We start from the raw sequence: 55667 nt of genomic DNA on the forward strand, positions 1-55667 counted from the left end.
CAACGAATCAACGTGCTGTTCGCGATGCTCCGCGACGGCACCTTCTACGAACCCAGAACCCCACGCCTCGCTTGACGAAAGACATAGAGGCACCCCCCCGCTGCGTCACCCCCAAGACGCCGCCCGGTCGAACGCGCGACCTGACCGCGGCCCGCACCCACAAGATCATCAAGTTCTGCGACGCCAGGGCGTCGCCGTCCTCGCCGACATGGCCTACCTCGGTGCGAGCGAGTGGGTCACCACCCCCGCAGGCCGGCCGCCCCAAAGAGACCTCACCCCGACCGAGCAGACGGTCAAGCGGGCCTTGTCCGCCGCCCATGTACCCGTCGAACGAGGAAGCGGCCGCCTGAAATCCTGGCGAATCTTCCGCAGAGCCCGATACAGCCCACGTAGCATGACGTCACTCACCAAGGCCGTCCTCACCCTGGAGCGGCACCGCTGAAAGCCCTCACTCACTCGGTGAAAACCCGCACCGCCACGTCCTCGGTCGAGGTCTGCAGTGAGAGTCCGCACTCACCGGTGTCGGTCACCTGGTCAGCTTGCAGGGGGAAGCCCGTGAACTCGATCCAGGTAACGCCCGAGTCACCGTCGTCCCAGGTGATCGTGGCCTGCCCGAAGAAGCTGTTGCTTCCGGAGGAGTCGGTCGCGACGACTGTGAGCGAGTTGGCTACGCCCTTGGTGTTTTCGGCCTGGACATCGACGGTGAGCTTCACCCCGGGACTGGCGATTGCCGTGTCCGAAACGGGCGCCAGGCTGCCGACATTGTAGGAGCTCCCCAGGCCAGTGGAATTGGTACCGGTCACCTCACGGACGGTCACATTGAATGTCTGAGGGTTCATTGAGACTGTCGCCATGATGCGCCTCCCTCGCCTCAACCCCAGAGTCCGACAGTCCGTCCGGAGTTGCAACGTGGCGTGTCCGGATCCAAAATGGATTTGCGCATGGCTGAGTCGCGTCCCTTCGCACGAAGGAGAACCGCCATGGGAGAAGACACAGACCTGACGCCCACACTCGACGATCTCGCAACGGACTCCCTTGAGCTGTCGCCGGTCTGGTGTGGGTGGTGCCCCGAAGAGGAAACTCAGGTGATTCAGGATCTGTCGGCCGAGGTGGACGCCATCACCGCTGTGAATGAGCACAACACGTCGACAGGCCACGCCGCTGTCGTCACACTCTCGCTACCGAACGCAGCCGCCGTTAATGCCGATATTCAACTATTGCCGTTCCCCTTCTGCTTCCGCTACAACGGCCGCCCCTGGCAGTCGATGATCGTAAAGGCGCCGGGGCCGGACGAGGCTGCCACCACCGCCGAACAAATCGTCGGCGTCCTCAACCTGTCGGCAACCAGAAGGGGTTTCCCGGCGCTCTTTTCCGCGACGGGCGGGCCCTGCCCGATCGCGTAAGCGTAAGGGAATCCGGCTTCCCAATAAGTGCACCAGCTCGCCGCGGATGTGCTAAGCGAGATCATCACGGACATCAAGGCCAGCAGAGGGTGCCGGCCGGATCAGTTACAGGCGGGCGCAACCCGAAGCACTCGGATGCAGTTCTTTGGGACGGGATCTCTCCCGAAAAATGACCAATGAAAGGTCAGAGCACATGACTGCCATAGACGAGAAGTGGGCCACGATCCCGTGGATCGGGGCACCGGCGGATGCCGGTGCGGGCACTGACGAGGGCCCAAACCCCGACGGACGCGGGCGCTCGCGCGACTTCGAGAACGGCACGATCGAGTGGTCACCGGAAACGGGGGCGCACGAAGTACACGGCGCCATCCGTGACCACTGGGCCCGGTTGGGTGGAGAGAAGTTCCTTGGATATCCGCTCACGGATGAGACGGGAACTCCGGACGGCGTCGGCCGCTACAACCACTTTGAGAACGGTTCGATCTATTGGACCCCGGACACCGGGGCATGGGAAGTACATGGGGCGATTCGCGACAAATGGGCGAGCATGGGCTGGGAACGCAGCGAGGTCGGCTATCCGACTTCGGACGAGTACGGACCCTCGGACCGCCGGTCGAGTAAATTCCAGCACGGGAAGATACTGACCTGGACACCTGCAGGCGGCGTGATCATAGAAACCAGTTACGGGGACGACTACGAGGGAAACCCTGTGTAGGAGCGAGCTTTGTGGGCAACACAGGCCTTCCCGGAGGCGGCAGGGGCCTCACTCATCGCAGTCGGGAACCGACGGCGGTCCGGCTACGGACTCGTGCCTCCCGGATGCTTGGGTCACCTCGCCCCGCTCCGGGCGTAGGGCGATGTCACCGGCGTACGCGGCGGCGGCCGGGTCGGCGGGCAACTGCTTGAGGATCTCCGCCTCCGTGGGGCTGCCGTCGACGCGCTCCCGGTCCAGTTCCCAGCCGCCGGAGTACGCGGAGTTCCAGGCCGACACCGTCGTACCGTGCCGGTCGGCCAAGGCCTGCGCGAAGCCCTTCAGCCCGCGGCCCGGGCGGGAACAGTAGGCAGGCCGATCAGATCGCGGCTGGTTGAACCGGTGCTTACCGACTCGGCCCCTCAGCGCAGCCGTGGGTCGATCTCCAGCAGCTGTTGGTCAGTGCGGTAAATGCCGCCGGCGAAGTGTTCGATCGCCGAGCGCAGACGCATGGGGTCGGCGCCGTAGGTACCCAACATTCCCGCGATGACGTAGCGCTGGTCCGGGAGACATCGGTTGAGCCTTTTGTGGAACCCTGTCGGGCGCGGTGCGTCGGCCTTCAGCCGCACGATGAGCACGTTGGGGACCAGCACGGTCCCCGGTGCCCTGCGCAGTACACCGACGCACTCGACATCCTTCCACGGCACGTGAGCCGAGTGCGTCCTGTGCTCGGTGGCCAACCCGTCGCCGTTGACGACAAGGTCGTAGGAGACATCTCTTCGAAGCAAGAGCAGGAGGAGGACCAGTCCGAGGAAGAAGGCCATGCCGGCAACGGTGATCAAAGTCGCGTACACCCCCTCGAACAGCGCGCCCAGCGCGACGAGCACAGCGAGCATCAGGACGTACATGACGGTGTCGCGGAGGCGATTGGCCGGCGGGTCGGGCGGCTGCTGCCGGAAGCGGATCTCTCCCCCATTGCCGGTCTGCGGCCCTGCCTGCGGCTGGACCGGGCCACGGACGAGGGCGATGTCCCCGGCGGCGTTGACGGAGCGCCGCTGCGGCCGCGGCAGCCCCGCCCCCTGCAGCAAGGTGTCGATGTGCTGGTGGATCCCGTCCAGGGTGAGCGGTTCCGGCTGGTTCAGCGCGTCCAGCAGGCCGGCGGTGAAGGCGGTGTGCCGTTGCCCCGGCGGCGCATGGGAGGGCGCGGTGGCCGTGGTGGAGGTGAGGGTATAGGTACCGCTCACGTCGAGTTGGGCCGTCAGCAGGCTGCCTGATTCGGTCATGGCGGCCACTGCGCGGCCCGAGAAGCAGCAGTCCAGCACCAGGATCCGCAGGCGTGCCCGGGCCCGGCCGAGGTAGCGCTTGACCAGGTCGGCCGGGACGCCGGTGAAGCCGACATGTCCGGGGTCCGTGGAGGACAGTGCGAGGTGGAGTAGCCCGTCCTCGTCCAGCAGTCCGTGCCCGGTGTAGTAGACGAGCAGCAGGTCCTCGGCCTCGCGTGCGGCTTGGGCAAGTGCCATGCCGACGCTGCGGTGATCGGCCGGATCGGCCAGTACCCGGCAGTGTTCCGGCGGCAGGATTCCGTGTGTCTGATCCGTGAGTGCGGAGTGGAGGTCCGCGAGGTTGGACTTCACGGCGGGAATCGCGGGCAGATCGATGTCCTCGAAGTCGCTGCACCCGATGAGGACCATCCGGGAAGCGGCACCGTCGGGGAAGCGCGGCGTGCTCTGCCTCACTCCTGCCCGCCGTCCAGCAATTGCCCGACTGCACCGATCACCGCCTGTGGATCACTGGTCCGGCGGACCTCCACGGTGACCTCCCGCCCGTCACTGCGACTCAGGTGCACGGTGACGTCCGCGCGGCGTTGCACCAGCCAGGTCGACAAGGATCGAGCCAGCACGGCTCCCGCTCCGCCGGAGCCCAGCGCCACCGCCAGCACGTCCAGCGCCGCCCCCATCTGCCCCGGCCGCGGCGTCCGGGCCGGCAGCTCCACCCGGCCGCGCAGTGCCTCTTCCGCAGCCAGCCAATCCCGCAGCGACACCAGATGCGTCTCCGCGTCCTCACCCGGCTCGGCCGATACCTGCACCCTCAAGGTGCAGCGTGCAGAGGGCGTTTCGCTGTCCTCGCATTTCTCCATGAGGCCATCGTGCCAACAACAGCTGCTGAACACCCCAGACGCCTCAAATCCGTTGGCACCGGGGATGCGGTTGGTCCCGCGCATCATGGCCGGCGCCAGCCGCTGGGACTCCGGTATTGACCCGGGTATGGAAAATCAGCGTGCATACCGGGGTCCTGGTGAGCGTGCTCGGACTGCTGAGCACGGAGCACGGATCGTGGGGGGTCCTCGGGATTCTCCTCACGGGTGTGATGGGGTGGGCGCGGATCCGAGTGGGAGCCCACAAGCCGATGGAGGTGACATGCGGCCTGTTGTTCGGGCTGGCCTGGGTCTCCCTGTTCGTGTGCCTGGGGGGGGCTGGCGAGGATGAGCCGGCCGGGCATCTCCGCCCTGGCCATGTTCCGCCTCAGCCGGACGGAACGCCTTCTTCGCATCGCACCTTCGGTGCTGCACCGCTTCAGCGGTCCGGGGCACCGGCCCTGCCGCGGTGGCTGGATGCCAAGTCGACTCGTTCTGCCGACCGTCGGCTGAACGGTGCGGCGGTGCGGCGGTGCCTGCGATGTGACTCGAACGGGGTCAATCCGTCGAACTGCATGTCCATCAACAGGCTGACCCCAGCTGGGGGCCGCCGCGGTCGGTCAGGCGCCCTTGAGGTAGTTGCGCGTGTCGGTGACCAGCATGCGCCGCACCAGCTCCGGCGCGGTGACCACATACACGGGCTTGGGCCCCGGTTGGATCTGTACGAGGGGGCCGAGGGCGTTGAGCGAGGTGAAGAAGGTCAGCGGGCTGGTGAAGATCTGCCCGCCGTGACCGATGAGCGGCAACGCCCTTGGCGCCCTGGGAATTTGCAGACCACAGCTCTTCTTACTCTCCGGATCCGTCCGTGTACTCCGCTAAATCCTAAGGTCGGCGGGAAGATACGGATGCAAGTGCAGTTGAAGCAGCGACACCCTGTCGGTGGTGCGGACGTCCTGGCCATCGGTTCGGGATTCGGGGGCAGCGTCGCCGCGCTGCGCTTGGCCGAGAAGCGGTGGCGGGCGAAGGACAGGCGCGCGCACTCGGGTCCGGCCAGGGCACCGGCCGCGGCGGCTACCAGCTTCTCGGCTAGTGCGGCAGCATCACGGTAGTCGGTGTGCACGGCGTAGGCCTCGCAGACGGTGAACTCCGGGAAGTTCAGGGCGTCGGCACCCTCGTTCCGGAAGATCCGGCCGATCTCGAAGATCCGGTCCATGCCGCCGACCACGAGCCGCTTGAGGTACATCTCGGCCGCGGCTCGTAGGTGCAGCGGCACGCCCCAGGCGTTCATGTGCGCCGTGAATGGGCGGGCGGTGCCGCCGGGCAGCGGGTGCAGCAGTGGGGTGTCGACCTCAGTGAACCCCCGGGTCGTACAGACCTTCCCGCAAGGCTTTGAGCACCGCGCCTCGGGAGTGCGCGCGGACGGTCTCGCCGGGGTCGAGCAGCATCTGCTGGTAGCGGTGCCGACTCGTCGCGGGGCGGCCGATCGGCGCCGCGGCGGCGGGCCTGCCCGGCAGTGGCCGCAGTGCCTTGGCCGCGAGCGTGAACTCTTCCGCCGCCACGGCCAGGGCGCCGCTGCCGGTGGTGACCAGCTCGCCGCCGACCACCACCAGATCGCCCAGGTCCGTCAGCTCCCGCCATTGGGACCGCAGTTCGCCGGTGCTCCGGTCGCCCGCCAGCAGGATCTGGATCTCCTGGGATCCGTCGCGCAGGGTGGCGAACTCGACGTCCCGGTGGTCGCGGCGGCTGATGATCCGGCCGGCCACGGTCACCGTGGTTCCCGTATGGGTGCGCGGCGGCAGTTGGCTGCAGCGCCGGTCGAGGTCGGCGACGCGGGTGCCGACCGGCCGGGCCGGCGGGTAAGGGTCGATCCCCTCGGCCAGCAGGGCGGCGCGTTTCGCCAGCCGGTCCGCCAGCTGGCCCGGCAGGTGCCCGTGCACCTTGCCGCTGGCGGCCGCGCCGGTGTCGCTCATGCCGGACATACTGCGGAGACGTCCGTCAGGCCACCGGTCCGTATCTACTCCTCGCGGCGCAACGGCGTCCTGGGCGAGAGTGCGGATCGGGGTGTTGAGGCCCTGTGCCATGAGGGAGGCCTGGTAGCGCTCGCACTCGGCAGGGGTGCCCACCGCCAGGGTGAAGTCCCGGTGGTGCAGCGCCGAAATGATCAATTCGAGGGCGTGGGCGAAGTCGATCCCGGGCAGCGTCGTCACCAGGGCTCCCACCAAGTTGTCGAAGGAGAGCTGGTGCGGCGGAGTGGAGAGGTACAGCGCTCGGTCCTGCGGTCCGACCGCGTTCTCACCGCGGTAGGGCTCCGGGTAAGTCGGCCGCCAGAAGCAGGACGCCGGGTCGTCCCATAGCGGCTGTGCAAACTCTCTGAGCCGGTCGATGTCGCGCCAGGCGTCAGGAAGAAGGGTGCCGGGCGGGTAGGCCTGCGGCACCGCCGAGTAGTCGCCGAAGTCGGCGGACACCGCCTGTGAGCAGGTCGCGCATCCGCGGCCGAAGACCGACAGGCGGAGGTCGAACTCGCCCGCGTGGTCGGGAGAGTGGAGCACGTTGACGAAGGGGCCCATCCGGTATCCGGCGCGCACCGCGGACTTGACCTGATTCGCGCGGGCAAGCGCGTCGGGGCCCTCTACGAGCAGAACCTCCATCGGACGCCCGCCGTACCAGAGGTCGAGGAACAGATGCTCCAGAGGGTGTTCCGCGCGGCGAGTGTCCGCCCAGGCCTGGACGATGTCCTCCTCGCCCAGCAGTAGCTGGTGCCGGCAGACCACAGTGAGGCCTGCTTTCTGCGCCGCCTCGACGACAGCCTGCTGGAGCTGCCGCTCGACCCCGTCCGGCTCCATCAGGAACAGGGAGTGCTCGCTTGTCACTTGGCTCTCCTTCAAGTGCGACCAGTGCGCGGGGAGACCTGGATGGGCCGACGTGGGCGATTCACCCGAGAACACCAACACCTCAACCCAACTACCCTATGCACTCAGTCAGATGCGTAGAGTGTCCAGCGTGTGGGTGAGCGTGCGGAAGCACTCAATACCCCAGCAGCGCAAGCCACTTGATCCCGCTAGTGACCTCCGCGCCTCCCGTCAACGGACATGCCGGGCCGACAGTTGACCTATCTTCCGCCTTCTGGCCTGGCTTCCTGTCAGCACCCCGTATCACGCGCTGTGCTGCGACAACGCCCGCCCGGTCGCCCTCACCACCACCCTCTGACCCTGTGGGTCGACGAGGACGCCGCAGCATACGGCCAGCAGCCCAACCGCGCCGCTCACGGCCTCATCGCGCTCTACCGGCCTACCTCGCTGCCGCACCTCGGTGACGTCGTGCTCACCGGCGCCCCCGGCGCCGACGGCAACTCCCACGGACTTAAGGCGTGTATCGAAAGGGTCTGGTAGCGAGCTGCGGGTGCTGCGTGAGAATCCGGTCATCTGGATCGTTTGGGTTGGAGATCTTGATCAACCTGAGGCTTGCCCGCGCCTCGTCGGTACGGTCAAGATCGGCGGCGTGATCAAAGGTGTGATGTTCGACTTCTCCGGAACCCTCTTCCGGATCGAATCGGCCACGCAGTGGCTGAACGCGGTGACCGCGAGTGCCGGTCTGGCTGTGCCCGACGAAGAACTCGATGCGTGCGCCAGCCGACTGGAAGAGTTCGGAGCTCAGCCAGGAGGGGTGCCTCCGCACCGAGTGCCGCCACATCTGGAGGCACTGTGGCGGGAGCGTGATCTGACGGCCGAACGACACCGGGCCGCTTTCACAGCCCTCACCCGGGAAGCCAAACTGCCGTTGCCTGACCTGGCTGAGGCTCTGTATGACCGTTCTCAAGTGTCCGGGGCATGGCAGCCGTATCCCGACACCGAGGAAACCCTCCATGCCCTGCGCGGGCGAGGCATCCCGGTCGCTGTCGTGAGCAATATCGGCTGGGACATGCGCCCCGTCTTCCGCGACCACGGTATCGATGACCTCGTGGACGCCTACTTCCTCTCCTTTGAGTGCGGGGTGGAAAAGCCCGATCCCCGGATCTTCCAGATGGCGTGCGACAAGCTCAAAGTCGCGCCCGGCGACGCGCTCATGGTGGGAGACGACCGCGTTGCGGATGCCGGCGCTGGCACACTGGGGTGCCGGGTCCACCTGGTTGATCCTCTACCCGTGGACCAGCGTCCCAGCGCACTGGCCGCAGTACTCCGACTCCTTTGACACGACTAGACCGGGTGGACTGCTGGCGAGAGGTGAGAGGTCCGCCGATCGTCGGTCGGCGGGGTGATCAGCGAGGGCTGACGGAATTGGCCACGAAGGAGGCGCGCAGGGCCGGGGCGATCCGGGAACTAAGCTCCGTTGCAACGGTGCTGATCAGGCCGCGTGCTGATGGGCGCGGCAGACCGTGGAGTCGACGCTCAGGTCCCACGTGACCGCACCCTTCGCGTCGGCCAGCGACTGGAGCTGCGTGAGGATCCGCTGCCAGGTGCCGTTCCGCTGCCAGCGCCGGAACAGGTCGTAGACACGGCTCCACGGTCCGTACGCGACGGGGACATCCCGCCACGGAACACCGGTCCGGACCCGGAACCGTACGCCGCCGATCAACTGTCGCCGTGGCCAGACGGGCGGCCGCCCCGCCCAGGCGCCCTTCGGCAACAACGGCTCCAGCGCCGCCCACTGCTCGTCCGTGAGATCTCCCCGACTCATGAGCCGTGATCATTCCCAGCCCAAGATCCACTTTCGACACACTGCCTAGTCCAGGTAGGTACCGGCGAAGGCTCCATCGAAGCCGAGCGCGGCGAGGCCCTGCTCGACGCTGGGGTACGTCGTCCCGTCCGGGATGGCGACCACGGCATCGAAGTCGGCCCGGCTGATCTCGGGTTCGAGCCATTGGTTGCTGCACCGGCAGACGATCCAGACGTTGCGACCATGATTGATCAGCAGCCAGACGCGCCGGGCGCGGCAGGCCGTGCACCTCACCGGGATCCCGCGAAGGGCCAGCTCACGCGGGTGGCTGAGGCAGCGCGTCGCGCCGGGGCCGCTGGGCGGCTGTGTCTCGTACCCGAGTTGTCGGTGGTTCTGAGCACGAGCGTCATCTCCCGGTCGAGGTCCTTCTGTTTCCATCCGTAACAACCGGTGGAGCCGGTTGTTACGGGGTTTCGCGGAGTCCGGCAGGCTGGTTGACCGGCCTGCCGGACTCTGGTCAGCGGCGCGGTGGGCGGCTGCGCGGTTCGGCGGCGGTGGGGCGAACTGCCGCAGTGGGTGCCGTCCGTGTGCTGGTGCGGTTGGCCGAGGTCTTGGGCTGGCTGGTGCCGGCCTGCGGGCGGCGGGTCGCTTCGCTCGGGTGAGCGGGGAGCTGGGCGAGGCGGCGCAGACGCCAGACCAGGACGTCGTTCACGTCCTCGGCGGTGTCGAGTTCGCGCATGTCGACGGCCTGCTGGAGAAGGGCCTTGGGGTCATGACCTGCTTGCTCGGCCTGGGCAAGGGTGGCGGTCAGGGCATCGGTCTTCGTCGCCGAGCGGTGTGCTCGCAGCGCCTGTTCCGGCAGGGCTGCGCTGATGGTGGCTTCGTGGGTGCGGCGTTCGGCTTCGGGCAGAGCGCGGCCTTGGTCGCGCAGTGTCTGCATGGGCGTGGCGGCGGCCTGGCGGTAGGCGGCTCGCAGATGCTCGGCGGTCTGTCGGGAGGCGTGGGCCTGCTGGGCATGGCCACGGGCGGAGTGCCAGCGGGCGGCGGCCAGGGCGACGAGGACCAGGGTGGAGACGAGCATGGCGGTGGTGCCGCCGTCCTCGCCACGGCCGAGAGCGCTGCCGGCCTGGATCCCTGCTGCGCGCCGCACTCATCCCCCGCCTCCGCAACCCGGACCAGGACACCCCACACCCGGCCGCGTTACGCGTCCTCAGAACGGGTGTTCCTCAACGCGAGCAGTGCCGCGCGCCAGGGTGAGCGCCGCCGCAGGCGCGGACTTGTCGGCGCCCTCGCGGTGCTGGTCGTGCTCGCCCTCGTCGCCGGGGCCGTGGCCTGGCAGCAGAGCCGCACCAGCGACCGCCGCCGCGAGGAGGCAGAGGCCCGCCGCACAGCCGCAGTCGCCGACAGCATGCGATTCTCCGACCCGGTCACCGCGATGCGTCTCAGCGTGGCCGCATGGCGGCTGGCCGACACGACGGAGACACGGTCGGCGCTGATCGGGGCGATGGCACAACGAGAGCAGGACGTGTTCGCGGTGCCGGGGGCCGACGCCGGCTACGACGGCTCCGACAACGAGACGCGCCGGCTGACGGCGGACGGCAGATCGGTGGTGTCCGTCACGGCGGACCGGGTCCGGATTTGGGATCTGCGCACGCGACGGCTCACGCTCTCCGCGCCCGGCCCCGGGATGCTGATGGCCGAAGGCACTTCGGCCGTGGTCGGCCCGGACGGCCGCACCCTCGCGCTGCCGACGGTGGAGGACGGCATCAAGCTGTGGGACGTACGGTCCGCGCGGGTGACGAGGACACTCGCCAAGGTCGCGTCGGATGAGCCCGAGATCGTCCTCGGCGAGCGCACCCTGGCCGCGGTGGACGAGAACGACGGCTACATCCATGCCCTGGACCTGCACAGCGGACGCCGGATACCGCGCATCCCCGCACCCGGGGGCAGCGAGTCCGCGATGGCCGTCAGTCCCGACGGCCGGTGGCTCGCCTGGTGCGCGGGCAGGTATCCGGAGATCTGGGATCTCTCGCACCACCGGAAGGTCTCCGCATCCTGGTCCGCAAGGGTGCGCGCCGCTGACTGCACCGATCATTCGCTCGCCTTCACTCCCGACAGCAGGTCCCTCACGGTCGTCAGCGACCACGGAATCGCGGAGTGGGATCCGCGGACCGGGCGCAGAACCCTGTTCCTCGAAGCGGATGGGCTGACCCAGGTGTGGTTCGGTTCCGACCGCAGGTTCCTCGTGGCCACGGGACCCGGCCGGCTCCTCGTGTGGCGGGCCGCGTACCCGGATCTACCCGTGCTGCGGCAGCGGCTGACCGCCGACGACTGGAGTGATGTCGCCCTCGACCGCGCCGCGGGAGCCGTGCGCTACCTCAACACCTCGGGGACCGTCGTCCGCTCGCTGTCCCTCGGCAGAGCAACGACGAAGCCATGGCCGGACCAGATGGCAGACCAGGCGGAACTCTCCGGTGACGGCCGGATCCTGGCCCGCGTTCTGGAGACGGACGACAGACAGCGGTTGCAGGTCCTGGACACCCACGACGGCAGAGTGGTCTTCGAGCCCGGGGCAGACGCGTGCCCAGGCACGGAGGACGAGGGCGAGGGCGAGGGCTCCTGCGCCGGTGTCATGGCGCTCAGCGGCGACGGCAGATACCTCGCGCGCAGCCGGAGGGTGGACAGCCACCGGAAAGAGACACCGGGCGGGACGCGTATCACGGTGTGGGACCTCAGGACCGGTCGCGAGTACGCCACTGTGGGCATCCGGCCTGACCACGACGGCTCCTTCGCGGTCAACGGGCTCGCCCTCGACACCCACGCCCACACCCTGCTGGTGTACCGGCAGGCGTTCCGGCCGCCGGTCGAGGTATGGGACGTGCGCCGGGAAAAGCACGTGAAGACGGTGCGCAACAGCCGCTCCGCCACCTCCGTCGACGAGTCAGACAGCGTGCGCATGTCCCTGCGCCCCGACAACGGCAGCGTGGTGACGCAAGAGGGCCTGGTCGCCGACCTTCGCGAGGGGCGCATGGCGCCCCGTGTGCTCGGCGACGAGCAGATCAGTACGGCGGTGTTCAGCCCAGACGGCGCCCGCCTGGCCGTCGGTGACGCCATGGGCCGGGTCACCCTCTGGGACGGGGCGACCCGCATGCGCCTCGGTGTGCTGGACGGCTCCTTGTCCGACGCCGGGGCGGACACCAGCGGCCCAGTGTCCGCCCTGGCCTTCTCCCACGACGGCCGCACCCTGGCGGTGGGAGGCTTGACTGGCACCGTGCAGCTCTGGGACGTGCCGTCCCAACGGCGCCTTGGCTCCGCCCTGCCGACCCCGGGCGACAAAGTGCTCGCCCTGTCGTTCGACTCCGACGACGGCACACTGTACGCCGCCAGCACGAACGTCCCCGTACAGACGTACGATATAAGGCCCGCGCATCTAGTCGCCCAAGTCTGCGAACGCACCGGCTCCGGTCTCTCGAAACACGACTGGAAGACCTACCTCCCCGATGTCCCCTACCGTCACACCTGTTGAGCGGGAGCATCCGTCAGACGACCGGCTGCGCGCTCGTGGCCGCCCTGCGCTCCAAACTCCGCCTCGCCGCCCCGCGATGCGGCTGGTGACCGACGTGGGCAGCGCACAGGGCCGCGCCACGGCCCGCCAGTGGGTGCCGCCAAAGTACGGGGTCATCGTCTTGTCGCAGCCCTCGCGCTGGCAGAAGCGGTGTTCGCGACTTGGTGGACACGGTCGGCATCAGCAGAGGTCCTTGGGGCGAGTCGCGCATGACGCGCAGCGCTGAGGCCCACTGTATGAACGTGCCGCACCGTCGCCGATGACTCCCCCGGCACGGTCGTCACCTGCACCGGCGGAGACCCGCGAATCACCCACGAAGTGCTGAACGGCAACCAGCCCGGCGACCCGTTGCCCGTCACTGGCGACCTGGTCCAGTCGCCGCCGCCCGGCGGGAACGCCCGGCTCACCGTCGGCACTCTGGAGGGCTGGATACCGGACTCATCCCGGTGCTGCAGGAGATGGTGCTCGACAGGTATGGCGACTACTGCGTTCGACGCCGACGGCGACCAGGTCCCCGTCGTCACCACGCTCGGGCAGTGGGTCGGCCTGTGCTTTCGGGCTCACCTCGGCGATACCCCGGGGAGGCCCGTCCGTGCACGGACGGGCCTCCCCCTGCCGGGGGTGTCAATGAAGTCCGCTGTAGGCGGCCATGATGATCTCCATGCCGCGGTTGTCCTCCTGCTGCTCTCGGTCAATCATCTGGTTCATGACGTAGGCCACCGTCATACGTGCATCAGGGTCGCTCGCGACCAGCGAGCCGCCCCATCCGCCCCAACCGAACGTGTTGCCGAACTTGCCGAAGCCCACGGTCCAGGACATCGACGTCCGCAGAACGCGGTCCTCGCCGCGGAACACCTCCTGCCACGCGGGCTCGCAGCCCTGGGGGGACAGCAGCCGCACACCACCGGCGGAACCCCGGTTTGCCAGTACCGACTGCGCGAGAGCGACAGACCGAGCGTTGCCGAAGCCGTTCACCGCTGGGACCTGCGCACGGCGCCAAGCCACAGAGTTGGCATCCCTGACCCGGACCGCGGCACCGGTGTACTCCCGACGTGTGCCGTCGGGTCCAGGTGGTGCGCTGGAGGCGTACTCGTCGGTCAGTGACGTCGGGGGGATCAGCGGTGCGACGCGGCGGTCATCCTCGGCGGAGAGCCCGATGTGGAAGTCCGCGCCCAGCGGCTTGGCCACTTCCTCGGCGAAGTACTCGCCGAGGCTACGGCCGGCGATGCGGCGGACGATCTCACCGACCAGGAACCCGAAGGTGAGCGCGTGATATCCGGCGGCCGTTCCCGGTTCCCATTCAGGGGCCTGCGCGGCCAGTCCTGCCGTCACGCTCTGCCAGTCGTAGAGGTCCTCGACCGCCGTCAGCCCGGACAGGTCCGGCAGTCCCGCAGTGTGGGACAGGACGTGCCGTACCAGCACGTTCTCCTTGCCGGCTGCGGCGAACTCGGGCCAGTAGGCGGCGACTGGCGCGGACAGATCGAGCTGGCCTCGGTCGGCCAGGATGAGCGCGCACAGGGCGGTCATGTTCTTGGTCGTCGAGTTCACGCCCGTGAGGGTGTCGCGCTCCCAGCCGACAGAGCGGTCCGCGTCGGCGTACCCGCCCCAGATGTCGACCACCGGCTCGCCGTCGAGGTAGACAGCGACCGAGGCGCCGACGTCGTCGTTTCCGAGCGAAGCTGCAAGGGCCGCACGGACTGCGGCGAACCGCGGCTCACATAGCCCCTTAATATCAGTCATGCACGCAAGCCTCAGGTAACGCCGGGACGTGCTGCCCAACAATTCCCGCACGGATTCTGTCGGGCGGGGCGCGAATGAATCGTCTCCGCACCTGGAGGCGGCCTGACGGCCGCGCGGCCGACGGCTCGACTGGCCGCATCGGTAGCTGGTCCCACAGGTCCCGAGCTCACTCGTCCAGCATGTGCGTCACGCCAGCCCGGCCGGACCCGAGATCGCGGCACTGATGACAGCGCGGGCCGCAGCTCGCAGCAGTCGACTCCGGCTCGGTCGTGGGTCCCGGCCACTGCGGCTCCTTGCGGCTGGGCGGGCGCTCCTACGGGGGAGAGACAAGAAGGAAGGACGGATACGCGTGCTGGAGCGGTTGAATCAGGCGCTGGACCACCTGGAGACCTGCCTCGACCGGGAGGTCGACGTGGCCGCGGTGGCCCGGATGGCCGCGGTGTCGGAGTACCACTTCCGGCGGCTGTTCTCTGCGCTCGCCGGGATGCCGCTCCCGGTATATGTGCGGCGCCGGCGGATGACGCTCGCTGCGGCGGAGGTGCTGGCCGGAAAGCTGACGCTGCTCGATGTCGCGGTGCGGTACGGGTACGGCTCGGGCGAGGCGTTCGCCCGGGCATTCCGGTCCGTGCACGGCATCGGGCCGGGCGAAGCCCGGCGCGCGGGTGCGGTGCTCACGGCACAGCCGCGCATGTCCTTCCGTGTCGTCGTCGAAGGGAGTACGACCATGCGGTACCGAATCGTGGAGAAGGAGTCGTTTCGGGTCGTCGGCAGGAAGGCCCGGGTCCCACTCGTGCACGAAGGGGTCAACGCGGCCGCCGCGGCGCACGTGGAGAGCCTGGACGAGCAGGCGATCGTACGGATGAAGGAGCTGGCCGACCGGGAGCCGGCGGGGATCTTGTCGGCGGCGGTGTATCTGACCGACAGCCGGGAGGAGGGCGCCGAGGCGGACTACTGGACCGGCGTGGCTACCAGCCCGGAGACGGTCGCCGAGGATCTCGACGCCCTCGACGTGCCGGCCGGGACCTGGGCGGTCTTCGACAACCACGGTCCCTATCCGAGCGCGCTCCAGGAGCTGTGGCGGGACGTGTTCACGCAGTGGTTCCCCTCGAACCCTTACGCGAGCCGGCCAGGTCCGGAGCTCCTGCGGACGCAGCCGGTGGAGATCGGCGAAGAGACCGACTCCCAGCTGTGGATCCCGGTCGAGCGGAGTAGCGGGAACGCCGGCGCGTGAACGCGGGTACCTCACCGGATCGATGGCAATGGCGCCTCCGGCCTCGTTCAGGTTGCGCATGGGTTTCTCTTCGCCCTTACGTCGATGGTGGCGGCCGTGGTGAGGCCGTCACGCTCTTCGCGGGCTCGTCCGCGCAGCGTCGACCGACGCCAGCGATGACATGGCCGGATCCGCCTGGAGGTGTGCCGTCCGGAGTATCCGCTCTTCGGTGAGTCCCGCTACGGTGACGCTGTGGAGACGGGTCCGTCGGCCCTCCTAGGTTCGTCCTGGTGCGAGGTCAGCCGAGGGATCAGCGCTGATCGTCACGTGCCGGGGGGACCATGAGATTCGGTGTGCTGGGGCCGTTACAGGCTCAGATCACCAGACGCGAGGTCCGATTGGACGGACCGCGGCAGGCCAAGATGCTGGCCGCGCTTCTGGTCGATGCCAACAACATGGTCGCCATGGAACGGCTCGTCGCCGTGATGTGGGACGAGAACGCGCCGGCCACTGCGGTCCGCCAGGTCCAGGACGCTGTCTCCGGGCTGCGCCGCAACCTCGCCGCATGCGGAGCACCCGGCTCCTTGATCAGTACGCGGCGCGGCGGCTACGAGATCCACCTTGCGCCGGATCAGCTCGACCTGCTGGAGTTCGACCACGAGCGGCGCCTCGCCCAACGGCACGCGGCCCCGTTGGAGACAGCTGTCGCGCTGCGGCGGGCGCTGGCCTGCTGGCGCGGTGACGCCCTGGTCGACATCTCCAGCCGGGTCCTGGAAATCGATGCGGCACGGCTGAACGAGAAACGCGCGGCCACGCACAAACAGTGCCTGAGTATCGAACTCGATCTGGGGCGCCATCGGGAGGTCATCGACGAACTGACCGTCCTGCTCCGCGAGCACCCCTACGACGAGCACGTCGCCGAGCACTTGATGGTCGCCCTCTACCGGTGTCGGCGACAAGGCGAGGCGTTGCAGGTGTACGAGCGGCTGCGCCGGACACTGGCCGACGAACTCGGCGTCGATCCCGCGCCGCCGCTCCAGGCGCTGCATCAGCGCATTCTGACCGCCGATCCCGCCCTGGCGGCTCCGGTCCCGGCAGGCGGCCTCTCAGGCGCCCCACCGGACAGTCCTGACGCGGCGGCCACCGGGCCGGCGATGGCGATGCCCGTGCGTCAACTGCCTCTCGACGTATCCGACTTCGTGGGCCGAGCCGAGGCGCTGGCCGAGATCGCCGGACTGCTCGACCGGTCGGCGCCGAACCGGGCTCCGGTTGCCGTCGTCGTGGGCGGTCCCGGTGTCGGCAAGTCCAGCCTGGTGACGCGCGCCGCGCGGCTGGCGAGCGCCGACTTCCCCGACGGCCAGCTCTACCTCAACCTCGCCGCGACATCGGACGAGCCGCGGGACCCGGGGCTGATGCTGGCCGAGGCGCTGCGCGCGCTCTCGATCGCGGGCAGCGCGATCCCGAACGGACTGTTCGAGCGGGCCGCGCTCTACCGGTCGTTGCTGGTGGACCGCCGCATGCTGGTGGTGCTGGACGATGCCGGCCACGCCGATCAGGTGCTGCCGTTGCTGCCCGGGGCCGACGGCTGCGCCGTGCTGATCACCAGCCGCACGCTGCTGACCCAACTTCCCGGCGCCCGGCACATCGACCTGGACGTGCTGAGCCCGGCGGAGGCGCGGGAGATGTTCACCGGCATCGTCGGGCGGCGGCGGGTCGAGCAGGAACCGGCGGAGGCCGACGCGATCCTCGACTGCTGCGGCAACCTGCCGCTGGCGATCCGGATCGCCAGCGGCAAGCTCACGGGCCGCCCGGCTTGGTCGCTGCGGGTGCTGCGGGAACGGATCGAGGACGAGTCCCGGCGCCTGGCCGAGCTGAGGATCGGGGACCTCAGCGTGCGAGCCAGCGTCGAACTGAGCCTACGGCTGCTGCCGGCCGACGCGGTGCGCGCGCTGAGCCTGCTGGGCCTCCTCGGCCCCTACACCCTGCCCGGCTGGGTGGTAGGCCCGCTGCTGGACCGCTCGGACGCAGAGGAGGTGCTGGACACCCTCGTCGATGCCAGCCTGGTGCGACTGACCGCCACCGACGCCATCGGCCAGCCGCGTTACCGGCTGCACGACCTGATCAGGACCTGTGCCGTGGAGATCGCCGCCCCGCTGCCGGCGACGGACAAGCGGAACGCGATCACCCGGGTGCTGTCCGCCTGGCTCGAGCTGGTCGGGCAGGGCACCGATCGACTGCCGGCGGCCGGACTGCTGGCAGCCGCGCCCGGTTCGGCACCGCGCCTGCGGCTGCCCGCTGCGGCCGTGGACCGGCTGATGGCCGATCCGTTCGGCTGGTTCGACGCGGAACGCGACAATCTGCTCGGCGCGGTGAAACTGGCCGTGGACTGGGGCCTGGACGAGTTGGCCTGGGAGCTGGCGGCCGGCACGGCGACCTACTACGACCACCGGTGCCTGTATCAGGACTGGCAGCACGGGCACCGGCTCGCGTTGGACGCGACCGAGGCCGCCGGCAACATGCGCGGCACATCGGTGCTGCTGCGCGGTCTTGGTCAGTTGCACATCTACCAAGACGAGTTCGACCGGGCCACCCGTGCCCTGGAGTCCTCCGTCAGGCTGTGCCGGGACGGTGGGGACAGGCGCGGCGAGGCGTTGTCGGTGGCGATGCTGAGCACGGTCAGCCGGGTACAGGGCCGTGACGACGAAGCCCTCGAACGGGTCGAGCAGGCGCTGGCCATCGCGGTCGGTGAGGGCGACCGGCACATCGAAGCGCAGCTGTCCTGCTCCATGGCCGTGATGACGCTCATGCAGGGCAAACTCGATGACGCGGAGCTCTGGTTCGACAGGGCCCTGCGCCAGGCCAGGGCGCTGGACGACGAGCACCGCGTGGCCGTCGTACTGCGGCGGTTCAGCCGACTGCACGATCGGCGCGGTGATCCGGACGAGGCGCTGCGCTGCCTGTGGCAGGCGTTGGCCACCTTCGAGAAGCTGGCCGACGAGCGGTGCGCCGCGTACACGCTGCTGGAAGTCGGCCGCGTGTACGCCGGTCAACGCGACCGGGACGGGGCGAGCCCCGCGTTGGAGCGCGCGGCGCACCTGTTCCACCGGCACGGCGACCGCCAGGACGAGGCCGCATGCTGGCAACTGATCGGCGACCTGGACGCCGCCGCCGGCATCCACCACCTGGCGCACCAACACCGCGGGCGAGCGATGCGGCTGTGGCAGACGATCGGCGACATGAACCAGACGAACGCTCCGGCGCGACCATCGTCGCCGTGAGCTTGTTCCTTGACATCGGCGACTCTGGGGCGGCCGCTCTCGGAGTGCCCGCAGGGCGTGATGGGGCTTCCGGGGCGTCCCAAGGGCGGGCTCCGCAAGGCGCCGAGGCGGGACCGACGGCCGGGGCCGCCGGCATTGCGCCTCAGATGCGGAGCGTCCCGGGGAAGGCGCCGTGGCCGACAGCCGGCGCGGTAAGGGCCAGCCAGCCGTGGCCACGCACCTCGGTGTCAGGGCCGACCTCGCCCCGTCCCACGGTGCGTGCGGCACCGTTCGGCCCGGGTATCCGTGTCTCCTGGCTCTCCGCCGCCTGGACGCCGGCGGCGACGGTGACAGGCCGCCGGTCATGCAGGCCGAGGGCCTCGAAGACGCCCTCGTACGACGCCCCGGGCACGGCCATCCACCAGCCGCTCAGCGTCGATGACGGGATCCTCGGCGTCTCGTGCGGGATCTTCACCCGTATCAGCCGTTCGACTGCCGCGCGGTCGCGGTCGTCGAGCGCGTCGGCGCCGCCGCCCGCCACCAGCGCGGCCATCGCGCCCCGCCGGATCCTCGGGGGCGCGGCTGGGTCACGTCGCAAGGCGCGTAGCCGCGGGCGGAAGGAGTCGTGGAGCAGGCGGGCGTAATCGGCGGCCTTGTAGGGAACGAGACGGCCGCGGGCGTAGGACTCCACCAGGGCCCTCAGTCCGGCCTCTGAGGCCACCCGAAGGCGGAGAGCCCTTGGAGCCGTTGCCCGACTTCCCGTGGTCGGGATCGGCCGCCAGGGCCGCGTACTGGTCGTCAGAGCGCTCGTCGAACACCCCGAGGAATCGGCCGGCCTGCCAGTCCGTCACCTCCTTGCGCCGCCAGGCCGCCAGTACGCCGTCGAAGCCCTGCGGCCCGATGTGCTGCAACGCCCGCATGACCGGTTGGAGTTCCGCGGTCTGCTGCACTCCGGCCACACTGCGCAGCAGCGTCGGCACAATGCTGCCGGCCCGCTCCGCCAGCGCTGCGGCGGCGGCCTCCGTGCGCGCGGAGTCATTGCTGGCCAGGTCCGCGAGAAGGGATTCGATCTTCATGCGGCAGCACACCAGTTCCCGCCACTGACCACGCCCTGCGGGGGCGGCGCGACGCCGTGAACCCGGGTACCACGAGACGACTCAGCCAGCGCATCCACGCGAGCTAAAAAACTTGGTTGGCGATGTCGAGAACCCGTGACCGGCTCCGTCCCCGAGGTGAACGCGACCACATTCGGTCACGCCCCCACCGGGGAGACTCACCATGGCCGAGTACCTGCTGCTCGCCAGCTGGACGGTGATCGACGCGATCGCCGCCCTCGGCCGCCGCGAAGCCGACTTCGCGGCCGGGCACGCCCTGCAGGACCCGCTGGTCGGATAGAACCCGCACGTCACCTACAGCACAGACACAAGGAGCCCGACATGACCCCGCAGACCGACGGCCGCCGCATCGTCACCAACATGGCCCTCTCCCTCGACGGCCACTACGCCGCCCCGGACAACCCGCTCGACATGAGCTGGGTGATGCCCTACGCCGTGACCGACGTCTCCCGCAACCACCTGAGCAGCCTCTGGGAACCGGCGACGACGGCCCTGCTCGGCCGCGTCAACGCCGAGGGCTTCCTGGGATTCTGGCCCACCGTCATCGGCATGGAGGGCGCCGACCCGCGTGACGAGGGCTTCGCGAAGTGGCTCGTCGAGACCGACAAGATCGTCCTCTCCTCCACGCTTGTGGAGGCCCCTTGGGAGCGGACGACAATCGTCAACGAGCCGAGCGCCCAGGTCGCCGCACACCTGAAAGCCACTGAAGGCGGCGACATCCTCGTACTCTCCAGCGCGAGCGTCATCAAGGCACTGCTGGCGGCCGACAAGGTCGACCGGCTGGCGCTCACCGTCTTCCCGGTCCTCCTCGGCGGCGGACCGCGCCTCTTCGACGACGGCCTGCCCGCCAGCAAGTGGACACTCGTCAGCCAGACCGCAGGCGAACACGGCACGCTGGCGCTCGTCTACGACCGAATCCGCTGAACCGCAGCCTCCAAGTCGGCCTGTGCGGCCCGCCCGTAGGCACCTGCTACATGGTGGCCCTTCTTCTGCGGGCCGTTGGCGTAGGCCTCGTGCTCGACGAGCCTCAGCTTCTGGGTGTCCTTGTCCGTGGCGCTGAAGAGACGCTTACCGGCGCCGAGCAGGAGCGGGAAGACGAGCAGGTGGTAACGGTCGATCAGGCCGGCATCCGAAAGCGCCTGGTTCAGCGAGGCGCTGCCGTGGACGACGATCGGGCCGCCGTCCGTCTCCTTGAGCGCGCCGACGTCGTCGAGCGAGCGCAGGAACGTGGTCTCGCCCCAGTTCGGCACAAGGTCGTCCTCGGTGAGGAGGGAAGCAACTCGGTGTGCGTCAGCCATCCCGATCACCGCGGGGAGCTACATGAAGGTGGTTGGTCAGGCTGGATCCTTCGGATCCGCCGGGGAAATTCAGCGGCAGGGTCCCCCCGGTACGCGCTACGGTGCGCCGGTGTCAGCGATCAAGAAGTTTCAAGTCACCTTTGACTGCGCAGAACCCGAGCGCCTCGCTCGCTTCTGGTGTGAAGTGTTGGGGTACGTCATACCGCCGCCACCGGAGGGGTTCACGACCTGGGACGATGTCAACTGCACCCTGCCTCCTGAGAAGCGGGACTCATGGTTCGCCTGCAGTGACCCCTCAGGCGTGGGCCCGCGCCTGTACTTCCAGCGCGTCCCTGAAGGCAAGGTCGTCAAGAATCGGGTGCATCTCGACGTCCGAGTCGGCACCGGGCTCGTAGGGGACGAGCGCCTCGCCGCGCTCGAAGCCGAGTGCGCACGACTGGTCGCGCTCGGTGCGACCCACGTGCGAACACTGTACGCGGATGAGGAGAACGAGTCGTGCATCCCGATGCTGGACATCGAGGGCAACGAGTTCTGTATCGACTGAGCACTCTCCGAGCCGGGGAGGCGGGGAGCCGCCTCCCCGGAGCCTCTCCGGTCTCGTATGGGGGATGAAGTTGCCCCCTGAGGGCGAGGGTGTGCATCCGGGGGGCGGCGAAGAACGCGCGGGCATGACCGAGGAACGCCACGGTGGTGGCGGCTTCCTTCTTGGGGAGGGGTTCGGTGTAGGCCAGGCGGGAGAATGCAGGTGGACGTCTCCGCCCGTGGCGCCGGCAGCCTTCGCGCGCTGGGCGGCCCTGACCTGCTCGGAACCGCGGCTGTGCACTCGCCACGGTCCACCACTGGGGATGCGTCCGACCTGCTTGACCTCAAGGTGGACCATGTGGCCCGGGTAGCGGGCCACCATCCGTTCCGGCGGGTACGGGTTGGCGGATCCGTCCGGATCGAGAAACCCACGGCTGTTGAGGCCCAGACGATCACCTTGCGGTGGCACGTCCGCCGCCCGCCCCGCCCCGTGTTCTTCGGCAAGTGCGGCTCAAGCCGGGCCCACTCCCGATCGGACAGATCCCCTCGCACCGCACTGGCCGCAACGGCACCAGCGCTGCTCAGTCGCGGGTTCCGGCGAACACGGGCTCAGTGCGAGCCCGTCGCGCTCCGGTCATCCAGGTCTGAGAAGAAGCGGTCCACGATCTCGCTGTCGGCGAGACCTTCGAGGCGCTCGCCGACCACTCGACTTGCCAGCTCCGTAGCCAGTGACACGATGTCTCCCCGAAGCTCCGTCTCCGCGATGACCCGATCGGCCGCGAGACGTGCGTGAGCTTCAACGATCATCGCCTCGCGCTCCCGGAGGCCCTCAGCACGAATCTGGGCGATCAGTTGCGTGCCCTGCTCCAAAGCCTCCTGCCGCAGGCGGGCTGCCTCGTGTCGGGCCTCGGCCAGCTCCTCGCGATACTCGGCGAGGACTTCACCAGCTTCCCTTGTCAGCTGTTCAGCACGTCGCTCCTGCCCCTCGATCGCGTCCTTCCGTTCGTCGAGGACCTTGTTGATACGCGGAAGGAGAACCTTGGTCATACAGAGGAAGATCAGAGCGAAGGTCACCACGCTGACGATCGTCTCTGCGAATCCAGGTATCAGAATGCCCATGCCAAGATCCTAGTGGGTGATACAGAAGCGTTACAGCGAGTTTCGGGCAAGAGCTTTCTTGCCACCGGCGAGGCGTACAGTCGCCCCGTCCACCACAAGAAGGGCACCAAACCCCGGCGCACCGAGGAACGGCAAACTTGGCGGCCTGGGCCATGTGCAGCGGGCACGAGGCCGAAGAAGTTCGCGGAGTGCGTCGGTGGATCTCAGCTCAGTGATCATCGCGGTGGCAGGCGTCGCAGGAACCCTGGGAGGATCACTCCTCACCCAACGCGGCTCCGAACGAGCAAAGCGCCGGGAAATAGAGCTCGTTCGTGACCACGAAGAGACCCGTGAGAACCGTTTACTGCGACGCACCTGCTACGTGGAACTCAACCGGGATGCCCGACAGTTCACCACCGCACTTAAGCGACACCTACATGTCATGAGGGAACGCGGCGTGGAGGACGCCGACAGGGACGCACTCGACGAGGCGAAGAACGCGCACCGCGACCGCTACTCGGAAGCACAGATGATCGCTCCCGAAGAAGTACTCATGACAGCGAGTGCCGTCAACAAAGCCCTGAACAAGGTCTACGGCCAGGTCAAGCGCCTCGAACGCGGTGCCCCAGGTCCAGGCGAAACGATGGAGACCGCGGCCCAGACCCAGTACGAGGTCTGGGACATGCTCCGAACTATGCGAACCGCTATGCGTCACGACCTCGGTGTGTCGCATGAAGATTGAAAGCTGGCACTCCGTGCGGTCTCTCCTATCTGCCTCGACTCTGCCTCGACCAGCCAATAGCTGACCGAGGCAGAGGTTAAACGCAAGTTGGGCACGTTTCAGGAGGGCCGTGAGGGCCGTGCAGCCGCAAGCTCGGTATTGGTGTCACGGGCAGCGCGTCGACCGGGCTCAGGATCCGAGGCGTGGGCCGAGATCGTTCTCGCGAACCGCGCTGTGGACTGGGGGCGCTGGCGTCGGCTTGGTTCGGTGGACTAGGTTGTGAGGGTGACTACCGGGACGGCCTTGCGCCACACACGGATCGGTGACCCGGTGCTCTTCTGAGCGCCGTACGGGCCAGTGCGGGCCCGCTGTTCGATCGAGGATCTTGTGCAGCTGCGCGGGCTCCGCCTTCGTCGTGTTGATCACAGAACACATCAACCACGACAGGAGAGTTCATGCCCACCAAGATGCTGCAGATTCCCACCGCGGACGGCGAGGCCGATGCCTTCGCCGCCTTCCCCGACGACGGCCAGCGGCACCCAGGGGTGCTGATGTACGCGGACGGCTTCGGCGTCCGGCCCGTGCTGCGGGAGATGGCCCGCGAACTGGCCGGCCACGGGTACTACGTGCTCGTCCCCAACTTCTTCTACCGGCACGGCCCGGCACCTGTGGTCGAACTTCCCGGGCACATCGGAGAGGAGGCCCGCACCGCGGTCATGGGTCGGCTGATGCCCCTGATCGAGGCTCATACCATCGAACGGACCCTGCGCGACGCTGACGCCTATCTCAGCTTCCTCACCTCCCAGCCCGAGGCCGGCGCCGGACCCGTCGCGGTGATCGGCTACTGCATAGGCGGCCTGCTGGCGGTGCGCACCGCCGCGGCCCACCCCGGACAGGTGACCGCCGTAGCCGGATTCCATGCCCCCGTGGGCGCCGCCGGGCCCGACAGCCTGCGCCGTCTCACCGCCCAAGCCCACTTCGGCCACGCCGAAACCGACTTGACGCCCGAGGCCCTCGGCGAACTCAACCAGGCCCTGGACGCCGCGGGTGTCGACTACACCTCTGAGATCTACCCCGACACCGTCCACGGCTTCACCATGGCCGACACCGACGCTTTCAACCCTGCCGCACTGCGGCTTCACTGGGACCACCTGCTCCCCCTCCTCGGCCGCACTCTGGCCAACTGCTGAGGCTCCGGTCCGGAAACCGAACCTGAACTGCACGGCTCGGCAGTCCTGAAGCGTGTTGCGAGAGTGCCTGGTCACAGTCACTCAGTGGTGGCCGCGACCAGCACGGTTGCTTCGTAGCGGCCGGCAGGCTTGGCGTATCTCGTGGCGACCGCTCGGTGGTGTTTGCGACGACGGCTACTTCGTCAACCGAGGAGAGCCCGTACCCGGCCAGCCCGACTGGAGCTGGATCGCCGACATGTCGAGGGCTGCCTGCGTCCACGAGTAAGCCATCGGAGAGGCGGGCGAGGCTCACGGCGCAGTGGGTTGACCGCAGCGTTCATGTACCTGGCGTTGAACAACACCAACGCGTGGAGGACCAGCCCGAGAGCGCCGATCTGGTCCTCCACGCCGCCCTGGTGGCGCTGGTAGCTGTCCCTGCTCGCGGTGGAAGATCACCTGCTGCGCCGGCATTGCGGCCCGCTTCGATCCTGCAGGGCCGCCGCCAGCGACACGTAGCTGCCTTGTCTGTATCCAAGTGGTGCGACCACCCGACGTCTTGACAGACGATCGCCTGAACACGCTAAGTGACAGGATGGTCGCTATGAAGTGCGGAATGTGGACATACAACGAGGGAGCCGTCCGGTGACGACCAGGGGGCGTCACCGCTCGCCGGACAGTTCCTCGCCGGTGACCGTCGGTGTCGAAGAGGAGTACCTGCTGGTGGACCCCGACTCCCGCCAGGTGAGAGCGGAGGCCGAGAAAGTCGTGGCAGACGCCGCCGCGGAACTGGGTGACCGGGTGAGCACCGAGCTCACGCGCTACCAGGTCGAAGTACGCACCGACCCCCACACCGACTTGGCGGACTTACGCGACCAGCTTTGCTCAACACGCGCTGCCGTCGCGGCCGCCGCCGCCCGCCTGGGGCTGGCCGTCATCTCCAGCGGTACCCCTGTACTCGGCCAGCAGACTCCTCCCCCCTTCACCCTCGGCCACCGCTACGCCCAAAGCGTCGCCATGTTCGGGGCGCTGGATGACGAGCAGAGCGCGTGCGCGTGTCACGTGCACATCGGCATCGCGGACGAGGAAACCGCCGTACAGCTGAGCAACCACCTGCGGCCCTGGCTGCCCGCGCTGATCGCCCTCGCCGCCAACTCGCCCTACTGGGAGGGCCGTGACACCGGCTACGCCAGCTGGCGCACCATGGCCTGGGGGCGGTGGCCGGTAGCGGGCCCGCCCCCCTACTTCCTGTCCCAAGCTCACTTCCAGGATCTCGTCGACAGTCTCATCGCCTCAGGCACCGTGATGGACCGCGGTGGGCTGTATTGGGACATCCGGCCCTCCCACCACGTGCCCACCCTCGAAATCCGGATCGCCGACGCCACTCCGACCGTCGACGACACCGTGCTCCTCGCGGGCGTCGTCAAAGGCCTGGCCATCACTGCCCTGGCAGATATCCGCCGTGGCGAGTCCGCCCCCCACCCGAGACCGGAGATACTGAAGGCCGCATGCTGGCGCGCCGCCCGGGACGGCCTGGCCGGTGCCAGCATCAACCTGCGCACAGGCGAAGCGGAACCTGCCAGGGCGCTCATGGAACGCCTGACACACACGGTGCACAGCGCCCTCAGCGCCACCGATCTTCCACCTGTGCACGCCGCACAAGCACATCTACTCGCCCACGGAAATGGCGCCGAACGCCAAAGAGCAGCGCACGGCCGGCGACGTCATCTACCCGATGTCGTCGATCACCTGATCCATTCCATGACCGCCCGCCCTTCCCCCGCGGCAACCGCCTTCCGTCCATCCGTCACCTGACCATGGCCGGCGACAGCCTTCTCGACGGTGCGCCGTGGTGAAGCGTGGTGTCCCGAAGCTCGCAGCGAGCCAAAGCCGGGTTACCAGACTCCCAGCGGCTCGTCGGGCCAGGCACTCCCAGGTGCACGCCGCCGTCCGGGCCGCGCCACGCTCTGTACGGCTCGGTCGCCGGACCTCCCAAGCCTTCGCCGGCCGCCGCAAACCTCAGCCGGCCTTCGCCATGAGGCTTCTGGCCTTGGGAACTCGACAGGCCTGGTGAAGCCGCGTTCCATTCTTCGCTATCACCGGCCCTGGGCGCGAGGCGGAGCCGGTGGACCAAGACCGCGAAGGGGTGTGTGCCGTCACCCGCGCACACGAGGCTTTCGTCGCACAGGTCCGTCCGGCCTGGACTTTGCACCAGGGAGCACACGTGCTGACCGTCCTGAGGACCGGCGATCCTGACCACCTTGCGCAGAACATCGCGGCCGACGCGCTACGGCTCTCGGAGCAGGACGTGGCACTCCTCGCCTCGCTGCTACGGAGCGGCGCGTCGTAGTGCGAAGGCCAATCTCGTGCGATGTCCGCTGACTAGAACAACGGGGATGGCTCAGACACCCGTTCGAGCGCGCACTCCACCAGAGCCTCCAGCGGAGGCCCGCTCAGCGAGCCCCCGGGAACCTCCCCCAAGGAATTCGTAGGGGCAGATGACCCTGTACCAGTCACCGGCCTCCACCTGATCCGCCAGGCAGCCTGGCCCCCTCCGCCACCTCACCCGCGAAGCGTGCCACGTCCTCCGTGCGATCAGCCTGCTGCCGCCCATGGCGTCCAGCAGATCCACCCGATGCTCGACATGCTCGCCGTGCCAGGGCCGGAGGTCGTCTCCATTACTACGTACTCCGCCAGCGGTGCGGAGTCAGCAGCTCGGCGGTCTCCCGGACCCTCTGGAGATGGGACGCCTCGCTCTCGTCGCCGGGGAGGGGGACCACTCGACACATTCCGCCGTCTCCCGCACCGCGGCCGCCTTCCGTCCGACCTCCGCGTTGAGCTGCGCGAGGATGCCGGACCCGTCCGCCATGCCCGCCGCGTCGATGAGGCTGTGGATCCGTACGGGGTCGGTCACGCGCCGAGGAGCGCGGCCATCGGGGCCCGCCGGCGTCGAGATGGAAGCGGAGGTAGTTCGCGATCGACGGGTTAGGGAAGGGCACCCCCGTACTCGTCGACGGCGATCATCGTGCCGTCCAGCACCTGCAGCGCCTTGCGGGAGGTCCGGGCGTCGACCTCAAGATCCCGCTCCTTGCGGTACCAGGACCAGGATTTGTGGAGCATGTCCAGTGTGGCCGCGGGCAGGGTGAAGAGGACTTCGAGCACGTGCAAACGCCTCGTCGGTCGATCGTGCTCCACGATCCACTCCTAGTGTTGTGACCGCGTAGGTTCGCCGGGTGGGTGGTCGTGGCGGTTGGATGTGTGATGACGTCCGTTCCGACCGCTGGAGGCGCGGAGGCTGAGCCTGTCCGTGTGCGCAGACTGACCGACCAGGAAGGGCAGCGGCTGCAGCAGATCGTGCGCCGCGGCAGTACGAGTTCGGTGCGCCACCGGCGGGCGATGATGCTGCTGGCGTCGGCCGGCGGGAGCCGGCTGCCGGTGATCGCGCTTTGGTGCAGGCCGATGAGGACACCGTCCGGGATGTGATCCACCGGTTCAACGAGATCGGCCTGGCCTGCTTGGACCCTCGGTGGGCGGGAGGCCGTCCCCGCCAACTCAGCCCTGACGACGAGGACTTTGTCGTCCAGACGGCCACCACCCGACCCGCCAAGCTCGGACAGCCATTCAGCCGTTGGTCACTGCGCAAGCTCGTCGTCTACCTGCGCAAAGTCCACGGCCGGGTCATCCGCATTGGCCGCGAAGCATTACGGTGCCTGCTCGCCCGCCGCGGCGTCACCTTCCAGCGCACCAAGACGTGGAAGGAGTCCCCGGACCCCGAGCGCGAGGCGAAGCTGAACCGGATTGAGGAAGTACTGGACCGCTTCCCTGACCGGGTCTTCGCGTTCGACGAGTTCGGCCCGCTCGGGATCCGGCCCACCGCAGGCTCCGGCTGGGCCAGGCAGAAGCACCCCGACCGGCTGCCGGCCACTTACGACCGCACCCACGGGGTCCGTTACTTCCATGGCTGCTACTCGGTCGGCGACGACCGCTTGTGGGGTGTCAACAGCCGCAGGAAGGGCGCCGCGAACACGCTGGCCGCGCTGAAGGCGATCCGCGCCGCCCGGCCCGACGGCGCACCGATCTACGTGATCATGGACAACCTGTCCGCCCACAAAGGCACCAACATCCGCCGCTGGGCCACGAGGAACAAGGTCGAGCTGTGCTTCACCCCGACCTACGCCTCGTGGGCGAACCCGATCGAGGCGCACTTCGGACCTCTGCGGCAGTTCACCATCGCCAACTCGAACTACCCCAACCACACCGTGCAGACCCGGTCCCTGCACGCCTACCTGCGCTGGCGCAACGCCAACGCCCGTCACCGCGATGTCCTGGCATCCGAACGCGAGGAACGCGCCCGCATCCGCAGCGAGAAGGGCATTCGCTGGGGCGGACGCACCTTCACCGCCGCAGCGTGATCAACCATCGGTCCTTATCGGTCACGGCATTAGGTGAGTTGCGGCGCGACCTCGGTGGCGATCCACTCCATCGCTTCCCCGACGTGCTCAGCAGCAATGGGCAGCCACAGGGTGCAGGCGGTGAGCCCCGCCTCGGCGAGCCGCCCAAGGTCGTCGGTGACGCTCGCCGCGCTGGGGGCTGTGCCGCCCAGCGGCCGTCCCGGTGGCGATATCGCCGCGGGGATGCCGGGCGGGGTCAGGAATGCGGCCGAAGCGAGCGTCAGTCGGTTGGCGTCCCCGGTGTCGGCAGCGAGTTCGTGCAGGCGGTGGCGCACGTCGCCGACCTCTGCGGCGTCAGCGCCGGTGCCGTACCAGCCGTCACCGAACCGCAGCGCACGGCGCAGGGCGGCGTCGCTGTGGCCGGCAACCCACACGGGCGGACCGCCATGAGTGAGGGGAGGTACTCCCAGTTGCGCGGCACGCAGTGTCGTGAACCGGCCGTCGAAGTCAGCGGGGCGCCGGGTCCACAGGGCCCTGGCGGCCGCGAGGTGGTCGTCGGTGCGTGAGCCGCGTTCGCGGGCGGGCACGCCGACGGCGTCGAACTCCTCCGGGTTCCAGCCGGTGCCGACCCCCAGGATCAGGCGGCCGCCGGACACGACGTCCAAGGTGGCTGCCTGGTTGGCTAGCACCAGCGCCGGGTAGTACGGCGCGACGAGCACGGACGTCAGCAACCGCAAGCGCGTCGTCACGCCAGCGACAGCCGACAGCAGGACGAGCGGATCGGTGTCGAGGCCGAACCCACTGTCCAGAAGACGGTTACCGACCGCGACGTGATCGAAGCCCAGGTCCTCGGCACGGCGTGCGGCACGCAGCACACCAGCTCCATCATCGATCGGCCAGCGCGGCTGCAGGGAGATGCCGAGACGTAACAGAGACATGGAGTGGCCTTTCAACGGCGGTCCGGTGGCGGGCAAGCGATCGGTCACCGCCTGCCCGCCAGACCTCAACTCCCGTACAGCCTCAATTCATCCCGCTGAGAGGCAACGGAACGCCCGTCACTCGGACCTCCTCGCCACCCAACGCCACAAGCGAGTCCACTGAGGTGGACCCGGTGAACCTATGCGGTCACAGCACTAGATGCGCCGGGGTCGTCGAGGTCGTTCAGTACGGCGGCGACGTCGTGCTCCCGCCGGGCGGCGAGCCGGAAAGTCTCCTCGATCGTCATCGCTGTGAATGGCATCACCGTGGCGCGGCCAGGCGCGTAGCTGGACCGCGCTGACCGCGCCACAATTCGTCAGGGCCGACAGGACGGCCGGACGCTGAGCAGCTCGGTCCGCAGCACGGGCGTGCCGTCGACAGGCGCCGGGTCCTGCGCCGTTGGTTCGATACCGCCAGCAGCGATCTTGTCGAGCGTGTCCAGGCCGGCGGCACCGACCGTGCCGAACACAGTGTAGTTCGGCCGCAGCGCGGAGTCGCCGTAGACGACGAAGAACTGCGAACCGTTCGTATTCGGCCCGGCGTTGGCCATCGCCAGCAAGCCGCGCCCGTAAAGGCGACGGACGCCGGTCGGATCGCTCGGTGCCGGCGGCAGGTCCACCGGCAGCTCGTCCTTGTACTCGTACCCCGGCCCACCCTCGCCAGTGCCGGTCGGGTCGCCACACTGCAAGACCTTCAGCGTCGGATACGCCGTCAGCCGATGGCACACCGTACGGTCGTAGAACCGGTGCCGCGCCAGGTGCAGGAAGCTCTGGACCGTGCACGGCGCCTTCGCCCGGTCCAGACGCAGCGGGAGCGGGCCCTGGCTGGTCGGGACAGCCATGTCGACCGTGCCGTGACTGGGGGTGTGCCGCGGATCGGGCGGCAGGGGAACCGGCCGCGCCGCCGGCTCGTCCGGCGTCTGGGTGTACTGGCAAGGGCCGTGCGTGGTTCGCGGCGGGGCATCGGAAGCGGAGGCGGTACTGCCCCCGGACACGACCAACGCTGCTGCCGCCAATGCGGTCATGAGAGCTCGGTTCATCCTGCACACCCTCCAAAAGATCGCCAGATTTCGGAGCGGTCGCAGTCTAAAGCGCGGCCCGGCGGGCGAGAACCGGCCCGCAAGCCACATCCGCCTCCCAGCCTTCGGCCCGCGGCCGCAGGCCACTTCATTCGGATGCGGCACAGCGCCGGCCGTAACGCCGGCCGACCGGCGGCGCCTTCGCGCGGTTGCCCAGCTGGGGAAGACGGGGGCAGGAAGCGAGGCGGGATCCGGGCTTTGCCGGAGACGGGCCCGCCGCCGACCGCGTTGACCGCCACCTCGCTGGCGACGCGTACACGGTGCCCCAACCAGCCATGCTGGTTGGGCCTGCAACTCAACCTCACGCTGAGCGGAGCAGCTGTCAATGGCCGGTCACCGAAACCGGTGACACGTTGGACTATTGGGTGGCCGTACCGCCCGCGTCGTCACCGCCTCGCGCACGCGTTCCGGAGGGCGCAGCATTTGGGTTGTCCGCGGTCATCTGTGCCACAGGACTGCTGCGCCGACTGGGGTTCGATCGGGGTTCGATCAGGGTGGTCCCTGATGGACGATGGGCCGAGCACGGTCAAGGATGAAGAGCGTGACAAGCAGAGTGCCCACGCCACGCCCCACGATGACGGGCCGGTCGCTGAACCAGAAGGTCGTGGCCCTGAAAGCCAGGGCGATCGGAACGGCGGCGCTCGTCACCGCGATGTTGACGATGCCCGCGGCGACTGCCGCCGCCGCGGATGCCGCCGCTGCCGCCGGCCATCCGGCGCCGTCACTGAACTGGACGGCGTGCCCGTTTCCCGACTCACCAGCGGGACTCCAGTGTGCTTCCATCCAGGTGCCGGTGGACTATGCGCACCCACACGGATTGAAGGCAACCATAACGGTGGACCGGCTCAGGGCGAGCGGCGCCCATCCGGTCGGTAGCCTGTTCTTCGACCCTGGCGGCCCCGGCGGTTCCGGGACGCAGTTCGTGTACGCCGAATCCCTCGGGGCGCACGTGTTCTCCGCTGCCACCCGGGAACATTTCGATGTGATCGGCCTGGACCCGCGCGGTGTCGGACTCAGTAGTCCTGTCCGCTGCGACCCCGCGCTGCTCAATCGCCAGGTCTCTCTGTTCCCCAAGGACGAGGTCGAGTTCCGGCGCTTGGTCGCGCGGAACCAAGCACTGGGCCGGAGCTGCCGTCGGCTCACCGGACCACTGCTGGACCACGTCGACACCGTCAGTGCCGCCCGCGACCTTGAGGCCCTGCGCCAAGCACTCGGCGAGGGGAAACTCAACTACCTCGGCCTGTCCTACGGCTCCCAACTGGGAGCCACCTATGCCGAACTGTTCCCGGACCGGATCCGGACCCTGGCGTTGGACGGGGCACTCGATCACTCGCTGTCGACGGTGCGCCTGTTCAAGGACGAGTCTCACGCGTACGAGGACTCCCTCAACCGCTTCTTCGACTGGTGTGCGCAGACGCCCTCCTGCGCGCTGCACGGCACCGAGGTCGGGCGGCTGTTCGACACCCTGGTAGCAGCCGCCGACCACCGTCCGATCCCTGCCCCGTCCTGTGCCAAGGCGGGTGACTGCCGTCCGTTTGTGACCGGCGAAGACATCCGGTTCGCCGCGCAGGGCCTGCTGCTGTTCCCGTCCCGGCGCAACGATCTCGCCCTCGCTCTCCGACAGGCCGAGGCCGGCGATGCGTCGGCGCTGACCCAGCCCGTTGCCACCGGGCCGAACGACGACAATGCGAACGGCAGTCAGATCGCGATCGAGTGCCTCGACTGGACGACGCCGATCCGGACGCTGCACGATCTGCAGGACCTGCGACGGCTCGGGCAGGCGGTCGCGCCTCGTCTCGGCGGCGCGTCCCAGTCGTGGACCATCCTCACCGGGTGCGTCGGCTGGCCGGCACGGGTGGCGAACCCACCGCGGCCCATCAAGGTCCGGCACGCACCGACGATCCTGATCACCAATGCCACCCACGACCCCTCAACGGCGTACCCGTGGGCCCTGCGACTGCACCGCGATCTTCCCTCCAGCGTGCTGGTGACCCGCCAGGGCGACGGCCACACCAGCTACCTGGCCAAGGGCACCAGCCACACCAGGGACGCCATCGACAGCTACCTGCTCACCGGTCGAACACCGCCGCCGGACACGGTCTACGACGACTGACTCAGCTGTATCGCAGGGTGTTCGGTGGTGTCTCACTCACGCCCCAGATCTCTTACGTCTCACGACTGCCCCTATAACGGAGGTTACGACTGCACAGGTCTGACCAGGTGGAAGACCTCCCGGGCCGCGTACCGCTGGAGGCTTCGGACTATTTCGCACCGGGTTTTGCCCTCCTTGCTGCGGCGTTCGTAAGAGTCCTGAGTGCGAGGGTCGACGCGCAGGCGAGTCTGCACGATCCGGTGCAGGGCGGCGTTGGCCTGCCGGTCGTCGCCGCGGTTGAGGCGACGGTACTGCCGGCCGCCCGAGGACCGCTCCACGGGGCTGACCCCGCACAGCGCCGCGAAGTGTGGGTGGCGAGCGACCTGCTCGACTTAATGCTCGACGCCGTAGCGGCCGAAGACGGCGGCCCACCTGCCCCCACCGGCGACTGTCGCAGCGACCTGCGAGACCTGGCCCATCGTTCGAGCCACCTTCCACCGGCATCCCTGGATGACCTCCCTCGCGGCAGGGCGCCCATCGCTTGGACCGAACTCCCTCGAGCCATCGAACACGCACGCGCCGCCCTCGATCCCCTCGGCTTCGATATCGACGTCGTGATCACCATTGTCGACGCGCTGCAGGCGTTCGTCCGCGGCTACGCCATCGGCGAGCTCGCCCAACAGGAAGCCGTCCGACGCTCCGGAGTCGGCATCCAGCAAGGGATGGACGCCCATGCGCCCTACCTCGACAAAGTCGTCAAGAGCGGGCGCCATCCACTCCTCGCCAGGGTCATTCGTGATGCCGAGCTTCCCCACGCCGCCGACAGGGCCGAGCGCGGGTTCGAACTGGGACTCGAGCGGTTCCTCGACGGATGGGAGGCCAACCTCCCGGTCCGGCCCTGACGATCCGACAGCGTCACTTGCGGGTTCATCAGGGAACTCCACACCCCCGACGCCGGCCGACGGGGTATCGAGGGAGGACGCCTCGCGGAGGGCCTCACCGAGGGTCCCGAGCGCGCACCGCCACCGCGCACAGCGGGGTGCCTGGCAGCCCGGTCAGTTGCTCGGATGGGAGGCTGCCCAGCCGTGCTCGAGCAGCGCGAAGGCCTCGTCGGCGGCTCGGCGCGGTTCGGCGTGCCGCAGGATGAGGCTGCGGGCCTCAAGGGCGAAACGGGCCAGGGCTGCGCAGCTGACGTCACCCTCGGGCGCACCCACCGCCTCGGCGACGGCCCTGGCCAGGGCCGCTTCGTGACGCGTCCACATGCGGTGGGCGTAGTCGCGCAGCGCGGGGGTCTCCTGCACCAGGCGCGTGAAGTCGGCGAACCGCGGGTCGGTGGCATGGACGGCGAGTTGGGCCTGTTTCAGCAGGAGGTGCTCGCGCAGCGCCTGCGGGATCGACTGGCCCGGGGTGCGTTCGCGCACGGCGGCGACGAGTTCCGCTTCCAGTTCGTCGTCCTGATCGAAGACCAGGGCTTCCTTGCCGGAGAAGTGTTTGAACAGGGTGGTCACCGAGACGTCGGCGCGGTCGGCGACGTCCTTGACGCCGACCTGGTCGTAGCCGCGCTCGAGGAAGAGCTCAAGCGCGGCGTCGGCCAGGGACTGGCGGGTCTGGGCCTTCTTGCGCTCGCGGCGCCCGGTCGGTTCGGTCACTCGCCCACCGTACCCCGAAGTGCAGTCGCTGCGAAAGTTTAGTCATTGCGCTTATTTATCGAGTGTGCTTTCTTGGTCGGGCCGGGTCTCCCGGCGGCTCACCCACCTACCGAGGGGCACTCCCATGAACTCTGCTCGTGATCCCCGCATCGCGATTGTCGGCGCCGGCCTCGGCGGCCTCACCTGCGCCCGAGTCCTCCAGCAACACGGCCGCTCCGTCACCGTCTTCGAACGCGAGGCATCCGCCGATGCCCGCCCGCAGGGCGGCTCCCTCGACATGCATCCCGACACCGGCCAGGCCGCCCTCGGTGCGGCGGGGCTCCTCGACCGATTCCACGCTCTCGCCCGCCCCGAAGGAGACGAGTGGCGCGTGCTCGACTTCGCCACCGCCGCCCTCCGGACGCAGCAGGGACCTTCCGCCGACGGCGGCCGGCCGGAGATCGACCGAGGCCAGCTGCGTGGTCTGCTCCTGGACTCGCTCACCGAGGGCACGGTGCGGTGGGACCGTGCCGTCACCGGCGTCGCCCCGCTGGCGGACGGCACCTGCCGGCTGCTGTTCGGTGACGGCACCGCCGAGGACTTCGACCTGGTGGTCGGTGCCGACGGCGCCTGGTCACGCGTGCGCCCGTCTCTGTCGCCCGCCGTACCCGGCTACACCGGTGTCACCTTCGTCGAGACCGGGTTCGACGACTGCGACACCCGCCATCCCGAGCTCGCGCTGCTGGTCGGCAACGGATCGATGCTGGCGAAGGGCTCCGGTAGGTCCTTGGTCGCCCAGCGCAACAGCAACGGCCACATCCGCGCCTACATCGCGCTCCGCGCGCCCAAGGACTGGCATGAGGCCGCCGGTGTCGACCTCGGCGACCAGCGGGCCGTGCGGACATATCTGTTGAGGTTGTTCGACGACTGGGACGAGAACCTGCGCTACCTCATGCGCAACAGCGACCACGGGTTCATCCACCGGCCCCTGTTCGTCCTGCCCGCCCCGCACACCTGGGATCACGTTCCCGGCGTCACGCTGCTCGGCGACGCCGGGCACCTGATGCCACCCGTCGGGCTGGGCGCCAACCTCGCCATGCTCGACGGCGTCGACCTCGCCCACGCACTGGTCACCGAGTCCAGCGTCGACGACGCCGTCCGCGCCTACGAGAGCATCATGCTGCCGCGCTCGATCGAGGCCGCGACGGGGAGTGCGAAGGGGCTCGACAACCTCGTTCCCGCGACGGCCTCCTGAAGCGACGCGTATCCGACCGACTGACTGAGCAGGGCGAACAGGTCAGCGATCGTGAGCCGCAGGCGTCGCTCCGACCGCCCCACGGCCGGCGCAACATGGGGGTGGGCGGCCAGGAGTCTGTCGAGACGTTCGTGTCCCGCCTTCTCGGCAAGCTCGGGCTTCGCGGCCCCGTTCAGCTCGGTCGTGTACGCCTACCGGCGGGGTTGGTGCTCTGATGCGGGTGCGGACAGCGGCCGGCCGTGCGGCATCGAGGTGGTCGCCTGGACGTATGGGTGAAGCAGCCGGACGGCGCCGGCTACGACGACGCTCCGCCCATGGCCAGCGCGGTTCGCGCCAGCCCGCGCAGCCAGGCGTGGGCGTGGTCGGTGTCGTAGCGCTGATGCCACGACAGGTATACCGGCGCCGACGGCAGTTCGAGCGGGAGGGGGAGGACGACCAGGCCGAGGTCGGCGACCGCGGACCGCGCGGTGGCTTCAGGGACGCTGATCAGGAGATCGGAGGCGCGCGCGAACTCCAGCGCGGCAGCTTCCGTGGGCGCGGTCGCCACCACGCGGCGGGTGAGGCCGAGCCGCGCGAGGGCGTCGTCGAGGGCATTGCCGAGGTTTCCACGCCGCGAAACGGTGACGTGCTCAGCGGCGGCGTACCGCTTCGCGGTGACGGTCCTGACACGAGTGAGCGGGTGCCCCTGCCTCACCACGATGACGAGGCGGGTCTCGCCCACCTTCTCGGCACGAATGTCCGGTGCGCTCGGCCGGTTGGCGTTCGCCTCCAGGTCGACCTCTCCACGCCGCAACCCGGGGGTGTCAATGCTCGATTCCGCGACGAAGCGCAACCGCACGCCCGGCGCCTGTCCGCGCACGGCCGCGAGCAGCGAGGGGCCGCCCAAGGCGACCAGGGAATCGTGCCAGCGGAGTGTGAAGGTGCGCTCCAACGTTGCCAGATCGAGTTCACGGCTCGGCGCCAGCACCCCCTGGACCTGCTGCAGCAGCTCGTGCACCTGTTCCCGCACGGCGATCGCATACGGCGTCGGGGTCATCGTGCGGCCGGTGCGCACCAGGATCTGATCCCCGGTCGTGCGCCGGATCCGGCCCAGACTGCGACTCATCGCGGGGGCGGTGACATGCAGGCGCGCGGCCGCCCCGGCCACACTGCCCTCCTCCAGCAGCGCGTCGAGCGCGGCCAGCAGATTCAAATCCAATTGCATGCGAGTAATCCTAGCCGTGCTTTACATGCATTTGAAGTTAACCAAGGGGCTCTATACCTTCGAGGCCAGAGCACTGAACAGAGCGCACAGTCCGGCTCGAACGGCCTCATCACCTGCTACTCACAAGGGAGTTCACCATGTCCGAAACGCTTCAGACCACTGACGCCGCCGCCTCCGACGCCGACCTGCTCGCCCAGACCGCGATCGCCGTGCGTGCGGCCGGTTCGGCGCTGCGCGAGCGCTTCGGCGAGGTGGTCCGCTACCAGACCCGCGAAGAGCTGATGGGCGCCCTCGCCGCCAACGACGACGCGGCCCTCGACATCCTGCGCCCCACCCTCACTGAACTGCGCCCGGACGCCGGCTGGGTGGAGGACGAGCTGGACGGCGGGGCGCTGCCGCCCGGCGAGTGGTGGGTCGTGGACCCGGCCGAAGGCAACGTCAACCACCTGCACGCCCTGCCGGAGTGGGCGGTCACCGCCACCCTCGTGCGGGAGAACCAGCCGGTGCTCACCGCGGTCCACCTGCCGTTGACCGGCGAGACCTACACCGCGCTCGCCGGCGCGGGCGCCCACCTCGACGGCCGACCGCTGCACGTCTCCCCAACCGCGGACCTCGGCCTGAGCATCGTGGCCACCAGCCAGGCCCGGCCCGACGAGGATGAGAACGTCGTGCGGCGCGTCGGCTCCTCGATCACTGCGATGCTCATCGACGCGCTCGTCGTCCGCACCGCCGTCCCCGCGACCCTGCACCTGACCAACGTGGCCGCCGGCCGGATCGACGCCTTCTGGCAGTTCGCCGGCGCCCGGGCGGATCTGCTCCCCGGCGCACTGCTCGTCACCGAGGCCGGCGGACGGATCTCCGACGCCGAGGGCCGCCCCTGGACCCCGCAGAGCGAAAGCTTCCTGGCCGCCGCGCCCGGTGTCCACGCCCAGGCCGTCGCCACGCTTACACGCTGACCACGCACCACAACCCGCACCCACGAAAAGGACCACATCACCATGACCACGATCGCAGTACTCGGAAACGGCCGCGTCGGCGGCAACCTGGCCACAGCCCTCACCCGGGCCGGGCACGAGGTGACCGTCGCGGACCGCACACCGGGCGCCGCCGTAGACGCCGCCCGGACAGCCCGAATCGTCATCAACGCCACCCCGGGAGCCGGCTCGCTGGACCGGCTCGCCGCCCTACGGGAGGTACTGCGCGGCAAGATCCTCGTCGACGTCTCCAACGCCACCACCGACGGACCGGACGGACTGCCCGCCGACCTGATCTACCCCGGCTCCAGCCTCGCCGAGCAACTCCAGGACGCCCTCCCCGAAACCCGCGTCGTCAAGACCCTCAACACCATGCTCTTCCCGGTGATGACCGCACCGGCCGCGCTCACCCAGACACCGACCGCGTTCCTCTCCGGCGACGACCCGCAGGCCAAGCAGACTGTCGGTGGACTGCTCACCGACCTCGGCTGGCACAAGGAGTGGATCACCGACCTCGGCGGAATCCAGACCGCCCGCGCCACCGAGGCCGCGATCCTCTTCGTCCCGCACGTTATCCGGTCCAGCGGATTCACACCCTTCGCGATCTCGATCGCCCGCTGATCCGCACACAGTGCACCGCTCCCTGCGGGCCCACATCCAGAACGGATACGACAGCGCAGCCGGGGCCGGCGATCCAGCGCCGGACGGCATCACACTGCCGCTGCTCCACTCCTGCGACTTGTAGAGATTGGAACAGTCATTCCAATCCGTGTCGTTTCGCCAGCTCCAGGAAGGTCCTCATCATGTCCCTCGACCCCCAGATCGATGCGCTGCTCGAGAAGCTGGCCGAAGGAGGCGAACCGGCACCGGAGAGTCGAACGGTCGCGGAGAACCGCGACCTCGTGAGCAGCTTCTCCACCCTCGCGGGCGACGTCGAGCCGGTCGGCAGCGCGCACGATGCAGTGGCCGCCGCCGAAGGACTCGAGGTTCCCATCCGCATCTATGCCCCCGCCACCGTCCCGCGCTCCAGGCCGCTGCCCGTGACGGTCTTCTTCCACGGGGGCGGATGGGTGCTCGGAGACCTGGACAGCCAGGACCACATCGCCCGCATCATGGCCAACCGCTCCGGCACGATCGTGGTCTCCGTCGACTACCGGCTCGCGCCCGAACACCGCTTCCCGGCGGGGATCGAAGACGCCTACGCCGCCCTGACGTGGGTCGCGGCCAACGCCGGAGGTTTCGGCGGCGACGGGCAAAGCATCGCGGTGTTCGGCGAGAGCGCCGGCGGCAACCTCGCCGCGGCCCTCGTGCAGGAAGCGCAGCGGCGCGGGGGACCTCGGATCGCACTGCAGGTACTGGCGTACCCGGCGGTCGACCGGTTCGACGACAGCCCCTCCATGTACGAGAACATGGCCGGACCGCTGTTGAGCCGCAGCTGGCTCGAGTGGTTCTGGGGCCTCTACCTCAACACGCCCGACGAAGGCGCGGACCTGCGTGTCTCGCCGGCGCGCTCCGACGAGCTGGCCGGGCTGCCTCCCGCCGTCATCGTCACCGCCGAACACGATCCGTTGCGGGACCAGGGTGACCGGTACGCGCAGAAGCTCGCCGACGCCGGCGTGGCGGTCACGCACCTCCCGGTCAAGGGTGCCACCCACGCTTTCTTCTCGTTCACCGGGTCGGTGCAGCTCTCGCGGGACGTCCTGAATCAGCTCGGAGATGCCGTGGCCACGGCGTTCAACGACTGACAGTCAATAGCGCAAACGAAATCCGGGCGCACCGAATGAATGACCAACGCGTTCAGTGCACCGCTCACGCGCACGGCAAGCTGCTGACCGTCCTACACGCCGTAAGTCACTACTCCCGTCAACACGCCCCGGACGGGCCGAGTGATGTGCCTTACTTGCCTTACTACTCCTCGAGGCGCTGACCGGCGAAAACAGGCGAGAGCCCCAGATATCATCGGCCTCGCGCGGCTCCCGGAGGCCGGGATGCGGCTGTAGAGGGTGCCCGGGCTGACGCCGAGGAGTTTGGTGACCGACTGCTCGGAGTCGGGCAGCAGGGTAGGGGCGGCCTGGATGATCTCGGGGCATCCGACGGGCCGCCTGCCGACGTTGCCGCAGGCCCGGGCAGCGCCCGTCGGATGCCGCTCGGAGCCGCTGCCCGGCGCCGCTGCCCGGCGCCGGTCGCCGGCGAGGTGCGCGCGGACGGCTTCCGCCTCGGCCCTGAGGTCCCGGTGTCGTTGCAGGTACTGGGGATTGACCTCGGCGCGCCGGGTGATCTCCGCGTCGGAGAGCGGCTTGCGGGTCTTGCGCATGCCGGCGATGACGCCCCGCACGCGTCGTCGGCACGCTTCGCTGTCGGCACGGCGCCGCACTGCGGCGGCCTGGCGGCCGGCCTCCAAGGCGGCCGGGCGCCCGGGATCCAAGGCGGCCGGGCGCGCGGGATCCAAGCCCTTCGATGCCTGTCGCTGCGGACTGCGGCCGCCGGTCACTTCGCTTCCCCGGTCAGCAGGAACGGGTCGATGGTCGGCTGGGCAAGCTGCTGGCGCCCGGCCAACACGGCGTCGACGGGGAACACGGTGAGGAACCGGTCCCGGCTGTGGAGCCACGCCTCGACGGTGGCCTTGTCCTCCTCGGTCAGCGAACCGAGGTCCGTCTCGCACTTCGGCCACATTCAGCTCGTCCAGGGCATGGGCTAGTGCGCCACCGCCTGCTGGAGGTCGGCGATCACGAGACCACCGTCAGCACGATCTTGCCCTGGATGTGGCCCTGCGCGGCTCGCGTGTGTGCGCTGCCCGCTTCGGAAAGCGGGTAGGTGCTGTCCACCCCGACCTGGAGCTTGCCCTCGTCGAACAGGCGCCCGATCTCGGCGAGCTGGGGGCCGCTGGAACGCACCTGAATGTTCGAGACGGTGATGCCAAGACGCGCCGTCTCTTCCGGATCGTACTTGGCGAAGAACACCGGAAGCATGGTGCCGCCGCGCTTGAGCACGGTCAGGAAACGTGAACCGTCCGGGCCACCGACGGTGTCGATCACCAGGTCGACGCCGCTGACCACGTCCGCGACCTGCGTCGTGGTGTAGTCGATGAACTCATCGGCGCCGAGCTTGCGCAGGAACTGCTCGTGCCGCCCCGAGGCCACCGCGATGACGTGTGCCCCCTTCCACTTCGCCAGCTGCACCGCGAAGTGACCCACTCCACCAGCGGCCCCGTTGACCAGCACGGTCATCCCTGGCGTGATCGGCACCGGCTGGTGCACCTGGCCGGTGAACGGAGACGGCACGTCGTGGCCGAGATCAACCAGGTACTGCCAGGCCGTCAGCACGGCCATCGGCGCCCCGGCCGCCTCAACGTGGTCGATACCGGCCGGCTTGTGACCCAGGTCAGAAGCCGGCGCGGCCACGTACTCGGCGTACGTCCGGCCGTCGAATCCCGGGAACCGCAGCATGCCGAAGACCTCGTCACCGACGGCGAACCCGGACACGTCCGGAGCGACCGCCTCGACCACGCCCGACATGTCCGTTCCGGGGATGAGGGGGAACTCCAGCACCGGCCTCATCTCGGCCGGCATGACCTTCATCCCCTCACGCAGGTACCAGTCCGGCGGGTTGATGCCCACCGCGTGCACCCGCACGAGCACCTCGCCCGGACCGATCTCGGGAACCGGCACCTCGTCGTACCGCAGAACTTCCGGCCCGCCGGCCTCGTGGAACTGGATCGCCTTCATCGCGCCTGTCGCTTTCTCTGGGAAACGTTGCTCCTTCAGTCAAGGCCCCGGACGGCATGGCCGTCCAAGACCCCTCCGGCAACCGGTCATCCCGAAACAGCATGACGCGTACCCTGCAACGGTGAACGATCTCGGACAGGACCTGGAACTGCGGCTGGTGCGCTACTTCACCGTGGTGGCGGCGCACCGGCATTTCGGCCGGGCCGCCGCCGACCTGCACGTAGCCCAGCCGGCGCTGAGCCGCCAGATCCAACGGCTCGAGAAATATCTCGGCACACGACTGCTGGACCGCACCCCCCAGGGCACCCGGCTCACTCCGGCCGGCCAGATATTCCTCCCTCAGGCCCAAGCCCTGCTGCAGGCCGCCCGCCAGGCCGAACTAGCCGTCCGTGAACAAGCCCGGACCGAACGAATCACCATCGGCTACGTCGAAGACCTGGTGATCACCGCCGCCGTACGGGAACTACGCCACCGTCACCCGGACGCCGAGATCGCCACCCGGCATCTGAGCTGCCGCGACGTCGGCGCACTGTCCGACAAGCGCGTCGACGCCCTGATCGCGCGAACCCCGCTGCCGCTCGCCGCCGACAACGTGTCCACGACCCCCCTGTACGAGGAGCCCCGGATGCTCGTGGTCCCCCGCGGCCATCCCTGGGCCGACCGCGCGTCGGTGACCGCCGAAGAACTGGCCGGCGAAGAGGCGGCCCCGTGCGCGTTCGAGACCGCGGGCTGGACGTCCTACCGGATCCTCGGGGCTGGCGTGCCGCCGATCGAGAGCTACGAGGACAAGCTCGAACTCGTCGCGAGTGGCAGGGCGATCGCCGTCCTACCGGTCGGCGATCGGCGCAGCTCACTGCGTCCTGACCTCGTCACCGTCCCGATCGAGGGTGCTCCCCCCAGCCAGGTCGTCCTGGTCAGCCGCAAGGGCGACCCGAATCCGATGATCAGGTATCTCCTGCTGGCTGCCACCGTCCTGGCCGCCCCGTCATCCTGACCGGAACCAGGCCGGGCGATGGCCCTGGGCGGCAGGTCTACCACGGCCTCCGAGTGGAAGCCCGCCGGCTCACCGCAGGCTGATCACCGCTCGACACAGGAACTGCCCATCTTGTCGCCAACTGCTCTCGGGAAACGACAATGGCCTGTACTCGCCTCGTAGAGGGCACAGCATCCTGAGGAGTCCGGGGCGCTGGAGTGCGAGCATGACGCAACGATGGCTCGGCCCGGTCACGTCGTCAGCGAGGACACGCGTTCGGACCAGTTCTCGCTTCCAGCCGCCGGTCGAGGTCCCGGGCCAGTATGTCCACGAGCGCGAGCGCCCCCTCGGCCTCCTCGTCACGATCAGGGCCCGGAAATTCCGCGACCAGTGCACCGAGGGCATGGCGCAGCGTATCGCGGCGAAGCGGGAGCACCAGCCGCTGCCGGAGGGTCAGAGACGGTGTCGCCGACGCAAGTACTCGGCCGACGCCGGGCGCTGCTCCAATGGAATGACATAGGGTCGGTTTTCTGGCCAGGTGTTGCATGCCAGCACCTGTGAAGGGCGTAGATTCTTCACCATCCGAGTTTTTAGCTCTAGCTAAAGGTGGCATGCTGATGGAGCGGCAACGAGCGTTGCAGCTTCATGAGTTGGGGGTGAATCATGGGCATTTTTGCCCGTGACGACAGCCGGACGACCTCAGCGGCTTCTCGGATAGCGCGGCAGGCAACGGCCTCCCTGGCCGGCCTCCTGGCGGGACAGAACAAGACCCGCTCCGATCTGGCTGCGGCCATGGGGGTCAGCCCGGGCCGGGTCAGCCAGATCATGTCTGGCGATGCGAACCTGACAGTCCGCAGCCTCGCCGCCGTGGCGGAGGCGCTGGATGCCGATGTGGAGATCACCTTCCGTCCCCGGCCGAAGTCGACGGATGCCAAAGCCCGCGATAGCAAGGACTCGTCGCTCGTTACGGGCAGCGGTCTGTCGGCTCGCCGCTGAGCCTTGAGGTGGGCCTGTGCGGCGCGTCGTCATCGTGCGGCGGCTCACCTGGGTTTTTAGCGGATGAGCCAGCGGTCGAACCAGCGACGTTGTGGTGGCAGGGCCGGGCTGTGGAAGGCGTCGTTGGACATCGCCTTCGCCCGCAGGGCCTTGAGTTCTTCGTTCTCGCTGCGGCGGCCGTGCACGTACGCGAAACGCAGCAGGTGTCCGCACTGGGCTAGGGCGGTTCCGAAGGCCTGGCGACGGGCGACGAGTTCGTCAGCCGTGGGTGCGCGCTCGGCCTGACGGCACGCCTCGTCGATGCTTGTCTGCACGTCCAGCGCCGCGTCGGTTGCCGTCTCCACGTCCGTGTAGATGGCGTTGATCATCTTGGTTTCGACGGCGAGTGGATGCCGCTCCAGCAGGTAGAGCTTGAGGTCGTGGACGAAGACTCTGAGCTGCGCGGACGTTTCGATGCCCTGGAGGAAGCGGTCCGACCAGGCGCAGGCGTCGAGGTGCACACGCTGCACCAGCCGCTCCCGGACCAGGGCGATACCCAAGGTCATGAACTTGATGTACGGCTGCGACGTCTCGTCCTGTTTGCGTCGGGGCAGCGCGGTGGCCCCTGTCGCCGCGCCCGCGATCACCGGCGGGATTGACGCCGCGTGCGGCAGCAGCACCACCGCGCCGGCCGCCACCGCACCCATCAGCACCAGCACGAGCAGCATCAGCGCAGACGATGCCCAGCTGCCCAGGAGCCGTCCTTTCCCGGCGAACTCGCGAGCCAGCCCCACCCACGCGATGGCCGCGCTCACGGCGGCAGGTAATGCGTAATCGACCAACCAGGTGTGGTGAAGCCAAGCCATCGACGGCGCCCCCTAGACAGACGTCCCACGGACAGGCCGGACCGCCATTGGCGTGCGAAGACCGCAAGGCCTCCTTATCGGCACATGACACCAGCACTCGTCTCTCGCCGGTCACCTCGCTGGGAACTGTGCGGGTGGAGTTGATGATGTCAGCCAAGTGATACCACGCCGTCACTTTGAGCGACAATTGGACAGCGTGTCCGGCCCGTCCGAGCAGTCCCGGGCGCGCCGATGTCAGTTGTTGCAGGTGTCGAGCATGGACGACTGGGGCGTCTCCTCCTTGCTGGTACTGGTCGGCTTCCCGACCGGTTTGATGTGGGTGCAGTCCTCTGCATACGTGCACCAGAAGGCACGGGTGGTGGGCTCCCAGTCGGCCGGCGCGCTGGCGGACTTCGAGTGGTTTGCCGACTCCGGGCGATGAGCAGATGGGGCGTCTTGAGGTCGTTGGCGAAGGGACGTCCGCTCCTCGAACGGCTACAGCGGGAGTTGTATACCCAGTTCCCTCATGGCGCGGGAGGGCGGGCCGCCTTCGGAGCGTTCGGTCTTGTAGCCCTTGACGCGGGGTTCCAGGGTGCGCGGGTCGACGGCTTCGGCTGGAGCACTCCTGGCGTACAGGCCGTCGGGTTCGCTGTCGCGGTCGTGGGGCAGCAGCCAGAAGACGCGACGGCGGAAGGTGCCGGAGGCGCCTTGAAGACCCCTGCGAAGTCCCCGGCTGGCAGGTCATCGTCAGAGCTGTCAGGTGGACTCGTGCGCGCCATCAAGGAGTCCGGCCCATGCCAATGCTGCGCTCCACCCACGACAGCGCCCTGCTGCTCACCGACGCCCCCAGCCCCCAGGCTGCTGCCGCAGGCCTCGCATAACATCTGACAGCCTCGCCCCCCGGCGCCTCTGCGGGGGCGACGTCCAGCAGCTGGTACGCCTGTGCGCGGGAGAGGCCGAACTCCATTTCGCAGTACTACGCCCAACTGCTGAAAATCGAGTAGTCCCCAGACGCGGGTGGCGGGCGCGTCGCGAACTGGGCGGCAATCACCGCCACGGAGCGCCGGCCGTTGTCCCCCCGGCTGCGCAGCACGACGCCGTGACCGAATTGATCGGCGCACTGGCTCATGACACGTTCGTAGCAGGTGGCCGGTACCTCCGGCAGGTGTGGCTGCGTGACGCCGAGAACCCCGCCTGGCATGTTCTACTCGCCAGGCGTCAGCTGCACGAGACAGAGGACGACCGCAAACGATTCCTCGAAGCATGGGGCAACGCCTGAGCCGACTGATCATTGAGGGTAGCCAGCGTGGTACGTGGTCAGGCGAGCAGGGGGCCGCGCCCGGCTCGGTGCACGACAGCCGGACCCGTCGGCGCGCCGTCTCCGCTCGCCACCACGCTCGCTGCCCCCTGTCCACTTCGAAGGGTTCAGCCCCGCACCCTGACCGCAGCCGTCTAGCCCTCGCCGATCAAGGTCCGACGGCCGCGGTCAGGCGCTGCTATTTCCCCGCGCGGATGTCCCGCGTCAGATGATCTGGTCCGCTCCGGTGGCCGCAACCTGGCACGACCAGATTGGCTGAGACGCCAGGGTGCAGGTTTTTCAGGTGGTCTGGTCCGTCTCCGTCGGGTTGCTGGCCTGCCCGTTCGGATGCGGGAGAGGGCACCTGGCCGCAGGGGTCAGTGCTCGCCTGGCGGGGTGGTGGCGAGGAGCTCGCGCTTCACGTGCTCGTAGTCAGCCAGGGCCTGCGGGTCGCCGTGGGCGTAGTCGGTCCAGAAGCCGGGGCGCTGCCAGCGGGCGTCGGCGAGGTGGGTGCGGCCATTGGCGATCACCAGGGTCCAGCCGGGCGGTATCCGGGAGTCCACTGTCTCGAAGGAGGCGGGGTCCCAGAGCAGTCCGGGGTCGGGCGTATCGGGGCCGAGCACGCGGATCTGGCAGTCGATGTCGTAGGCGACCATCTCCATAACGGGGTAGACACCGCCTACCTGGATCCCGTCGAATTCCGTGACGGGGACGTCGCCGTCGGGGTGGATGATCTCCAGACATCTGACTCTCATGGCGAGAAGTATCGTCCTGGCCGTCCCTGGTCGCTTCCCGAGGCGCCGCGGCGGACGGCATCCGAACGCCTCGGTCATGTTGATCGCCTGGCGCGGTCGTGTTCTCAGGGTGGTGTGGACGGGGGTGGGATGCGGGCGAGGAGTTCGTGGGCGGCCCGGGTCAGGTGTGCGGGTATGTCGTCGGGGAAGTGTGGCCCGCCGTAGTCCTGGAGCGCCCGCACCGCGTCGACCATGGGTGCCAACTCCTCGGACTGCCCGTAGGCCTCCGCGACGTTCTCGACGGTGAGTTCGGCGCCCTCGAGGGGGGTGAGCCATCCGCCGACGATCTCGGCGGCCCACCAGCGGGCGAGCGCCAGTCGGCCCTCCCAGCAGTCCTCGTAGTCCTCGGGTGGATGGAAGCCGAAACCGAGCTCGTCGACTACCTGACACAGTCACGCCGACGGCCCGGGCATGCCGTTCCTGCTGAGTGGCCTGCGTCCGCGGATCGAGAATGAACTGGGACCCGACATCGCCCCTGCAATCTTCACCGAGAACCCCGCCCGCGCGTTCACGGCACAGTGGCGGCAGCCATAATCCCGTAAACCACCCAACGATCACACACAGTCACCATAACCCCCGCCTCCACCAGGAACCGGCGACAGTTGAATACGCGAGCCCATCAGTACCGAGGCCGAGGCTACCGACGGAACTCGCTGACCTGGGTCTTACGGCGTTTCCTCGCCTAGCGATCCCGTGATGGGATCGCCAGATTCCCTGCCGGTCCGACGATCGACGACGTCAAATCATGGGAATGCCGTTCGCAGTCCCGCATGATCACTGTGTGAGACGTGCACCGAAGTGGGTTGGACTGCTGTATGTAGTCACGGTCGGAGTATTCCTGGCGTGGTACGTCGCTCGCGGCCACCAGCTCAAAGATCTGGTCACTTTCGTGTCCGCCTTCACCGGTCTGCTGGCGCTACCTGCCGCAGTGATTGCCGTGCTTCACCGCGGCAAGAACGGGCGCGTGCCCGCCCCCCTGGAGGAGGTAGCCGACCAACTTGCCCAGGGGGTGCGCCAACAGTGGGAGGCCGAGGCGCAGGTACGCCGCCTCAACGACCCTTTCCCGCTGTCGGTCGAATGGGTCGCGGCCGACGCGGACCTGGTGGAGTCGTGGCCACACTTGAGGGAGCTCGCCGAAAGCTGGCCTGGCCAGTCCTCGGAAGCCGCCTCCACGTGGGCTGTCAGTCCCAGAGGACTGGCCGGCGAGGGGGGTGAGATCGCAAAGACCTTCGAGCGCGTTCCCACCTGCCGTCTAGTGGTCCTCGGCGATCCTGGTGGGGGCAAGACCATGCTGCTGATCCGCCTGCTCCTGGCCCTGCTCGAACGCCGCCCTCCCCAGGGCCCCGTCCCGGTCCTGTTTTCACTGGCCTCCTGGGACCCAGCCCGGCAGGACCTGTACGCATGGATGACCCAGGAACTCGAGCAAGACCACCCGGCTCTACGCGACCCCGTACCCGCCGATCGCCCACCGGGCGCAACCGGCACCTTGGCACGCGCCTTGCTTAAGCAGCGGCTCATCCTGCCCATCCTCGACGGCCTGGATGAACTCCCTGAAGCCGTGGGCGCCCGGGCCCTGCATGGCATCAACCAGGCACTACCCGCAGGGCAACCGCTCGTGCTCTCCAGTCGCACCGCCGAGTACCGCAGCGCCCTTACCGCTCCATCCGGGACCAAGGTGCTTCTGAATGGAGCGGCAGGAATCCGCCTGCTGCCCCTGGATCCCGCGAAAGCGGCTGCCTACTTGGAGCGCGATGCCGGAGGCGCCGGCACCCCGGCCGCAGCCCGCTGGAGACGGGTCACCATTGCGCTGGGCACCGACACCTCGGCCTCCGAAGCACTGAGCACCCCGCTCGGCCTGTTCCTGGCCCGCACCATCTACAACCCCCGCCCCGACGAAGAGGTCACCGAACTTCCCGACCCCGATGAACTCCTCGACCAGGCCCGCTACCCCACCCGCCGGGACCTCGACACCCATCTGTTCGCCGCGTTCATCCCCGCCGCCTACCGCCCCCACCCTCAGCACCCCCCACGCTGGAGCGTTCACAAAGCACAGCGCACCCTCGCCTTCCTCGCCAGCCACCTTCAGCACACGCTCGGGGGGACCCCCAACCTCGCCTGGTGGCAACTTCATAAAGCCTTCCCCTCCGGACAGCCGCTGGCGATCGGGCTTACGGCCAGCCTCATGGGCGGGCTCCCCGGAGGCCTCGTGGCAGGACTCTATGACGGCTTCGCGACCGGGCTCGGTGTCTTTCTCTGCGTAGGGATTTCATTCGCACTAGTGGCAGCCGTGGTCGCCTCAAAATCAGGAGAAAGAAGCCCAAGCTCGGGGTTTCGCTGGAGCTGGAGAGAGAGATCCGGTTGGCGGACAGGCGGACTCACTCTCGGCCTCTTCTTCGGGTTTGCGTTCGGGACCAGTTCTGGGCTGGAGATTGGACCCATGGCCGGCTTTATCGGCGGGCTCACCGGCGTGGTCCCATTTGCCCTCCTGAGCGGACTTCGGTCGGTGCACCCCGACCTGGACAAGGCAGTGGGGCCAAGAACAGTCCTGGCTCGGGACCAACGCACCTTCTGGGCCCTTACCTTCTTGGGCGGGACCACGGGCGTGCTGATGTATACACTGTTGTACACGCTCCTTATCCCCCTGGGGGGCCGGGTGGTCGGGGAAGACATTGCGCTGGCGTTCGCGGTCACCTTCCCAATTGGTCTCGTGCTCGGACTCATCCGTTCAGTGTGGATGGAGTTCCGGGTGGCGCATATCAAACTGGCGGTGGCAGGGCACGTGCCCTGGCGCTTGATGAGCTTCCTAGGCGACGCCCACGAGAGGCGCGGCGTCTTGAGACAGGCGGGAGCGGTATACCAGTTCCGCCACATCGACCTCCAGCGGCACCTCGCAGAAGGCCGCCGACTGCCGGGACGCTCCACAGGGGCCACCCGAGGCCGACAACGAGATCGGCACGGGTGGTGCGGATGGGAACGCCGTCAACCCTGACCAGGTCATGCCAGCGGACGTCGACGACGGAGCCGAGCGGCGCCCCTCGGGGCGGTCTACTCGAAGCTGGCCTGCTGCCCGCGTTCGGCAAGCCAGACCGCGGCCGCCGACTTCACGTACAAGTGGTCCGCGCTGTTCACACCGCGAGCCCGGCGGCCGCATCGAGATCGACCACGGCATCATCGCCCAGATGCTCAACCTGAGCCGGACGGCCATCAACGCGGCCCTGCGCGACCTGGACCTGGCGCAGCTGGTGAAGAAGCAGCGCGCCGTCGTCTACCAGCTCAACCCCATGCTCGCCGCCTACCTCTCCCCCGAGGACGCCATCGCGGCCGTCAAGGCGATGCCGAAGAACGAGCGCCTCAAGGCCACCGACTTCGTCGACCGCTACCGCAGGGTCATCACCGCCTACCAGGACCAGCTCACCGAGAAGCGTCGGCGCCGCGAGGACGCCAAGCGCCGCCAGAACCTCAAAGCCGTCTCGGGGAACCGACGAAATGCCGGTCCCCAAGGTGACAGAACGAGGCGGCGCGGTCGTGGCACTCCGTGTCCCGACTCAACGGAGTTTGACCAGTCTCACTGAAGTTTGATCGCCGTAGCTACGGGGCTTCGGGGCCGGCGTCTCCGGCTTGCACGGCGACCGCCGCCTCCAACAGGGGCCAGCCGTCGACCTCCACCGCCCGCCGCTCCTCCGGTTGCCACCCACGGGCCAGCGCCACATCGAGCAGCGCCCGGACGGCGCCCGGCTCGTGCAGGTTCAGGTCTGCGCCCCGGGTTAAGCCCACGTCCCCGGAGCCGAAGGGGGCCCCGCCCGGGACGTACCGGCCGGGCCCGGCGGCAAAGACAATGCGCAGCGGCCCGCCGGTGCCGGCAGGCTGAGGGGACAGGGTGAGAATCTGGCGGCAGTCCATGGACCGCCCATCGTGGCCCCTTCGGTGGCTGTGGCGCATCGTCCACATGTACACGCGCCCGTCGGCGACCAGCCGGCGGGGCTTCTTCGAATGGCGAGGCACACAGGTGAGGCTACGCGGCCCGATCTACTAGACACCCCGCGCGGTGAGCAAGATTCGATGAGACGTACAGGATGATCGTCACACCTTGGTAAGTCCGGTCACTCTCCGCACAGGAGTGCCCCACCGAAGGCGTTGTGTCCGCGCTTCACCGGGCTCGTTGATCAGGTATGTCCGAGATCGTCTATCGGGCCCTCAGCGTCGCTGTCGTGACCGGCGCCTGCGCTCTCGCCACCGCCGTCCCCGCCTCGGCCCACATCATCGGCGGGGACAACATCAGCGTCATCGACAATTCGCCCAGAACCTCGGTGTGAACAACGCGCCCCAGACGTCCACCTCCAACCACGGCAGTAACAACGGCAACACTGCACAGGAGGGCATCGCCGACAACCCAACGATCAATGTCCTCGACGACAACTCGATTCCGATCGGCATGCTGTAGTCCGTTCGTGACCTCGGCATCGCTGGACTCGTAACCCGCAGAGGTGGCCTTTCAGCAGGTCAGCGAATTCCGTCGGTTCCCCGTCTCCTGACGCGGCCCCCCGGGGCCGGGCTGGTACCACGGCGCTGCACCCCATGGAGCGGCGCCGTTCGTGTTCGGCTGGCAGTGCCGGATTCCGAGACCCCGGCCCGCTCGAAGATGGCGTCGACCGGCTCATCGCACGGCGCGAGGGACACCTGCGGGAGAACGCCGCGGCCCCGCCGACGCGCAGCCGGCTCAGCGCGCTCTGATCCCCGGCCGCGGCCGCGCCAGTTCACGTGGGACACGCCCCGCACGGAGCGTGGCCGGGGTACGCACCCGTCGTGGTCGGGTCCGTGGCCGCCCGGACCACGTCGGGTCCGGCCTATGCCAGAGCGGCGTAGGCGGGTCCGTCTCCTCGGTCACTCCGGGCTGGCGGGACGGGCTTCCAGTGCCGTGCGCAGGCGCTTGGCGATGGGCTGGTACCGCTGGACGAAGGAGTGGTCCTTCAGCTGGTCGGGCTCGGGCAGTTGCTTGTGCGGGTCAGGCCGGCGCCCGGCGAGTGTCGTCCAGCCCAGGAGGCGCAGGCCGACGCGGTTCATGTCCCGGTCGATGCCCGCCAGGTAGTTCGCGTCAACGGGCAGTTCCCGGTTCGACTGCCAGATCACGCCGTCCAGTTGGATGGGCAGGCTCGGGAAGCCGAAGAGGAAGCCCAGGCAGCGCTCGCGCAGAACCGCCGCGCTTTGCTCGGGGCTCAGCGGGACGCCCTTCTCCTTCGCCCTCGGGGCCGGGATGTTTTTGTCGGTGGCGGCCGGTACGTTGCGATCATGGGTGTCTATCTGGTGAGTGTCGCCGCGCAGGACTGGTCACGGCCGGGGGAGGACGGGTACGGGGGCCTCGCCGCCGCGTTAAACACCGAGCTGGAGCGGCGCGGGCTGCCCCCGTACGAGCTGCGGCAGGCCGCACGGGAGGCGCCGGGCTGGTTCGAGGAGAAGGTCAGCCCGTCCATGGACGGCTTCGTGGCGCTGTGCAGGACGCGGCTGACCGACGCGGAGCTGTCGGCCCTCCTCGACTGGAGCGTGCTGGTGCCGTTCGCGCTGGAGGAGGAGATCGTGCTCCCCGTCGGCACCGCGTACTCCGGCGAACAGACAGCGGTCGCCGGGGCCCCGCGGGTGCTCGCCCTGGCCGAGCGGCTGGCCGGTGCCGTCGGACTGCCCGTGGACGCGATACCGGCGGGCGAGAACCTCGCACTGACCCTGTGGTTCCTGGAGGGCGGGGCTGAGCGGACCGCCCGGGTGCGGCCTGGACCGTGGGCCGAGGACCGGGATGCGGCCTTCTACGTGGCGCTCTACCTGCGCGCCGCGCAGTACTCCCTGCGGCACGGCTGCCCGATGACCTACTCCTGAGCCACGGCGGCGGCCGACCGGCCGGAGAGACCGTACATGAGTCCGGGTCCGAGATCACGTGGGGCTGGTGGCGATGTCCTCCGGCGGGTACGGCGGTACGTACACGGCTCGCGAGGCTACCCCGGCGCCGGTCCCACCCCTGGGCGCCGGGGCAGGCGGCAGCGGCCCCCACGGCCCAGCGCGACTGCCCGTCGACGGTTACACGACGGCGATCTTCGTTCCAACGCTCCTGAGCAAGCCCGTCCCTCCCCGCGCCTGACCTGCCGCTGGCGGCCGACAGTTCACCGCCGACCTACAACACCGCGCTGTGGGCTCCCCGGTTATGCGGCACCGTCCGGCATCGCCACGGCGCGCAGACCGGCGCTCCTCGTGCTCGTGGGGCCGGCGGGTGGCAGGGGTGCGGCGACGGGCTCGTAGGGGCGCCACAGATCTGGCATGCCGTGGCCACGGTCCCAGTTCGGGGCGCCGGTGAGGGCGACGATCCGGTGCCAGGGGATGTGCAGGGCGCGATGCCGCCCGCCCGGGCTGAACCGGACGCCGGAGTCGGTGACCGACCGTCAAGCTGATCATGCCGAGGGTGACGACTGCACCAGTGCCGCTGTCGGAATCGAGGCTTGATCGAAGCACGCGTAAGCTCTCGACCACAGAGAGGGTGGGGTGCCAGATGTGGTGGAATCGACGCCGGGACGAGAGCCCAGCGATCCCATTGTCGACTGAGCAACTGACGCCTAAGCAGCGGGTTCAGGCTGTGGTCGACGCGATCACCGACGGCACGACAGCCAGGCCGGAGCAGCTTCAGGGCCTGCCGTTCGAGGTCGTCCTGGCTGTTGAACGTGATCAACAGGCTCCGATGGCAGAGGCCTATCGTGAGTTCCTTTCTCTGATCGGCGGTGGCGCCGGGCGTTTCATGCAGGGGGAGGACGTCTACCACCCCCGGGTCCTTGGCCTGGGAACGGCTGCCCGCGAGCTCCTCGAAGAGAACCAATCGCCTTTCCGCTTCGAGCCCACCGACCGCGTCTTCTCCATGCACCAGGGCTACCAGTTCGATTTCATGCGAGGCACCGGACCTGACCCTGAGGTCTGGTCATACTCCGAAGGCCAGCACGCGGACGTCCCCGTCCGTAGCTACTCGTCCTTCACCGACTGGCTCCGCGCGACTGCCGAAGCAGAGATACCTGCGTGGCAGCATCATGTCGAAACGGTGCACGAGGAGATCAACGCCGACGGCAGTATCACGCTGCACTGGTAGGAAACCCGGAATCAACCGCTCGGCACTTCCGTGCCTGGAGTGACGGGGAAGGCGACGGATTCGTCGAAGGGGACCCGGGGCTGGGGGCGGTGATGGAGCTGCCCGAGCATCCGATTGAACAGGTGCCGCAGGGCCTGCATGTGCCAGTCCCCGCCGGTCCGTCGGCGTCGGTAGTGGGCGTCGGCACCGGCCGAGCCGCCGAGTGAGGCGAAGGCCCAGAGGTGGCCGACGTGGTTGAGCCGGTTGTTCTTGACGAACCGGCGTCCGACGTAGTGGCGCTTGCCTGAGGCACGGGTGATGGGGGCCGCGCCCGCGTATGCCTTCAGCCCTCCGGCGGTGGCGAACCGGGTGCGGTCGTCGCCGATCTCCGCGAGGATCCGTGCGCCGATCTGGGAGCCGATGCCGGGGAAGCTCAGCATGATCGTGGCGTCGGGATGGACTCGGAAGGCTTCCTCGGTGGGCTGGCCAAGGTCCGCGACTGCTTCGCAGGCGGCGTCCAGCTGCAGGAGCAGGGCCGCGGCCTGCTTGCCATCGCTTCTTCGACCAGCGGGACCTGATGCGGGGCCTCCCGGCGGAAGAGCTGCTGCAGCCGCGCAGCGTCGGCCTCGATGTTCCTGCGGCGGCCTGCCCGCTTCATCATGGCCGTCAGGCGCCAGAGCGGCATGGCCAGCGCGGGCGTCGGTGCCACCGCCAGGATCCGGCGGGCGTCGGGACGGGCCAGACCGCCCTGCTTGTCCTTGAACGCCTCCAAGAACGCCGGAAAGTACTCGCGCAGCAGCGAGCGAAGCTGGTTGCAGACCTGTTGCCGGCTCCAGACCGCGTCCTGCTGGGCTTGGGCCAGGACAGCCACCGCCGGGGCCCGGTCGGTGTCGGCGGCCAGCGGCCGGTGCATCGGCATGTCGGTGCGGATGATGTTGGCAAGCACGAGTGCGTCGCCGGGGTCGGACTTCTTGCGGCTCACGCCGTGGCGGTCCCGGTAGCGGAAGGCCGCCATCGGGTTGACCGCGTAGATCTGCCGAGGCCCCTGCCTCAGCGTGGCGAACAAGCAGGCCGCGGCTGGTCTCGATCGCCACCGGAATCGGCGCATCGGCGGTGTCGCGGTGCTCGGCCAGGAGGTCCAGCAGCAGGCGGTAGCGCCGCCGCCGACGCCGGAGACTTCACCATCCTTCTGCGGCGTCTGGGACGGAGCTACTGGCGCAACGGCCTTGAAGCAGACGGGGAGTCCTCTCGGCCATGGGTGTGGCCTGAACCGCGGGCGACTGTCAGAGGCTCATCGTAGGCGGCTTAGCCCGCGCTATCTCGGATTCGCGGGTCCGAGTTCGTCGGTTCGGAGTGAACCGTCGACGCCGTACGGTTCCACCACCCTCTGAACTCTTTACTGCGCTGCTGAACTGTTTCGTGCTGTTCAACAAGTGGCTGTCGGACGTGAGAAAAGAGTTCAGTGCCCGTGGCTCTAATACTCCAGCTGTAGATCGGGATCTTGCTCATTGCGCCTGTCGCTTCGGCTGACCTGTTAGGCGCTCCAGGGTGTCCGTCAGAGTGGCCACTGAGATGCAGCCGCACGGCAGTGCCGCGGTTTCAGCACTCTGTGCAATACGGGCCCGCGGGCGCCTTCGGAAAGTCCGAGTGTCCGTCCAGCCACCCGCAGAGCCGTTCGGCCAGTGTGAGGTCTTCGGGGAACAGCGCATGTCCGTGTTCAGGGCATCGGGCGTTGGGATCCCAACCCCACATGCGGCCTTCTGGAGTGCTGTAGTCGACGAGGGACCAGATG

The 55667-nt window shown here is 68.7% G+C and carries 54 protein-coding genes and 11 pseudogenes (1 of these 65 running past the window's edge); 30 read left to right on the forward strand and 35 right to left on the reverse strand.

The genetic code is table 11. The features are described from left to right. Positions 1–122: 122 nt before the first annotated feature. Positions 123–442: pseudogene (locus tag IO33_RS48205) on the forward strand (transposase family protein); the annotation flags it as partial. Between the two features lie 10 nt (positions 443–452). On the opposite strand, the gene IO33_RS0136995 reads toward IO33_RS48205, so the two are convergent. Continuing rightward, complete coding sequence (locus IO33_RS0136995; protein WP_157857967.1) at positions 453–854, reverse strand: hypothetical protein; 402 nt, start codon at positions 852–854, stop codon at positions 453–455. 126 nt (positions 855–980) lie between these two features. Here IO33_RS0136995 and IO33_RS0137000 point away from each other — a divergent pair, with 126 nt between their 5' ends. Together IO33_RS0137000 and IO33_RS0137005 are read left to right on the forward strand one after the other, a co-directional pair. Further along, positions 981–1403 carry a hypothetical protein gene (locus tag IO33_RS0137000; protein WP_031173363.1) on the forward strand — a complete coding sequence of 141 codons (423 nt, stop codon included), beginning with the start codon at positions 981–983 and terminating at the stop codon, positions 1401–1403. Positions 1404–1596: 193 nt separating this feature from the next. Further along, positions 1597–2118: an LGFP repeat-containing protein gene (locus IO33_RS0137005; RefSeq protein ID WP_031173364.1), complete on the forward strand. Its 522-nt coding sequence runs from the start codon at positions 1597–1599 to the stop codon at positions 2116–2118. A 48-nt stretch (positions 2119–2166) separates the two neighbouring features. Here the strand turns inward: IO33_RS0137005 and IO33_RS0137010 are convergent, their stop codons facing one another. From IO33_RS0137010 to IO33_RS46200, 6 genes are all read right to left on the reverse strand, one after another. After that, positions 2167–2394: a hypothetical protein gene (locus IO33_RS0137010; RefSeq protein WP_157857968.1), complete on the reverse strand. Its 228-nt coding sequence runs from the start codon at positions 2392–2394 to the stop codon at positions 2167–2169. A 122-nt stretch (positions 2395–2516) separates the two neighbouring features. Further along, positions 2517–3830: a caspase family protein gene (locus IO33_RS46190; protein ID WP_051927178.1), complete on the reverse strand. Its 1314-nt coding sequence runs from the start codon at positions 3828–3830 to the stop codon at positions 2517–2519. Further along, positions 3827–4231, reverse strand: a complete 405-nt coding sequence (locus tag IO33_RS46195) for an effector-associated constant component EACC1 (protein WP_157857969.1) — start codon at positions 4229–4231, stop codon at positions 3827–3829. The genes IO33_RS46190 and IO33_RS46195 overlap by 4 nt, the downstream gene beginning before the upstream one ends. Before the next feature lie 617 nt (positions 4232–4848). Continuing rightward, the gene (locus IO33_RS0137025; protein WP_031173373.1) at positions 4849–5034 is read right to left on the reverse strand and encodes a hypothetical protein; all 186 of its coding nucleotides are present in this window, start codon (positions 5032–5034) and stop codon (positions 4849–4851) included. Beyond that, entirely contained in the window at positions 4989–5564 is a 576-nt protein-coding gene (locus tag IO33_RS54240) for an amino acid--tRNA ligase-related protein (protein ID WP_425347994.1), read from the reverse strand. Before IO33_RS54240 ends, IO33_RS0137025 begins: the two co-directional genes overlap by 46 nt. A 13-nt stretch (positions 5565–5577) precedes the next feature. Further along, on the reverse strand, positions 5578–7098 hold the full coding sequence (locus tag IO33_RS46200; RefSeq protein WP_051927180.1) for an OB-fold nucleic acid binding domain-containing protein: 1521 nt from the start codon (positions 7096–7098) through the stop codon (positions 5578–5580). A 643-nt stretch (positions 7099–7741) separates the two neighbouring features. On the opposite strand from IO33_RS46200, the gene IO33_RS0137040 reads away from it, so the two are divergent. After that, a complete protein-coding gene (locus IO33_RS0137040) occupies positions 7742–8416 on the forward strand; it encodes an HAD family hydrolase (RefSeq protein ID WP_031173376.1) in 675 nt (224 codons plus the stop codon). 156 nt (positions 8417–8572) lie between these two features. On the opposite strand, the pseudogene IO33_RS0137045 reads toward IO33_RS0137040, so the two are convergent. From IO33_RS0137045 to IO33_RS44805, 3 genes and pseudogenes are all read right to left on the reverse strand, one after another. After that, a pseudogene (locus IO33_RS0137045) lies at positions 8573–8902 on the reverse strand (transposase); the annotation flags it as partial. Positions 8903–8947: 45 nt separating this feature from the next. Continuing rightward, entirely contained in the window at positions 8948–9175 is a 228-nt protein-coding gene (locus tag IO33_RS52935; RefSeq protein WP_245235970.1) for a hypothetical protein, read from the reverse strand. Positions 9176–9398: 223 nt separating this feature from the next. Then, positions 9399–10013, reverse strand: a pseudogene (locus IO33_RS44805) (mobilization protein); the annotation flags it as partial. An 87-nt stretch (positions 10014–10100) separates the two neighbouring features. Here IO33_RS44805 and IO33_RS0137055 point away from each other — a divergent pair. Beyond that, entirely contained in the window at positions 10101–12407 is a 2307-nt protein-coding gene (locus IO33_RS0137055; protein ID WP_245235971.1) for a WD40 repeat domain-containing protein, read from the forward strand. 663 nt (positions 12408–13070) lie between these two features. On the opposite strand, the gene IO33_RS0137060 is transcribed toward IO33_RS0137055, so the two are convergent. After that, complete coding sequence (locus IO33_RS0137060) at positions 13071–14186, reverse strand: EstA family serine hydrolase (RefSeq protein WP_031173386.1); 1116 nt, start codon at positions 14184–14186, stop codon at positions 13071–13073. 349 nt (positions 14187–14535) lie between these two features. On the opposite strand from IO33_RS0137060, the gene IO33_RS0137065 reads away from it, so the two are divergent. Further along, positions 14536–15417, forward strand: a complete 882-nt coding sequence (locus tag IO33_RS0137065) for an AraC family transcriptional regulator (protein ID WP_031173388.1) — start codon at positions 14536–14538, stop codon at positions 15415–15417. A 401-nt stretch (positions 15418–15818) separates the two neighbouring features. Then, positions 15819–18674: a BTAD domain-containing putative transcriptional regulator gene (locus tag IO33_RS0137070; protein WP_167349496.1), complete on the forward strand. Its 2856-nt coding sequence runs from the start codon at positions 15819–15821 to the stop codon at positions 18672–18674. A 142-nt stretch (positions 18675–18816) separates the two neighbouring features. On the opposite strand, the gene IO33_RS52940 is transcribed toward IO33_RS0137070, so the two are convergent. Beyond that, positions 18817–19206, reverse strand: a complete 390-nt coding sequence (locus IO33_RS52940; RefSeq protein WP_031173394.1) for a hypothetical protein — start codon at positions 19204–19206, stop codon at positions 18817–18819. Between the two features lie 34 nt (positions 19207–19240). Further along, positions 19241–19729, reverse strand: coding sequence for a hypothetical protein (locus tag IO33_RS52945; RefSeq protein ID WP_031173396.1), 489 nt, complete (start codon positions 19727–19729; stop codon positions 19241–19243). Positions 19730–20089: 360 nt separating this feature from the next. On the opposite strand from IO33_RS52945, the gene IO33_RS0137090 reads away from it, so the two are divergent. After that, positions 20090–20692, forward strand: a complete 603-nt coding sequence (locus tag IO33_RS0137090; RefSeq protein WP_031173399.1) for a dihydrofolate reductase family protein — start codon at positions 20090–20092, stop codon at positions 20690–20692. Here IO33_RS0137090 and IO33_RS0137095 read toward each other — a convergent pair. Continuing rightward, a pseudogene (locus IO33_RS0137095) lies at positions 20674–21048 on the reverse strand (dihydrofolate reductase family protein); the annotation flags it as partial. The gene IO33_RS0137090 and the pseudogene IO33_RS0137095 overlap by 19 nt on opposite strands. Positions 21049–21175: 127 nt before the next feature. On the opposite strand from IO33_RS0137095, the gene IO33_RS0137100 reads away from it, so the two are divergent. Further along, positions 21176–21610, forward strand: coding sequence for a VOC family protein (locus tag IO33_RS0137100; protein ID WP_031173402.1), 435 nt, complete (start codon positions 21176–21178; stop codon positions 21608–21610). Positions 21611–21713: 103 nt separating this feature from the next. Here the strand turns inward: IO33_RS0137100 and IO33_RS52950 are convergent. The 3 genes and pseudogenes from IO33_RS52950 to atpF form a co-directional block, all read right to left on the reverse strand. Continuing rightward, positions 21714–22036 (reverse strand): annotated as a pseudogene (locus IO33_RS52950) (IS481 family transposase); the annotation flags it as partial. 2 nt (positions 22037–22038) lie between these two features. After that, positions 22039–22140 (reverse strand): annotated as a pseudogene (locus IO33_RS51860) (transposase); the annotation flags it as partial. Between the two features lie 57 nt (positions 22141–22197). After that, complete coding sequence (atpF, locus tag IO33_RS0137105; protein ID WP_031173403.1) at positions 22198–22707, reverse strand: F0F1 ATP synthase subunit B; 510 nt, start codon at positions 22705–22707, stop codon at positions 22198–22200. 211 nt (positions 22708–22918) lie between these two features. Between atpF and IO33_RS0137110 the strand changes: the two genes are divergently transcribed. Next, positions 22919–23428, forward strand: coding sequence for a hypothetical protein (locus tag IO33_RS0137110; RefSeq protein ID WP_051927191.1), 510 nt, complete (start codon positions 22919–22921; stop codon positions 23426–23428). A 434-nt stretch (positions 23429–23862) separates the two neighbouring features. Continuing rightward, the gene (locus IO33_RS0137115; RefSeq protein ID WP_031173407.1) at positions 23863–24597 is read left to right on the forward strand and encodes a dienelactone hydrolase family protein; all 735 of its coding nucleotides are present in this window, start codon (positions 23863–23865) and stop codon (positions 24595–24597) included. 287 nt (positions 24598–24884) lie between these two features. Here the strand turns inward: IO33_RS0137115 and IO33_RS54245 are convergent. Further along, positions 24885–25032 (reverse strand): annotated as a pseudogene (locus tag IO33_RS54245) (Tn3 family transposase); the annotation flags it as partial. A gap of 186 nt (positions 25033–25218) precedes the next feature. Here IO33_RS54245 and IO33_RS0137120 point away from each other — a divergent pair. Further along, positions 25219–26388: a carboxylate-amine ligase gene (locus tag IO33_RS0137120; protein WP_245235972.1), complete on the forward strand. Its 1170-nt coding sequence runs from the start codon at positions 25219–25221 to the stop codon at positions 26386–26388. Positions 26389–26797: 409 nt separating this feature from the next. Continuing rightward, the gene (locus tag IO33_RS53625) at positions 26798–26923 is read left to right on the forward strand and encodes a hypothetical protein (protein ID WP_280921951.1); all 126 of its coding nucleotides are present in this window, start codon (positions 26798–26800) and stop codon (positions 26921–26923) included. A 635-nt stretch (positions 26924–27558) separates the two neighbouring features. Here IO33_RS53625 and IO33_RS50710 read toward each other — a convergent pair. Beyond that, a complete protein-coding gene (locus IO33_RS50710; protein ID WP_167349497.1) occupies positions 27559–27735 on the reverse strand; it encodes a hypothetical protein in 177 nt (58 codons plus the stop codon). Between the two features lie 99 nt (positions 27736–27834). On the opposite strand from IO33_RS50710, the pseudogene IO33_RS44815 reads away from it, so the two are divergent. Continuing rightward, positions 27835–28985 (forward strand): annotated as a pseudogene (locus IO33_RS44815) (IS630 family transposase). A gap of 29 nt (positions 28986–29014) precedes the next feature. Here IO33_RS44815 and IO33_RS0137145 read toward each other — a convergent pair. Together IO33_RS0137145 and IO33_RS0137150 are read right to left on the reverse strand one after the other, a co-directional pair. Continuing rightward, positions 29015–29950 carry a TIGR03619 family F420-dependent LLM class oxidoreductase gene (locus IO33_RS0137145; RefSeq protein WP_245235973.1) on the reverse strand — a complete coding sequence of 312 codons (936 nt, stop codon included), beginning with the start codon at positions 29948–29950 and terminating at the stop codon, positions 29015–29017. A gap of 308 nt (positions 29951–30258) precedes the next feature. Further along, positions 30259–30981, reverse strand: a complete 723-nt coding sequence (locus tag IO33_RS0137150; protein WP_031173412.1) for a peptidylprolyl isomerase — start codon at positions 30979–30981, stop codon at positions 30259–30261. Between the two features lie 580 nt (positions 30982–31561). Here IO33_RS0137150 and IO33_RS0137155 point away from each other — a divergent pair. Then, positions 31562–33133, forward strand: a complete 1572-nt coding sequence (locus tag IO33_RS0137155; RefSeq protein ID WP_157857972.1) for an alpha/beta hydrolase — start codon at positions 31562–31564, stop codon at positions 33131–33133. Positions 33134–33216: 83 nt separating this feature from the next. Here IO33_RS0137155 and IO33_RS48225 read toward each other — a convergent pair. Then, positions 33217–33480: pseudogene (locus IO33_RS48225) on the reverse strand (transposase); the annotation flags it as partial. 27 nt (positions 33481–33507) lie between these two features. Here IO33_RS48225 and IO33_RS52955 point away from each other — a divergent pair. Beyond that, positions 33508–34014 (forward strand): TetR/AcrR family transcriptional regulator C-terminal domain-containing protein, encoded by a 507-nt coding sequence (locus IO33_RS52955; RefSeq protein WP_245235976.1) that lies wholly within the window; start codon positions 33508–33510, stop codon positions 34012–34014. Between the two features lie 153 nt (positions 34015–34167). On the opposite strand, the gene IO33_RS0137165 is transcribed toward IO33_RS52955, so the two are convergent. Beyond that, positions 34168–34761 (reverse strand): TetR/AcrR family transcriptional regulator, encoded by a 594-nt coding sequence (locus IO33_RS0137165; protein WP_031173416.1) that lies wholly within the window; start codon positions 34759–34761, stop codon positions 34168–34170. A gap of 124 nt (positions 34762–34885) precedes the next feature. Between IO33_RS0137165 and IO33_RS0137170 the strand changes: the two genes are divergently transcribed. Then, a complete protein-coding gene (locus tag IO33_RS0137170) occupies positions 34886–35995 on the forward strand; it encodes an FAD-dependent oxidoreductase (RefSeq protein WP_031173418.1) in 1110 nt (369 codons plus the stop codon). 295 nt (positions 35996–36290) lie between these two features. Here the strand turns inward: IO33_RS0137170 and IO33_RS0137175 are convergent, their stop codons facing one another. Beyond that, positions 36291–37199, reverse strand: a complete 909-nt coding sequence (locus IO33_RS0137175) for a LysR family transcriptional regulator (RefSeq protein ID WP_031173419.1) — start codon at positions 37197–37199, stop codon at positions 36291–36293. 137 nt (positions 37200–37336) lie between these two features. Here IO33_RS0137175 and IO33_RS0137180 point away from each other — a divergent pair, with 137 nt between their 5' ends. The 3 genes from IO33_RS0137180 (at position 37337) to IO33_RS0137190 (ending at position 39918) form a co-directional block, all read left to right on the forward strand. After that, positions 37337–38155: an inositol monophosphatase family protein gene (locus IO33_RS0137180; RefSeq protein ID WP_031173421.1), complete on the forward strand. Its 819-nt coding sequence runs from the start codon at positions 37337–37339 to the stop codon at positions 38153–38155. 42 nt (positions 38156–38197) lie between these two features. After that, entirely contained in the window at positions 38198–38794 is a 597-nt protein-coding gene (locus tag IO33_RS0137185; RefSeq protein ID WP_031173423.1) for an NADPH-dependent F420 reductase, read from the forward strand. 182 nt (positions 38795–38976) lie between these two features. Continuing rightward, on the forward strand, positions 38977–39918 hold the full coding sequence (locus IO33_RS0137190) for an alpha/beta hydrolase (protein ID WP_031173425.1): 942 nt from the start codon (positions 38977–38979) through the stop codon (positions 39916–39918). Between the two features lie 92 nt (positions 39919–40010). Here IO33_RS0137190 and IO33_RS44825 read toward each other — a convergent pair whose 3' ends face one another. The 3 genes from IO33_RS44825 to IO33_RS0137205 all read right to left on the reverse strand — a co-directional run bounded on the left by IO33_RS44825 (position 40011) and on the right by IO33_RS0137205 (position 41898). Further along, positions 40011–40487, reverse strand: coding sequence for a hypothetical protein (locus tag IO33_RS44825; RefSeq protein ID WP_157857973.1), 477 nt, complete (start codon positions 40485–40487; stop codon positions 40011–40013). Between the two features lie 173 nt (positions 40488–40660). Beyond that, a complete protein-coding gene (locus IO33_RS0137200; protein ID WP_031173428.1) occupies positions 40661–40846 on the reverse strand; it encodes a YggL 50S ribosome-binding family protein in 186 nt (61 codons plus the stop codon). A gap of 53 nt (positions 40847–40899) precedes the next feature. After that, on the reverse strand, positions 40900–41898 hold the full coding sequence (locus IO33_RS0137205; RefSeq protein ID WP_031173430.1) for an NADP-dependent oxidoreductase: 999 nt from the start codon (positions 41896–41898) through the stop codon (positions 40900–40902). A 121-nt stretch (positions 41899–42019) separates the two neighbouring features. Between IO33_RS0137205 and IO33_RS0137210 the strand changes: the two genes are divergently transcribed. Both IO33_RS0137210 and IO33_RS0137220 read left to right on the forward strand, forming a co-directional pair. Next, entirely contained in the window at positions 42020–42892 is an 873-nt protein-coding gene (locus IO33_RS0137210; protein ID WP_031173431.1) for a LysR family transcriptional regulator, read from the forward strand. A gap of 642 nt (positions 42893–43534) precedes the next feature. Beyond that, positions 43535–43867 (forward strand): helix-turn-helix domain-containing protein, encoded by a 333-nt coding sequence (locus IO33_RS0137220; RefSeq protein ID WP_063765847.1) that lies wholly within the window; start codon positions 43535–43537, stop codon positions 43865–43867. Positions 43868–43923: 56 nt separating this feature from the next. Here the strand turns inward: IO33_RS0137220 and IO33_RS49785 are convergent, their stop codons facing one another. Beyond that, positions 43924–44661 carry a hypothetical protein gene (locus IO33_RS49785; RefSeq protein WP_157857974.1) on the reverse strand — a complete coding sequence of 246 codons (738 nt, stop codon included), beginning with the start codon at positions 44659–44661 and terminating at the stop codon, positions 43924–43926. A gap of 307 nt (positions 44662–44968) precedes the next feature. On the opposite strand from IO33_RS49785, the gene IO33_RS0137230 reads away from it, so the two are divergent. Further along, positions 44969–45133 carry a hypothetical protein gene (locus IO33_RS0137230; RefSeq protein WP_157857975.1) on the forward strand — a complete coding sequence of 55 codons (165 nt, stop codon included), beginning with the start codon at positions 44969–44971 and terminating at the stop codon, positions 45131–45133. Positions 45134–45186: 53 nt separating this feature from the next. On the opposite strand, the pseudogene IO33_RS52960 reads toward IO33_RS0137230, so the two are convergent. Then, a pseudogene (locus IO33_RS52960) lies at positions 45187–45396 on the reverse strand (DUF6009 family protein); the annotation flags it as partial. A 394-nt stretch (positions 45397–45790) separates the two neighbouring features. Between IO33_RS52960 and IO33_RS50715 the strand changes: the two are divergent. Further along, positions 45791–45970, forward strand: coding sequence for a hypothetical protein (locus IO33_RS50715; RefSeq protein ID WP_157857976.1), 180 nt, complete (start codon positions 45791–45793; stop codon positions 45968–45970). Positions 45971–46365: 395 nt separating this feature from the next. Here the strand turns inward: IO33_RS50715 and IO33_RS0137240 are convergent, their stop codons facing one another. Next, positions 46366–46743 (reverse strand): hypothetical protein, encoded by a 378-nt coding sequence (locus IO33_RS0137240; RefSeq protein ID WP_031173439.1) that lies wholly within the window; start codon positions 46741–46743, stop codon positions 46366–46368. A gap of 104 nt (positions 46744–46847) precedes the next feature. Further along, a complete protein-coding gene (locus IO33_RS53630) occupies positions 46848–46976 on the reverse strand; it encodes a hypothetical protein (RefSeq protein ID WP_280921952.1) in 129 nt (42 codons plus the stop codon). 587 nt (positions 46977–47563) lie between these two features. Here IO33_RS53630 and IO33_RS44830 point away from each other — a divergent pair. Further along, positions 47564–49771 carry an NACHT domain-containing protein gene (locus IO33_RS44830; RefSeq protein ID WP_157857977.1) on the forward strand — a complete coding sequence of 736 codons (2208 nt, stop codon included), beginning with the start codon at positions 47564–47566 and terminating at the stop codon, positions 49769–49771. Positions 49772–49961: 190 nt separating this feature from the next. Continuing rightward, entirely contained in the window at positions 49962–50354 is a 393-nt protein-coding gene (locus IO33_RS52965) for a MarR family transcriptional regulator (protein ID WP_245235975.1), read from the forward strand. Between the two features lie 16 nt (positions 50355–50370). Here IO33_RS52965 and IO33_RS0137260 read toward each other — a convergent pair whose 3' ends face one another. Beyond that, positions 50371–50784: a hypothetical protein gene (locus tag IO33_RS0137260; protein WP_031173445.1), complete on the reverse strand. Its 414-nt coding sequence runs from the start codon at positions 50782–50784 to the stop codon at positions 50371–50373. 167 nt (positions 50785–50951) lie between these two features. Between IO33_RS0137260 and IO33_RS50720 the strand changes: the two genes are divergently transcribed. Next, positions 50952–51095, forward strand: coding sequence for a hypothetical protein (locus IO33_RS50720; RefSeq protein ID WP_157857978.1), 144 nt, complete (start codon positions 50952–50954; stop codon positions 51093–51095). Next, the gene (locus IO33_RS53635) at positions 51092–51223 is read left to right on the forward strand and encodes a hypothetical protein (RefSeq protein WP_280921953.1); all 132 of its coding nucleotides are present in this window, start codon (positions 51092–51094) and stop codon (positions 51221–51223) included. The genes IO33_RS50720 and IO33_RS53635 overlap by 4 nt, the downstream gene beginning before the upstream one ends. Positions 51224–51663: 440 nt before the next feature. On the opposite strand, the gene IO33_RS44835 is transcribed toward IO33_RS53635, so the two are convergent. Beyond that, positions 51664–51909, reverse strand: coding sequence for a hypothetical protein (locus tag IO33_RS44835; protein ID WP_031173448.1), 246 nt, complete (start codon positions 51907–51909; stop codon positions 51664–51666). Between the two features lie 159 nt (positions 51910–52068). Between IO33_RS44835 and IO33_RS0137280 the strand changes: the two genes are divergently transcribed. Both IO33_RS0137280 and IO33_RS46220 read left to right on the forward strand, forming a co-directional pair. Then, positions 52069–52647, forward strand: a complete 579-nt coding sequence (locus IO33_RS0137280; protein ID WP_031173450.1) for a hypothetical protein — start codon at positions 52069–52071, stop codon at positions 52645–52647. Between the two features lie 748 nt (positions 52648–53395). Then, positions 53396–53896: an SMI1/KNR4 family protein gene (locus tag IO33_RS46220; protein ID WP_051927188.1), complete on the forward strand. Its 501-nt coding sequence runs from the start codon at positions 53396–53398 to the stop codon at positions 53894–53896. Between the two features lie 11 nt (positions 53897–53907). Here IO33_RS46220 and IO33_RS44840 read toward each other — a convergent pair. Together IO33_RS44840 and IO33_RS0137295 are read right to left on the reverse strand one after the other, a co-directional pair. Then, positions 53908–55029 (reverse strand): annotated as a pseudogene (locus IO33_RS44840) (IS110 family transposase); the annotation flags it as partial. Positions 55030–55474: 445 nt separating this feature from the next. Then, positions 55475–55667: the 3' portion of an SMI1/KNR4 family protein gene (locus IO33_RS0137295; RefSeq protein ID WP_051927189.1), read on the reverse strand. Its footprint extends 308 nt past the window's final position; the window shows 193 of its 501 coding nt (coding positions 309–501); its start codon lies off the right edge, out of view; the stop codon is at positions 55475–55477.

The organism is Streptomyces durhamensis (assembly GCF_000725475.1).
Lineage (GTDB): Bacteria > Actinomycetota > Actinomycetes > Streptomycetales > Streptomycetaceae > Streptomyces > Streptomyces filipinensis.

Bases quoted from the DNA above. Each gene is read 5' to 3' on its own strand.
- IO33_RS0137060 (WP_031173386.1), bottom strand. From the start codon at position 14,186: ATGACTGATATTAAGGGGCTATGTGAGCCGCGGTTCGCCGCAGTCCGT.
- IO33_RS0137000 (WP_031173363.1), top strand. From the start codon at position 981: ATGGGAGAAGACACAGACCTGACGCCCACACTCGACGATCTCGCAACG.
- IO33_RS44825 (WP_157857973.1), bottom strand. From the start codon at position 40,487: ATGCGCAAGACCCGCAAGCCGCTCTCCGACGCGGAGATCACCCGGCGC.
- IO33_RS53630 (WP_280921952.1), bottom strand. From the start codon at position 46,976: ATGGTCGACGCGGTGCGGGCGCTCCAGGACTACGGCGGGCCACACTTC.
- IO33_RS52965 (WP_245235975.1), top strand. From the start codon at position 49,962: ATGCTCAACCTGAGCCGGACGGCCATCAACGCGGCCCTGCGCGACCTG.
- IO33_RS0137180 (WP_031173421.1), top strand. From the start codon at position 37,337: ATGTCCGAAACGCTTCAGACCACTGACGCCGCCGCCTCCGACGCCGAC.
- IO33_RS0137230 (WP_157857975.1), top strand. From the start codon at position 44,969: ATGGACGACTGGGGCGTCTCCTCCTTGCTGGTACTGGTCGGCTTCCCG.
- IO33_RS0137070 (WP_167349496.1), top strand. From the start codon at position 15,819: ATGCTGGCCGCGCTTCTGGTCGATGCCAACAACATGGTCGCCATGGAA.
- IO33_RS0137220 (WP_063765847.1), top strand. From the start codon at position 43,535: ATGGGCATTTTTGCCCGTGACGACAGCCGGACGACCTCAGCGGCTTCT.
- IO33_RS50720 (WP_157857978.1), top strand. From the start codon at position 50,952: ATGTCCGAGATCGTCTATCGGGCCCTCAGCGTCGCTGTCGTGACCGGC.
- IO33_RS52940 (WP_031173394.1), bottom strand. From the start codon at position 19,206: ATGGCCGCGCTGGTGGCGGGCGGCGGCGCCGACGCGCTCGACGACCGC.
- IO33_RS0137150 (WP_031173412.1), bottom strand. From the start codon at position 30,981: ATGAACCGAGCTCTCATGACCGCATTGGCGGCAGCAGCGTTGGTCGTG.
- IO33_RS0137190 (WP_031173425.1), top strand. From the start codon at position 38,977: ATGTCCCTCGACCCCCAGATCGATGCGCTGCTCGAGAAGCTGGCCGAA.
- IO33_RS0137090 (WP_031173399.1), top strand. From the start codon at position 20,090: ATGACCCCGCAGACCGACGGCCGCCGCATCGTCACCAACATGGCCCTC.
- IO33_RS0137175 (WP_031173419.1), bottom strand. From the start codon at position 37,199: ATGCAATTGGATTTGAATCTGCTGGCCGCGCTCGACGCGCTGCTGGAG.
- IO33_RS0137170 (WP_031173418.1), top strand. From the start codon at position 34,886: ATGAACTCTGCTCGTGATCCCCGCATCGCGATTGTCGGCGCCGGCCTC.
- IO33_RS0136995 (WP_157857967.1), bottom strand. From the start codon at position 854: ATGGCGACAGTCTCAATGAACCCTCAGACATTCAATGTGACCGTCCGT.
- IO33_RS0137115 (WP_031173407.1), top strand. From the start codon at position 23,863: ATGCCCACCAAGATGCTGCAGATTCCCACCGCGGACGGCGAGGCCGAT.
- IO33_RS0137205 (WP_031173430.1), bottom strand. From the start codon at position 41,898: ATGAAGGCGATCCAGTTCCACGAGGCCGGCGGGCCGGAAGTTCTGCGG.
- IO33_RS0137200 (WP_031173428.1), bottom strand. From the start codon at position 40,846: ATGTGGCCGAAGTGCGAGACGGACCTCGGTTCGCTGACCGAGGAGGAC.
- IO33_RS52945 (WP_031173396.1), bottom strand. From the start codon at position 19,729: ATGAAGATCGAATCCCTTCTCGCGGACCTGGCCAGCAATGACTCCGCG.
- IO33_RS52955 (WP_245235976.1), top strand. From the start codon at position 33,508: ATGCTCGACGCCGTAGCGGCCGAAGACGGCGGCCCACCTGCCCCCACC.
- IO33_RS0137185 (WP_031173423.1), top strand. From the start codon at position 38,198: ATGACCACGATCGCAGTACTCGGAAACGGCCGCGTCGGCGGCAACCTG.
- IO33_RS0137240 (WP_031173439.1), bottom strand. From the start codon at position 46,743: ATGAGAGTCAGATGTCTGGAGATCATCCACCCCGACGGCGACGTCCCC.
- IO33_RS0137040 (WP_031173376.1), top strand. From the start codon at position 7,742: ATGTTCGACTTCTCCGGAACCCTCTTCCGGATCGAATCGGCCACGCAG.
- atpF (WP_031173403.1), bottom strand. From the start codon at position 22,707: ATGGGCATTCTGATACCTGGATTCGCAGAGACGATCGTCAGCGTGGTG.
- IO33_RS0137005 (WP_031173364.1), top strand. From the start codon at position 1,597: ATGACTGCCATAGACGAGAAGTGGGCCACGATCCCGTGGATCGGGGCA.
- IO33_RS0137280 (WP_031173450.1), top strand. From the start codon at position 52,069: ATGGGTGTCTATCTGGTGAGTGTCGCCGCGCAGGACTGGTCACGGCCG.
- IO33_RS46195 (WP_157857969.1), bottom strand. From the start codon at position 4,231: ATGGAGAAATGCGAGGACAGCGAAACGCCCTCTGCACGCTGCACCTTG.